This is a genomic window from Streptomyces sp. NBC_00876, from assembly GCF_045207435.1.
In the GTDB taxonomy this organism is placed as follows: Bacteria; Actinomycetota; Actinomycetes; order Streptomycetales; family Streptomycetaceae; genus Streptomyces.
Genome location: NZ_CP108800.1, coordinates 6654085 through 6710514, shown reverse-complemented (window position 1 = coordinate 6710514; position 56430 = coordinate 6654085). Strand labels below are relative to the sequence as shown.

Below are 56430 nucleotides of genomic sequence, written 5' to 3'. Positions count from 1 at the left end.
CCGGGCTGGCTGGTGGGTGAGGGGTCGGCCCTGTCCATGATCGCGACCGGGCCGCCCGGTGGCCATATCGCCGACGCCCGGATCGGACTCGGGGCGGACGGCACGTACGACCTGGCCGTGGGAACAGCGGAGTTCGGCAACGGCACCACCACGGTCCACCGCCAGATCGCGGCCGGAGAGCTGGCGACCACCGTCGACCGGATCACCGTTCGGCAGTCCGACACCGACGTCGTGAAGCACGACACCGGGGCGTTCGGGTCCACGGGAACCGTGGTGGCCGGAAAGGCGACCCTTCGCGCCTCCCAGGCCCTCGCCGAGAGGATCCTGGACCTCGCGGCCGGGCACCTCGGAGCAGCCCGCGAGGAATGCCGCCTGGTGGAGGACGCGGTCGAGTGCCGGCAACAGCGCGTTCCGCTCAAGGAGTTGTACGCGGCGGCGCAGTCGGCCGGCCGGGAACTCACGGCGGACGGGCACTTCGGGGGCACGCCGCGCTCCGTCGCCTTCAACGCGCAGTGGTTCCGGCTCGCGGTGGACCCGGGGACCGGTGAGATCAGGGTGCTGCGCAGTGTGCACGCGGCGGACGCGGGCCGGGTGATGAACCCGATGCAGTGCCGCGGCCAGGTCGAGGGCGGGATCGCGCAGGCCCTGGGTGCCACGCTCTTCGAGAACGTCCGGCTGAACGAGCGCGGCGAGGTCACCACGACCGCGTTCCGTCAGTACCGGCTCCCCCAGTACGCCGACATCCCCCGCACCGAGGTGCACTTCATGGAGACCGCCGACGCGATCGGTCCGCTCGGCGCGAAGTCGATGAGCGAGAGCCCGTTCAACCCGGTCGCCCCGGCGTTCGCCAACGCACTTCGGGACGCCACCGGCATCCGGTTCACCGAACTCCCCCTGACCCGCGACCGCGTGTGGCTCGCTCTGGACCGGCGCGCGGAGACCGGGGCCGGGTGATCCGGCGGCGGCCGGACGCCGGATGCGAACCCCGGCGCCGGCGCCGGCGGACGGTGGCCCCGAATGTGACAGAAAGACCCCCCATCACCTCACAGACGCCAGTCAGATTGAGATATCACCTCGCATTCACGGTTCCGTCGGGCAGCTGCCGGGCATACCTTCCGACAGCCGCCCCGCGGGCCGTTCGACCGAGGGATTGTGATGAGCCGACCGAGCGCACAGCCCCACATCCCTGCGGCGCGGCTCGCCTCGCTGATGGTGCTGGGAGAGGTCGCCCGTCCGGCCACGCTGACAGTGGGTGAACTGCGGACCGGATGGGAGCAGCACCGGGCCGAGGTGGTCTTCGACTGCGCCGCCAACGGCCCGCAGCGGCACCGGTTCGAGGGGCCGCTGCTGCGCGAGGTGGTCCTTGACGCGCAACCGCTCTTCGACGCCCGGCGGCGCAAGGACCGCTCCCGCTTCGCACTCGCGGTGTCCGGCGGGGACGGTCACCGCACGGTGCTGGCCTGGGCGGAGATCGATGCCGATTTCGGTGACTCCCCCGTCCTGTTGGCCACGCGGCTGGACGGCGAGGATCTGGACCTGACCGGATGCCAGTTGGTGGTACCGGCCGACCGGTGCGGGGCACGTTACGTCAGTGCCATCACGCGGGTGCGGGTCGGCGTGTGGCCGCAGGGGTGACAGCCGGTGGAGGTAGTCCGTGGGTCTGCCCTTGGGGGTCTGCCGGTGGGAACTATCCGTGGGGGTCTGTCCGTGCGGCCTTCCTGTGGGTCAGAGCATGATGAGCAGGCGCGTGTTGGGCTTGAGCTTCCGGTTGACCGAGCGGCTCTGCACGTATACCTCCAGCTGGGGATTGTTCCCCGCCTTCACGGAGACGGTGCCTTTGATGCCCGTACCGAACAGCAGGCTGCGCGCCGCGTCGCCCGTGTAGGCGCGGTCGGTCTCCTTCTCGACCACGACGACTTCCTTGTCGGGCTGGACCTGGACCCGGGTGCCCAACTGGTAGTAGCACGAGCCGCGTTGGTAGGTGACGCCCGGATGCGAATCGACGAAGGAACGGATCTCGACCTCCTTGTCGACCTTCAGGAGCCGGTACTTGTCGACCGAGACCGGTTCGAGGCTGGCCCGCACCTCGTCGACCGAGATGTCCTGGCCGACCGCGAACAGGTTCCTGGTGCCGCGGACGCCCTGCTCGCGGCCGCGCAGGAAGCTGGTGGCGGCGGCGCGCACGGTGCCGATCGCGTCCTCGACGCCCTTCTGGGAATCCGCGTCCCAGATGGCTATGTTGCCCGCCGGGAAGCCGTAGTTCTGGGCGGTCCGCTTCGCCAGGGAATTCGGCACGAGGATCGCCGAGGTCCAGTGCCCCGGCAGGCTTCCCATCGTCCCTGCGATCCGCTCGAGCCAGGGGCCGAGGATGGTCATGTCGCCGTCGTGCCGGCGGTCGCCGCCCGAGGCGTTCTCCTCGCCGTCCGTCACCACGATCTGGAGGAAGCTGTGCTCGCCGTACTCCTCCCAGATGTGTCCCAGATCGTCCAGGGACTTCAGGGAGGCCTCGATGAGGGCGGTGGCGCCGTTGTTGACCTTGTACAGACCCCGCATGGACGGCAGGTGCTTCACGTCCATGTCCCAGACGAGGTTCTCCACCCGGTGGTCGAAGGAGTAGAGGCTGATCCGGGTCTCATGGCCGAGGTTGTCCGATTCGGCCTTCAGGCCCGCCACGAACTCGTCCACGACGCGGATGAGCTGGCCCTGGTGCTGATACATGGAACCCGAACAGTCCACGACCAGCGCGACATGGTTCACCTTGTGATTGATCCTGTTGGCGGACATGCTTCAGCTCCATTTCCGGGGCTCCCCGAGTGATGTATTCACTCTATGAGGAGGCACTGACAATGGACTTCGACGCATCAACGCCCGCCCGCACGCCCCTCATTGAAGGGTGTCGGCGCTTCCGGGCAGGAGGGTGCGGTGGTGGCGGTAGAGGGTGCCGGTGCCGCCGAACTCCTTGAGCACCGGAGCCCAGACCGCCTCGATGTGGGCGACGGCAGGCCCCTCGGCGACCCATTCGGAGAAGCTGAGCACCTGTCCGCCGTCGACGGCGATGTGCAGATGCGCGGCTATGGCGCCGGGGTAGGCCCGGTCCTCGCCCTCGGTCCGCTCCTCCCCCGCGAGCAGCCCGTCGAGCCACGCGCGGGCGGCCTGCTCGTCCTCGGTGGGGAAGAACGCCACGGGGAACGACTCCGGTACGGGGGCCGGTACCCCGACAGCGGTGCCGCGGACCGCCCGGTAGTGGCGGAACGCCCGGGAGACGGTGCCGGCCCGGCCGCCGGGAGCCGGCAACCGGTCCTCGGCGGCCCACTGGGCGTACGTGAGGACGGAGTCCTCGTCACCGCTGGTGTAGACGGTCAGGGAGAGCAGTCCCTCGGGCCACGGTCCGCCGCGTGCCTCGGCGACGGCCTGCTCGGCGGTCCGCCGGGTGTCCTGCGGTCCACGGGTGGCGAAGGTGGTGACGAGGACGGCCGCACTGCGCGGATCGTCGAGTACGGCGCGTACGGGGTCGGCGGAAACGTAGGACATGGTGCAGCTCCTGGGAGTCGGTTCCTGCGGGAGGGCTGAGGAGGCGGCGGGCGCCTCCTCAGTCTCCTCGGCCGGATGTCCGGTTCCCAGGGCCGCTGTCTCAGGTCTTCGTCAGAAGTGTCAACTCCCCGCAAGGAGCTGGTCGGTGAGGCCGCGCAGCCGGCGTGCGGCCGCCGGTTCGAAGCCCCGGGTGTCGACCGGAATGCGATGGCCCTCCACGAATGCGCTGAGCGCCTCGGCGGGGGGTTTGTCGATGGCGTCGATGATCGGCGGCAGCGCGGCCCCGACGGGCTTCGCGTGCTGCTGCATCGACCGGATGTGGGGCAGTGTCTCGGCGTCGTACTCGCCGGAGAAGCCGGTGGCGGTGACGCCGGGGTGGATCAGTACGTAGCGGATCCCGGCCGGTCCGTACTGTTCGGCATAGGAGACGCCCAGCAGGTCGTTGAGCTTTCCGCCCTGGCCGAGCGCGGCCCCGCCGTGGTAGCGGCGGCTGAGCTGGAGATCGTCCCACTGGACGAGCTCGAGGCCTGCTCCCGGTCCGGCCACATTGACGACGACCGGGTGCTGCGCCCGGGAGAGCGGCTCGGCGAGCGCCTGGCCGAGCACATGGCGGCTCAGATAGAACAGCGCGAAGTTCTCCTCGTACCCCTCGGCGGTCTCCGTACGGCGGGAACGGTAGTGACGGGCGCACAGCACCAGCGCGTCGACCGTCGGGAACGCGGCGCGGATCTCCTCGGCGGCGCGGGAGGTCTCCGCGAGCAGGCTGAGGTCGGCGGTGATGAAGAAGGCCCGTCCATCGGCGCCCGCCGCGCGCGCGTCGTCGAGGAAGCTGCGGCCCTTCCCGGGGTTGCGGCCGATGACGACGACCGTGTCGCCCCGGCCCAGGTACACCTGGGCGAGTGCTTTGCCGATGCCGTCGGTGCCACCTGCGATGACCAGGGTATTCACTTGCCGTCTCCCAGCGCGTGGACGGATGCGGACATCTCTTCCGCCGGATTCTCCGCACCGGGATCAACCGCCGGCGTGGCTGCGGGGCGGCCCGGCAGCAGGGTCGCCGCCGCCAGGACGAGGACGAGCACGACGGAAACGGTCCAGTACGCGGCGTGGAATCCGCGGACCGGGTCCCCGTCCCCCGCGGTCTGCATCACGAGCGCGACGACCGCGATACCGATCGACGCCCCGAGCTGGTTGAGCATGTAGAGCACCGAGCTTCCCTGCGGGACCAGGGAGGCGGGCAGGGTGCGGTAGAGCGAGGCGATCGTGGGCGCGCCGACCGCGCCGAGGCCGACACCGATCGTGAACGCGGCGACCGCCGGCCACACTTCGGAGGTGTCCGCCCCGATACGGGTGAAGGCCAGGGCACTCAGCAGCGCCAGGGCGCCGCCCGCCTGTACGAGGCTCCGTGAACCGACCCGGTCCGAGAGCCGGCCGGCCACCGGCATGGAGAGGGCGGATCCGATGCCGAGCGGGGCGAGCAGCAGAGCGGCCTCGAAGCTGCCGTGGCCCTGGACCTGTTGGTGGTAGAGGGGCAGCGCGAAGAGGCTGGCGAAGGTGGCGAGTCCGACGAGCGAGCCGACCGTGACGCTGGCGGCGAAGCTGCCGCGGCTGAAAAGACGGAGGTCGATGAGGGGTGCGGCCTTGCCCTCGGCGGGCCGGCGAAGGGCGTGGAAGGCGTATCCGCCCAGCAGCAGGACGGACAGGGTCAGCGGCACGAGCACCGACCAGACGGCGAACGCGGCCTGCTCGGCGGCCTGCGAGAGAGCCAGGACACCGGCCGCGACGCCCGGTCCGATGAGGGCGAGCCCGAGGATGTCGAGCTTGCCCGCGGACGACTTCTCGGCGGGGGTGTCCGCGGGCAGGTACTTCAGCGCGAGCACCAGGGCGACGAGGCCGATGGGTACGTTGACCAGGAACATCCAGCGCCAGTCGGCGCCCTGGAGGATGATGCCGCCGACGACCGGGCCGAACACCGGGCCGCTGGAGCCGACGACGCCCATCAGGCCCATGACGCGCCCGGCGCGGGCGGGTCCGGAGGCGCGGGCCAGCAGGGTGAGCATCAGCGGGTCGAGCAGTCCGGCGCCGAGGCCCTGGACGATCCGGAAGACGATGAGGCTGGGCGCGTTCCAGGCGAGGCCGGAGGCGACCGAGCCGGCCAGGAAGACGACGAGGCCGAGCAGCCACAGCCGGCGTCCGCCGAACCGGTCCACCGCCCAGGTGGTGACCGGGATCGAGACGGTGAGCGCGAGCAGGTAGCTGGTGGACACCCAGCTGATGGTGGACAGCGATGTGTCGAACTCGTGGGCCAGGGTGTCGGCCGCGACGGCGATCATCGAGCCGTCGAGGATCCCCATGATCCCGCCCAACAGGATCACGCCGATCAACCGCCGCAGGGCGGGATCCAGACGTTCGTCCTGTGTATGCGCCATGACTGTCTCCGGTGAGATCGAGCGAGAATTGCACTGGCGAGTGCAGCGTAGGGCACTCGCTCGTTCGTTTTCAACGCCCCGTCCTATTTTATTGCACGTGCCAGTGCATTTTTCGGCCCGGGTGGGTACGATGGCGGTGTGAGCGGAACGAGTACCCCCAAGACCCCGTCGCGAGGCCGCATCGACAAGCGGCAGGCGATCCTGAGCGCTGCCTTCACCGTGTTCGCGGAGCGGGGTTACGCCCGCGCCTGCATGGAGGAGATCGCCGAGGTCGCGGGAGTCGCCAAGCACACCGTGTACAACCACCTCGGCGACAAGCAGAACGTCTTCCGCAGCGCGATGGAGGCCGCGGCCGACGACGTGATGGCGCAGAACCTCGCCGTCGTCGAGCTGTTCCCCGCCGAGGGCGGGACGGGCGCGAGCGCCACCGCACCGCAGGACGACGTGTCCGCCCGGCTCGAAGTCCTGGCGCACCGCCTGCTGTTGCGATGTTGCAACGAGCAGTCCTGGGCGCTGCGCCGCCTGCTCTACGCGGAAATCACCCAGTTCCCGGACCTGCTGGAGATCGTCTGGGGACGGGGTGCGAGCCGGCTCAAGGAAGCGCTGGCCGACCGACTGGCCCGGCTGGCCCTGTCCGGCCGGCTGAGGCCCTGCGATCCGGCGGAGGCGGCCGAACATTTCCTCGCCCTGCTGACCGGTCCGATGGAGGCCCGGTCCCAGCTCGGCACCCGAGCCGTGCCCGAGGCGGAGATCCGCCAGGTGGCGCACTCGGCGGTCCGGACCTTCCTTCAGGCATACGGTGCGCCAACTCCGGTCACCAGCTCTTGAGTTGAAGCACCACGGCAGGTGAGACCGGTCGTACGCGAAGCGTTCATGAACCTCCGTGAACGCTTCTTTAAGACCGTCGACACGTGCCATCGGATCCGGGGCTCCGCAGAGAACATCGACTGCGTGCGCGTACTCGATCGGATCAAGGGAGACATCGTGCAGATTCTCGTGGTGGAGGACTCACACAACAGCAGCGGCGAACTGTCCCGGGCGCTCGAACGCCATGGGTACGGCGTGGCCTCCGTCGGCAACGGCGCGACGGCACTGGACGCACACCGTGGTGCGGACATCGTCCTGCTCGACCTCGACCTGCCCGACATCGACGGCCTGGAAGTCTGCCGGCGTATCCGCGAGGAAGCGGACACACCGATCATCACGTTCACCGACAGCGGCAGCGAACTCGACCGGGTACTCGGCCTCCGGGCCGGCGCGGACGACTGCCTCGACAAGCCCTACGAATTCCGCGAACTGGTGGCACGTATCGAGGCCGTGACCCGGCGCCGGCACGCCCGGCCCGGATTAAGGGAATCCCTGACGGTCCTGTCGATCGGCACTCTGCGTATCAATGCCGCGTCCCGCGAGGTCCTGCTGCGCGGGAGCCCCGTCGATCTCACCCGCAAGGAATTCGATCTGCTCTACTACCTCGCCCGGCACTCCGAGAGCGTCGTCAGCCGGCAGCGGCTGATGACGGAGATCTGGGAGGACCCGATGCCTCATCTGCTCGGCCCCCGGGCGACCCGCACCGTGGACACCCATGTCAGCTCCCTGCGCAGCAAGCTGGGGCGGAGCAGCTGGATACGGACGGTCCGCGGGGTGGGGTTCAGAGTCGGACACGAGTAGGACACGGCTGCGGGCCGGGGGACGTCCATGTCTCCCGGCCCGCTCCCGTCCCGCCGGTTTTCCTTTTCCTGACATCGAATTGTCGAGATGTGATGAACCGGCTGACCGAGACGGAAAACGGCCGAATCTAGAGTCGGCAGGGACCGCGTGCTGGTTCACCTCACAGACGGAGACCGTCCGATGACGACGACCGATTCCGGAAATCCGAATTCCCTCTCCTCCTGCCCCTACCACTCCTCCGGCTTCACCTCCGAACGCCTCGACCTCGATCCGGCCTATGCGGCGCTGCGGCGCGACGAGCCCGTCGCGCGGGTCACGATGCCGCACGGCGGGGACGCCTGGATGGTGACCCGGTACGCGGATGTACGCGCCGCGCTCTCCGATCCCCGGCTGAGCCGGGCGGCCGCCGTCGGCAAGGACGTCCCGCGCTCCAGCCCGCTGATCCAGCAGGCCGACTCCCTCCTCAGCATGGATCCGCCGGACCACACACGCCTTCGCCGGCTCGCGGCGAAGGCGTTCACCGCCCGTCAGGTGGCCGCCGTCCAGCCGCGGGTGCAGGCGGTCGTCGACGCCCTCGTGGACCGGCTGGAGGAGTCGGGGTCCCCGGCGGACCTGGCCTCCGGACTGGCCTGGCCCATGGGCATCACGGTGATCTGCGAGACCTTCGGTGTGCCCGTCGAGGACCGCGGGCGGTTCCGTGAATGGACCGACGCGATGATGGCGCTGACGGTCGCCGATCCGTCGACCATCCAGGCGGCCCGGGACAGCCTCGACGCCTATCTGCGGGAGCTGATCGCACGGCGCATCGCCGAGCCCGGCGATGACCTGCTGAGCCGCCTGGTCACCTCGCGCGAGGGTGACGACCGGCTGACCGAGGGCGAACTCGCCGTGTTCGCCGTCGATCTGCTCACCGCGGGGCACGAGACGACCGCCAACCAGACCGGCAACTTCCTCTACACCCTGCTCTCCCGGCCGCTGCTGTGGGAGTCCCTGGTCAAGGACCCCACGCTGGTGCCCGGCGCGGTCGAGGAGCTGCTGCGGTACACCCCGCTCGCCACCAGCGTGGCGCCGTTCTCCCGGATCGCCGTGGAGGACTTCGAGCTCGCCGGGCAGCTGGTGCGCGCCGGTGACGCGGTGGTCGCGCAGAACGACGCCGCCAACCGGGACGAGGCCGTCTTCGAGAACCCGGAGGAACTGGACTTCAGCCGGGCGGTCAACCCGCATGTGGCGTTCGGGCACGGGCCGCACCACTGCCCCGCCGCCCCGCTCGCCCGCCTCGAACTCCGTACGGTCATAGAGACCTTGGTGCGCCGGCTGCCGGGGCTGCGGCTCGCGGTGCCGGCCGACGAGGTCGAGTGGAACACCAACCGCGTGATGCGGGGTGTCAGCCGCCTGCCCGTCCAGTGGTAGGACCGCGACAGCGATGAGCGGCGCCCCCACCGGGGGCGCCGCTCATCGCGTCGGGGCCGTGGCCGGTCAGCGGAAGGCGTCGGCGTTGTCCTTCGCCCACCGTGCGAAGGACAGCGCCGGACGGCCCAGGACCGCCTGTACGTCGTCGGATGTCTTCTGCGGCCGTCCGTCCCGCGCCGCCTGGTAGTCCAGGAGGGTGTCGGCCAACGGTGCGGGCAGGAAGGCGGTGAGCTGTTCCCGGTACTCCTGCGGCGAGATCAGCCGCACCAGGACCTCGCGGCCCGCGGCCGCCGCGACCAGCTCCGCCTGCCGCCGCGCCGGAAGGGACTGCGGTCCGGTGACCCGCAGCGTGGCACCCCGGTGGGCCTCGTCCAGGAGCGCGCGGACCGCGACGTCCGCGACATCGGACTCGTGCACCGGTTCGCTGTAGGTCTCGGGATAGGCGAGCCGCAGCGGACGCCCGGCCCGTACGTCCGGTGCCCACTGGAGTGCGTTGGTGGCGAAACCGCCGGGCCGCACGAAGGTCCAGCCGAGCCCCGAGGCCCGCAGCACGTCCTCCACGAGCAGATGCTGCTGGGCGATCGGGCTCGTGCCCGCCCCGTCGGTGTCGATGGCGAGCGAGGAGAGCAGCACGATGTGCCCGGCTCCGGCCGCCGCCGCGGCCTCGGTCAGACGGGCGGCGCCGGCCGGCTGCGCGTACAGGAAGATCTTCTGTATGCCGTGGAGCACCTCGCGCAGGTTCTGCGGCGAGGCCAGGTCCAGCCGGGTCCGCTCCACCTCGTCGGGCAGCGCCGTCAGGGAATCGGGGTCGGTGCTCGCGGCCCGGACCTTCTCCCCCTGGGCGAGCAGTCCGCGCACGACGGCGGCGCCGACCCGGCCGCGCGCTCCGGTCACCAGAATGGTCATGTCTCGCTCCTGTCGGGGGTGATGCCGTGGTGGAGGTGGAAGCGGCGGAAGCCGATGGGGCGCACCCCGGGGGTCGCGCCGGTGGCCCGGAGGGTCGCCGCACGGGCGGCCCCGTCGAGGAACGCCAGATGCGCCTCGTCGCCGGTCCACTCCGCGTAGTTGAGTACCCGGCTGCCGTCCGTGGCGGTGTGGAAGTGGGCGCCGATCATGCCCTCGCGCTGGGCGGGCGGTGCCTCGGTGACGGCCTTGGCGACGGATTCGACGATCCGTTCCTGGCGCTCGGCGCCGTCGACGTCGAAGGTGGCGACGACGACGGCGCCCGGCGGTGTTCCGGAGTGGTCCAGGACGATGCTGGTGTGCAGCCGGTAGGAGACGGCCGCGGCGGCCGCCGGGCCGTGCAGCGTCCGGACGAGGTCGTGGTGGGCCGTGGGGCGGGTGGCCTGGACATAGGTGAGGACGGTGTCGCCGTCCGTGCTCAGATACGCGTGGAAGGAGAGCAGCCCCTTCGGCCATGCGGCGGCGGCCCACTGGGCGGACACGTCGTCCAGCAGGGCGAGGGCGGCGGCCCGGTCGGGGGCGTACCAGTGCGTGATGTGGACCGAGGTGACGTCCGGGCGGGCGATGTCGGGGCCGCGGCCTGCGGCGGCCCGGTTCTCAGCGCCCATAAGGCTGTTCCGCCCGCGCTGTGCGCAACGCGTCTCCCCACCAGACCAGTTGGTCGAGCAGGACGTCGGCGGCGCCTTCGCTGCCCTTGGTGTCGAGTGGTTCTCCTCCACCGTCGAAGGCCTCCCAGGCCGTGTGGAAGCTGACGGTCTCGCGGACGGTGACGGCGTGCAGTTCGGCGAAGACCAGCCGCAGTTGCTCGACGGCGCGCAGGCCGCCGGCCACTCCGCCGTAGGAGACGAAGCCGACGGGCTTCGCGGCCCATTCGGCCAGGAACCAGTCCAGGGCGTTCTTGAGGGCGGCGGGAAAACTGTGGTTGTACTCGGGGGTCACCACGACGAAGGCGTCGGACCCGGCGAGCGCCGTACGCAGCGCGTCCCGGTGCGGGATCACGTCGGCGGGCGGTTCCTGGCCCGGCGCGGGTAGCACCAGGGGCAGGGGGTGGGCGAGCAGGTCGACGGTGCGGACGTCCAGCTCGGGCCGGGCGCGGGCCTGCCGGGTGAACCAGTCGGCCGGGGTCGGGCCGAGGCGTCCGTCGCGGACGCTGGCCGTGATGACGGCGAGGGAGAGCGGAGGTGCGGAGCGGGTCATGCGGCTTCCTTCTGAAGGAGTGGGCGGGGACGTCCGGCGTCGCGGAGTCCGGGGAGGGCGGCCGCCAGGCCGGCGGCCGCCGCGGCGGCCAGCAGGGCGAGGGCGGGGCGCCGGTCGTCGAAGACGGTCAGGAGCCAGGCGGTGAGCGGAAGGATCAGGACCGCGCCGAGTTGCACGGCCGTCTGGTAGAGCGGGATCGCCGTGGCACGGCGGGCCGGCGGGACGGCTTCGGCGGCCCGCATGTTGAGGGCCGCGAAGGAGAGCACGAACCCCGCGCCGACGAGGAGCAGGACGGGCAGCGTGCCGGTGAGGTACGCGTCGGAGGGGGGCCGGTACAGCGCGAGCAGATATCCGAGCAGGGGCGCCGCCGCGCCCAGCGCGATGAGCCGTCCGGTTCCGTAACGCCGCACCAGGGCCCCGGCGAAGGGCACGGTCACGGCGAGCGGCACGCAGGCGGGCAGCAGTGCGAGCGCGCCGAGCCAGGGCGACAGGCCGAGCTCCGCCTGTGTCTGGAAGGTGAGCAGGAACAGCAGCCCGTGGTACGTGCCGTTGAGTGCGGCCGCGCCCAGACAGGTGCGCAGCAGTACGGCCTCGCGCGCCCCGGGGGGCCGGGCGCGGCCGGTGGCCGGGGGCGGCGGGACGTCCTCCTCGCGGGGGACCAGGCGCAGCCCCCACAGCAGGAGGAGGAGGGCTACGGGGGCGGGCAGGAGGAAGATCCAGCGCCAGCCCGCCTCCAGGAGCGCTCCGGACAGCAGGAGCCCGGCGGTGAATCCGGCGGCCCCGAACAGCGAGTAGACCGAGACGGCCCGCCGCCGCTCCGGGCCCTCGGGATAGGCGGTGCCGATGATGGCGAGCCCCATCGGCGCGGTGAGCGCCGCGCACGCGCCCTTGACCACCCGGGTGGCGATGAGCAGGGCGGGCCCGTCCGCCAGTCCGCCCGCCACGGACGCGACGGCGAAGCCGAGCATCGCGGCGAAGTAGACCCGCCGCCTGCCGAAGCGCGCGGCGAGCCGCCGTCCGGTGGTCAGCAGGGCCGCGAACCCGAGGGCGAAGCCGCTCATCAGCCATTGCACGGTCAGCAGCGACAGATCCAGGTCGCCGGCGATCACCGGCAGGGCGACCAGGACGAGTGACACCTCGATCGCGTCCAGGACCATGTTCCCGGAGAGGATGAGCAGCAGCGCCCACCCGCGTCCGGCGGAGGGCCGGCCGGTGCGCGTCATGGCAGCAGGCGCGGCAGCTGCTCGGTGACCAGCTCCAGGTTCTCGGCGACCAGGTCGTCGGGCATGCCGGCGATGCTCGCCCAGAAGATGAGGTGCTTCACGGGCAGGCCCGCGGTCAGCTCCTTGATGCGGACGGCGGCGTCCTCGGGGGTGAGGATGTCGAGCAGTCCGCGCCGGTCCTTGGCGTCCGGGTCGCGCAGGTCCTCGATGGTCAGCGGCGGCGGGCCGTCGAAGGCGGTGCCCTGGAGGGCTCCTTGACGGTAGGAGTTCACCTGGTGGACCAGGTGCGGGCCGATGCGGTGCCAGGCGGCCTCCGGGTCGCGGGAGAGCAGGAGGGGGACCAGATCGCTCACGCGGGCGGTCGCCGGGTCGTGGCCGCCCTCGGCCAGGCCCTCCCGGTACTGCGCGAAGCGTTCGCGTGAGATGTGCAGCAGTCCGATGCCGAGCCGGCCGGCCAGCCGGGCGCCTCGGGGCCCGTAGAAGCCGCCCCAGACCGGCGGCGGGTCCTGGACCGGCAGGGGGGTGATGCCGCGCTCGCGCCACAGGCGCAGGATCTCGGCGATGCGTTCCTCGGTCCGGGCGAAGCGGTGGCCGAAGTCGGCGTCGAAGAGCGTGTACTCGGGGACGCGGTAGCCGGCGCCGAGGCCGAGTTCGAGCCGGCCGTCGCTGAGGATGTCGACGATCGCGGCCTGCTCGGCGATGTCGACGGGGTGGTGCAGGGCCGGCAGGACGACGGAGGTGCCGATGCGGGCGCGGCTGGTCCGGGCGGCGACGGCCGCCGCGAAGGTCAGCGGCTGGGGCAGGTAGCCGTCCTCGAAGCGGTGGTGCTCGGTGAACCACAGGCCGCCCGCGCCCCGGCGGTCCGCTTCCTCGCAGAACTCCAGGGTCCGCGCGTAGTGGTCGGCCCAGGGGCGGTGCCACTGGTCGGGGTTGCGCAGGTCGAAGAGGAGTCCGACGTCCATGACAGGTGCCTTTCGAAGGTGGATGGCCGACGCGTTCGGGCGGTCCCGGCGGGCTCAGCCGAGGAGGGTGCCGCCGGTGGCGTCGACGAAGGAGCCGGTGATCCAGCGGGCCTCGTCGGTGGCGAGGAAGGTGACGACGTCGGCGACGTCCCCGGCCTCTCCCACGCGCTGGAAGGCGGACAGCTTGGCCATCTCCGCCACCGCTTCGGGGATGTCGAAGACGGGGCTCCCGTTGTCGGTGATCCCGGGCGCGACGCTGTTGATGGTGATGCCGCGGGGGGCGAGCTGCCGGGCCAGGTGGAGGGTGAGCTGTTCGACGGCGCCCTTGGTCATGGCGTACGCCACCTGGCCGGGGTTGGCGACCCGGGTCAGCCCGGAGGAGATGTTGACGATCCTGCCTCCCTCGGGGATGGACGGCAGGGCGCGCTGGATCAGGAAGTAGGGGGCCTTGGCGTTGACGGCGAAGAAGCGGTCGAACTGCTCGGGGGTGACGTCCTCGGGCGCGACGCCGTTCTGGGTGGTCTCGCCCGCGTTGTTGACGAGGATGTCGAGGGTGGTCTCGCCGGTGCGCTCCTTCAGTCCGCGTTCCAGACCGAGGAAGAGTTCGTGGACGTCGCCGGGGACGCCGAGTTCGGCGCGGACGGTGAAGCCGTGGCCGCCCTCCTGCTCGATGGTCTCCAGCGTCGCGTCGGCGGACTTCTCGTCGTGGGCGTAGTGGACGGCGACGAGGGCGCCCTCGCGGGCGAGCCGGATCGCGATGGCGCGTCCGATGCCCCGGCTTGATCCGGTGACGAGTGCGGTCCTGCCTTCGAGCCTGTTGCTCATGGTCAGCTCCCTGTGGTTGCGGGCGGTAGGGGTGTGTCGAGTCCGGTGACGGTCCGGGCGAGATGGCGCCGGACGGCGCCCAGGTCCAGGAGTTCGGCGAGGACCTCGCGTACTCCGTCGACCTCGGGGCCGCCGAGCAGCAGCCGCGCCTGGGCCCGGATCCCGGTGAGCGCGCGGGCGGTCGCCGGGTGGCGTTCTCGGTGGTAGGCGTCGAGTCCGCCGTCGTCGGCGCGGCCGGTGACGCGGGCGGCGAGGCGGGGCCCGAGGGCGGCGGCGTCCTGGAGGCCCAGGTTGAGTGCCTGGCCGCCCACCGGCATCTGGACGTGGGCGGCGTCGCCTGCGAGCAGGACCCGGCCGCGCCGGTAGGCGGTCGCCTGCCGGCTGGTGTTGTCGAACGCGTTCAGCCAGAGCGGGGTGCCGTGGGCGATGTCCTCGCCGGTGACCTCGGCCCAGGCATCGGCGACCTCCGTGAAGGAGGGCGGCCCGGTGCGCCGGCCGGGCGGCGTACCGAAGAGGTGGACCATCACGCGGGTGGAGCCGTCGGGCCAGCGGTGTGCGGTGGCCAGTCCGTGCGGGTGCCGCTCGAAGCGCCGGTCGGGCACGTCGAGGCCGGCCACGTCCGCGCGCAGCATCTCCAGCGTGCCGTCCTCGCCGGTGAGTTCGAAACCGCCGAGGCGCCGGACGGTGCTGCGTTCGCCGTCGCAGCCGACGACGAAGGCGGCCGCACAGTGGTGCGCGGTGCCGTCGGCGCCGGTGTGCTCGACGTCCACCCGGTAGGGGTGGGGTGCGATACCCGTGACGCGGTGTCCGCGCCTGACCCGGGCCCCGAGGCCGGTGGCCCATTGGGTCAGGACGGCCTCCAGCCGGGCCTGCGGGCATTTCCACTGTCCGGCGTGCGGGTGGCCGGGTTCCGCTTCGGCGAGGTCGAGGCGGAGCCCGCCGAAGTGGCCGGGTCCGCCGCCGGGCAGGGTGCCCAGGCGTCGCAGCACGCCGCGGTCCTGGAGGATGTCCAGGGTGCGGCTGTGCAGGGTGGACGCCCGGGACTCCGTGGTGGGTTCGGCGAGTTGCTCCAGTACGGTCACCCGTGCGCCGCCGAGGCGCAGTTCACCGGCGAGGAGCAGCCCGACGGGTCCCGCCCCGACGACGATCACGTCGGCCGCCGGGGCCCCGGCCCCCGGCCCGGTCAACGCCGGGTTTCCGCGTACTGCCTGGCGTGGCCCAGGGTGGCGCGGCTGTTGCCGCCGAGGGCGTCGCGGATGTAGGCGCGGGCCTCGGGGACGCCGGCGTCGCTGCCGAGGATCTCGGTGATCTTCCCGGCGTCCAGGACGACGGTGTGCTGGGAGGTGGCGGTGGTGGTTCCGTCGGCGTCCTCGTCGATCTGCCAGTAGCCGGTGTGCAGGGTGAGCAGTCCCGGCAGGGTGGTCTGCTTGTAGGCGATCCTGCGGTGGGGGAAGCAGACCCGGACGGATTCGGTGGTGTGCGTCGATCCGTCCTTGGTACGGGTGTCCAGGCGCAGGATCTGGAGGCCGGGGGTGTCCTCCGTGAGCCGGACACCGGCGACGTGCGGGAGCCGCTCGGACCAGAGCGTGGCCTCGTTGAGGAAGTCGTACACGTCCTTGGCGGAGCCGTCGATGCGCACGGAGTCCTCGAAGGAGAGGGACAGCTCGGCGTCGGTGGCGCCGAGTTCGAGGTTGGTCCGCAGACCGGGCAGCTCGGCCCGGCTGTTGCGGTCGACGGCCTCGTCGATCCAGATCAGCTTCTCCGGGTCGTCGTCGACGGCCCGGTACTCGTGGAGGAGCCGCACCCGGGTCCGTCCCCCGTCGAGGGGCTCGAGGATCCAGGTCCCGGTCATCTCGGCCACGGGGTGGGCGGGTATCTCCTGCCAGAAGCGGATCCGCAGCCCCTCGGGGTCCAGGACGCGGATGGAGGTCCAGCTCTTGGCCTCGCCGTTGGCGGTGGCCCAGATCCTGATGCGCTCCTGGTCGCCGTCGACCTCCAGCTGCTCGACGTGGACGGAGGGCGGGAAGAGCCGGGGCCAGTTCTCGACCTCGGCGAGCAGCCGGTAGACGTCCGAAGCGGCGGCGCGGACGGTGATCTCGTGCTCGACCTTGCGGGTCGTCATGGTGAAGTCTCCTGTCGGTGAGGCGTGCTGAAAACGCGTCAGAAGTTGCCGAGGCCGCCGCAGACGTTGAGGGCCTGCGCGGTGATGGAGGCGGCGGTGTCGGAGGCGAGGTAGCCGACCAGGCCGGCGACCTCCTCGGGGGTGGAGTAGCGGCCCAGCGGGATCTTGGCGGTGAACTTCTCCAGGACCGCGTCCTCGGTGGTGGCGTAGGCGGCGGCGTAGCCTTCGCGCACGCGCTGGGCCATGGGCGTCTCCACATAGCCGGGGCACACGGCGTTGACGGTGATTCCGGTCGGGGCCAGTTCGTTGCCGAGCGCCTTGGTGAAACCGACCACGCCGTGCTTGGAGGCGGAGTACGGGGCGCCGAGGACGACGCCCTGTTTGCCGGCGGTGGAGGCGATGTTGATGATCCGGCCGCGGTCCTTGCCGCGCAGGCCACCGGCGTTCAGGACCTCCCGGGTGACGCGGAAGACACTGTTGAGGTTGGTGTCGATGACGTCGTCCCAGAGCTCGTCGGCGATGTCCGCGGTGACCCCTCCCCCGCTGCGGCCGGCGTTGTTGACGAGGACGTCGACCGTGCCGTAGCGGTCCACGGCGGCGGCGACGAACGTGCGGACGTCGTCGGCCGACCGGACGTCGAGGGTGGCGCCGTCGACGTCCAGCCCCTCCGCCCGCAGTTCCTTGACGGTGGCGGTGACGTTGTCGTCGCTGCGCGCTCCGATGAAGACGCGGTGGCCCTGGCCGGCGAGCAGCCGGGCGACGGCGAGGCCGATGCCGCTGGTGGCGCCGGTGACGAGGGCGACGGGACCGGTGTGCTGGGACATGAGGGCTCCTCAGACGGTGCGGGCGGCGGTCAGCTGGGTGTTGACCACGTCGATCAGTGCCCGGGGGGTGTCGGCGTCGGTCAGGGTGTCGTCGTCGAGCGCGATGCCGTATTCGCGCTCGATCCGGCCGCCCGTCTCCAGCAGGGCGAGCGACTCGTAGCCGAGGGCGTCGAAGGTGGTGTCGAGGATGTCGGCGTCGAGGTCGACACCCTCCTCGGCTCCGGCGGCCTCCCGCAGGATGCGGCGCAGGTCGTCGAGGGCGAAGACGGTGTGGGTGCCGGGCAAGGACATGGCGGAGCCTTTCGTGGCGTGGCGTGGCGTGGCGTGGTGTGGACGCGGTGCGGCGTGGTGCGGCGTGGCGTGACGTGGTGTGGCACGGCGTGGTGCGGCGTGGCGCGGAAGGTGGTGCGGTGCGGGTGGGGCCGGTGCGCGGTTGGCGGGGTCGCTGGTGCGTCACCCGTGGCCGGCGGCGGCGCGCACGACGAGCGCGGAGTTGAAGCCGCCCTGTCCCCGGGCGAGGACCAGCGCGGTGCGCAGTGCGGCGGGGCGGGGCCGGGAGCCGACGAGGTCGATCTCGTACCCCTCGGCGAGGGTGGAGCCGACGGTCGGCGGGATGACGCCGTCCCGCAGGGAGAGCAGGGCGGCGGCGACGTCGAGGGGCGCGGCGCCGGAGTACAGGCGCCCGGTCATGGTCTTGGGCGCGGTGACCGGCACCCCGCGCGGTCCGAAGACCTTGGTGAGCGCCTCGGCCTCCGCCCGGTCGAGTTCCGGCAGGGCGGCGGCGTCGGCGAACACGACGTCGACGTCGGCCGGTTCGCTGCCGGCGTCGGCCAGGGCGAGCTCGATCGCCCGCTGGAGTCCCGGGGCGCGTCCGCTGCCGGGCCGCGGGTCCATCGTGGAGGCGTGGCCGGCGATCTCCCCGTACACCCGGGGGGCGCCCCGGCGGCGGGCGTGCTCGGCCTCCTCGACGACGAGGAGGGCCCCTCCCTCCCCCGGTACGTGTCCGGAGGCGTCGGCGTCGAAGGGGAGGTAGGCGCGTTCGGGGTCCTCGGAGGTGGTGAGGCGGCCGCCGGCGATCTGCGCCACCCAGCCCCAGGAGCACAGGGAGGCGTCCACGGCGCCGGCGACGACGACGGGAGTGCCCTTGCGGACCTGTCGTCGTGCCTGGGCGAGGGCGTCGAGGCCGCCGGCCTGGTCGCTGACGACGACGCTGCTCGGCCCCCGGGCCCCGGTGCGGATGGAGATCTGTCCGCTGTTGACCGCGTAGAACCAGGCGAAGGACTGGTACGCGGAGACGTAGGGGCCGCCCTTGCTCCACAGGGCCTTGAGCTCGTTCTGGCCGAACTCGAAGCCGCCGGAGTGGCCGGCGGTGATCACGCCGACGTCGTAGTCGGGCAGGTCCGCCGGGGTGACGTTCGCGTCGGCGAGGGCCCAGTCGGCGCCGACGAGCGAGAGCCGCGTCATCCGGTCGGTCTGCGGCAGGAGCCGGCCCGGCAGGAGGTCGCCTGCTTCGAAGCCGGTGATCTCGCCGGCCAGCCGGGAGGGGTAGGGCGTGGGGTCGAAGCGGGTCAGCGGGGCGATGGCCCGCCGGCCGGCGAGTGTGGCCTGCCAGTAGGTCTCCAGGCCGAGGCCGTTGGGGGCGGCGACGCCGATTCCGGTGACCACGGTCTCTGCGCTCATCGGGTGCTCCGATCGGGTCGGGCGAGGACGACGGCGCTCTGGAATCCGCCGAAGCCGCTGCCGACGGACAGCACCGCGTCGGTGTGCCGGTCGCGGGCGGTCAGCGGCACGTAGTCGAGGTCGCACTCGGGGTCGGGGTTGTGGAGGTTGGCCGTGGGCGGGACGACATGGTGCTCCATGGCGAGCACGGACGCGGCGATCTCGATGGATCCGATGGCGCCGAGCGAATGGCCGACCATCGACTTGATCGAGGAGACCGGGGTCCGGTAGGCGTGCTCGCCGAGGCTCCGCTTGAAGGCCGCGGTCTCGTGGCGGTCGTTCTGCTTCGTGCCGGAGCCGTGGGCGTTGATGTAGTCGATGTCCTCGGCGTCGAGCCGCGCCTCGTCCAGCGCCACCCGGATCGCCTCGGCCATCTCCTTGCCGTCGGGCCGCAGTCCGGTCATGTGGAAGGCGTTGGAGCGGGTGGCGTACCCGGCGATCTCCGCGTAGATGTGGGCTCCCCTGCGGCGGGCGCTGCCGAGCTCCTCCAGGACGAAGACGGCGGCGCCCTCGCCGAGGACGAATCCGTTGCGGCTGGAGTCGAAGGGACGGGAGGCGTGTGCGGGGTCGTCGTTGCGGGGGGTGGTGGCCTTGATGGCGTCGAAGCAGGCCACCGTGATCGGGGAGATCGGGGCGTCGGTGGCGCCGGCCACCATCACATCGGCGAGTCCGTCCCTGATGACTCCGACGGCGTGGCCGATGGCGTCGATACCGGAGGTGCAGCCGGTGGAGACGACCGTGCCGGGACCTTCGGCGCCTACGGCCCAGGCGACCTCGGTGGCGAAGGAGCTCGGGACCAGGAAGTTGTACAGGTGCGGAACGGCGTAGCGGTGATCGACCAGGTCGAGCCTGCCACCGTCGCTGACCGTGCGGTATTCCTGGTCGAGTCCGGTGGTGGCTCCGACGGCGCTGCCGATGGTGACTCCGGTGCGTACCGGGTCGAGGGCCGCGAAGTCGAGCCCGCTGTCGTGGACGGCCTCGCGGGCGGTGACCACGGCGAACTGGGCGGCCCGGTCCATGCGCCTGACCTCCTGCGGGCCCAGGCCCGCGAGCTCGGGGTCGAAGTCGACCTCCGCGGCGATCTGGGAGCGGAACGGCGAGGGGTCGAAGAGGGAGATCCGGCGCGTCGCGGTGCGGCCCTGCGAGATGAGCTGCCAGAAGTCCTTGGTGCCGAGGGCGCCGGGGGCGGTGACGCCCACGCCGGTGATGACGACGCGGCGCTCCGGTCCGGCCGGGGCGGCGCTCACTTGGCGCTCCAGTGGTAGAAGCGCCGGGCGAGGGCGTCGGCCGGTGAGCGCCAGGTGGCGGGGTCGTAGGCCGCGATGTGGGGCTTGAGGTCGTCGCTGATGCCGATGAACCGGCTGTCCGACTTGGCTGCCTCGATGCGCTCGCCGCCGTCCTCGCCGTCGAAGTCCTGAAGGTGGAAGTAGAGCCCGCGGTACGTGAACAGCTGGCGGCGGCGGGTGCCCATCCGGTGGGGCATGTCGGTGGTGTCGAACTCGCCGAAGAGACGGGCGACTTCGTCGGCGCTGCCGAGTTCCATCCGGGCAACGATGAGGTTGCTGTGCATGGTGGCCTCTCTGAGAGCGGTGGGGGTTCAGGCGGGTCCGAACCAGCGGTCCAGCGCGGTGGGCAGATCGTGGTGACTGCCGGGCGCGGCCCAGGCGACATAGCCGTCGGGGCGCAGCAGGACCGCGGTGGTGCGGGTGAGGTCCTCGGGTACGGGGCCGTGCGGGACGCCGGTGACCAGGTCGATCCGGTCCCGCCAGCGGGCGGCCCGGCGGCGCAGCCAGGGGTTGTCCGTGAGATCGAGCAGCACTCCGCGGCCGGGGCGCAGCAGGGCGGTGGAGCTGGTGCGGGCGGCGCCGACGGTCAGCTCCAGACGGGGCAGCCGGGCGCCGAGCAGCGGATGGGTGCCCGCTGCGGTGTCGTACCTGATGTCGACCCCGCTGACCTTGGCGGCGAGGTGGCGGGCCACTTCTTCGTACGGGAGGAGTTCGGACAGGACGTCCCGCAGCGGCTGCACCTCGTCACCGCCGAGGATGAGCAGGCTCTGGGCGCGGGTGTTGGCCAGCAACTGCCGTCCCACCTGGTGGCGTTCGGAGTGGTAGGTGTCGAGCAGGGTGGCGGGCGCCGTGCCGTGCAGGACGGCGGCGAGCTTCCAGCCGAGGTTGAACGAGTCCTGGATGGAGGTGTTCATGCCCTGTCCGCCGGCCGGCAGATGGATGTGGGCGGCGTCGCCTGCGAGCAGGACGCGGCCCCGGCGGTATTCGGAGGCCTGCCGGGTGGCGTCGGTGAAGGCCGATACCCATACCGCCTCGGCGCCCGAGATGTCGTTGCCGGTGAGGCGTTTCCATACGTCGGCGACCTCGCCGAAGGCGGGCGGCCCGGTGCGCCGGCCCGGCAGGGCGCCGCGTTCGCCGACGATGACGCGGTGCAGCCCGCCGCCGAGCGGGGCGGCCATGACCATCCCGCCCGCGAGGCTCTGCCCGGTCATCCGGGGGTCCACGTCCACGCCCCTGATGTCGGCCAGGAGCAGTTCCGTGGTGGCCTCGGTGCCGGGGAAGTCGAAGCCGGCGGCCTTGCGGACGGCGCTGCGTCCGCCGTCCGTTCCGACGAGGTAGCGGGCGGTGAGCGCGGTTTCCCGGTCGCCGTCCCTGATGCGCGCGGTGACGCTCTCGCCCGTGTCCTGGAGCGACAGGAACTCCTGTCCGCGCCGGATGTCGGCGCCCAGTTCACGCGCCCAGCCCTCCAGGACCGTCTCCGTGACGGACTGCGGCACGCCCCGGGCGGCCGGGTGGGCTCCGCCGAGGACGGCCAGGTCGAGCGGCAGGCCGCCGAAGTGGCCCTGCGTGCTGGTCTCCAGCTCCCCGAAGCGCGCCAACAGGCCACGCTGGTCGAGGCTTTCCGTCGTACGAATGGTGAAACCCAGTCCGCGCGATTCCCCGGTGCGCCGGGAAAGACGTTCGACGACGATGACGTCGATTCCGGCCAGACGTAATTCACCGGCGAGTACGAGCCCGGCAGGTCCCGCTCCGACGATGATGACCGACGCATCCATGGAGTCTCCCGACTGACGGTCCGTTCGATTCCTGCTTACGTGAAACATCCTCGGCCGCCGCGCTTTTCGTTTTCAAGGCAGAAAGTCAAGGTCCTGCGCAAGGAGCTGTCAGGCGATCGTCAAGTCGGCCGGACGGATCTCTGACGTTCGCGGAGCGGAACGGCTTCTGTGCCACGTCCGACTGCGCGGTGACTGACAAGGGAATGTCAGGGGAAGTACAAATCCCTACGCAGGAAGGCGCAGGGCACCCCATTCGGACACCCCTTGTGACCCCGCTCACAGTCAGGCGCGCGGCCGCGTGTCTAGCCTGGGGTCCATCACTTCGGGTGCCGCGCCTGCGCCTTGGAACGGGGGAATTGATGCGCGTCCTGGTCGTTGATTCCGACAGGTCGAACGGAAACAGATTGAGCACCCAGCTGAAGCGTCATGGATATGACGTGGAGATCTGTGCGACGGGCACCGAAGCCTTGGAAATGCACGAGAAATTCGATCTCTTTCTCATTGATCTCCTCCTGCCGGACATCGACGGCCTCGAGGTCTGCCGGACCGTCCGGGCGAAGAGTGATATTCCCGTCATCGCGTTCACGGATGCCGGAATGAAACTCGACCGGATTCTGTGCTTGCAGGCGGGCTGCGACGACTGTATGGCGAAGCCGTACGGATTCCGGGAACTGCTCGCCCGCATCGACGCGGTGCTCCGCCGCTCCCGACCGGAGCCGGCCCGCGTCGCGCGGGCGGCGGCGATCGCGCACGGATCGCTGTGCATCGACCCGGAGACGCGGGAGGTGCGGCTCAACGGCCGGCTGATCAGTCTCACCCTCAAGGAGTTCGACCTGCTGCACCGGCTCGCGTCGGAGCCGCAGACCGTGCACTCCCGGGCGTCGTTGATGGCCGGTGTGTGGGGGTTCCCGGGGCGTCATATCCCGGGAACCCGGGCGAGCCGGACGATCGACACGCATGTGAGCGCGGTCCGCGCCAAGCTCGGCTCGCCCGACTGGATCATCACCGTCCGCGGTGTCGGCTTCAGGATGGGCCGTGTCTGAGCCCGTACCGCTGACGACCCGGCGCCACATCGATCTGAAGCGCATCGCCGGCGCCCTCTGTCCGGGTCACTGACGACCCCGCCCTCCGTTTCCCACGGGCAGCCGTGTGTCACAGCCATGCCCGCGGCGACCCCGCACACAGCCGGTGCCCCCGGCGGACCGGCGTACAGGCCTGTCCGCCGGGCGCCGGTCCGCCCTGCCCCGCCGTCCCGCCGCCTGCGCGGAATCGGCCCGGATCTCCCTCTCTTCCGCTCTCGTTCACCCGGAGTCGTTCCCTGATGTCCAGCCGCCCCGCACCCTCGCGCCTCTCCGCGAGATCCCCGTTGGCCGCCCTCGCCGCCTCGCTCGTCCTCTCGCTCACCGCGACCGCCTGCTCCGGAGCATCCGGGTCCTCCGGCGAGGCGCAGTCCACGCCGCAGTCCGGCGGCCACCTCCGGTTCGCGCTGTCCTCGGATCCCGGCTGCCTCGATCCGCACCAGGCCACCACCAGCGACGCGCTGTACGCCGCCCGCACCTATGTCGACTCGCTCACCGACCAGAACCCCAGGACGGGGCAGATCGTGCCCTGGATCGCGCGGACGTGGGAGGTCTCGCCGGACGCCTCGCAGTTCACCTTCAGCCTGCGCGAGGACGTCACCTTCGCCGACGGCACCCCGCTCGACGCCGAGGCGGTCAAGGCCAACCTGGACGCGGTCGCGGCCCTGGGCGCCAAGTCGATGCTGGGCGCCGGATTCCTCCAGGGCTACCGCAGCACCGAGGCGGTCGACAAGTACACGGCCAAGGTCACCTTCAAGGGGCCCAACGCCCAGTTCCTGCAAGCGACATCGACGGCGACGCTCGGGCTCCTCTCCCCCGCGAGCCTGAAACTCCCCGCCGACCGGCGCTGCACCGCCAAGCTGATCGGTTCCGGGCCGTTCACCCTGGACGGCTACACCCCGAACACCTCGGTGGAGCTGACCAGGCGCGACGGCTACACCTGGGGCTCCCCGCTCTGGAAGCGCCGCGGGGCCGCGTATCTGGACAAGCTCACCTTCAAGGTCGTCCCCGAAGCGGGTGTACGCAGCGGGAGTCTGGCCTCCGGACAGATCGACGCCACCGCCGGTGTCGCCCCGCAGGACCAGAGCACCCTCTCCTCCCAGCGGCTCGCCGTGCTCGACCGGCCCAACCCGGGCGTTCCCGTCGCGCTCAGCGCCAACACCGCACGGCCGCTGACGAAGGACCCGGCCGTACGCCGGGCGCTCCAGACCGCCGTGGACCGCGACGAGGTCGTGCAGACCGTGCTGAGCCCCAGCTATCTCCCCGCGACCAGCGCACTGTCCAGCTCCACCGGCGGTTACGCCGACAACTCGAAGCTGCTCGCCTTCGACCCCGCACGGACGAAGAGCACGCTCGACACGGCCGGCTGGCTGCCTGGCCCGGACGGCATCCGGGTCAAGAACGGCAAGAAGCTCAGACTGAAGGTGATCCTGGGCGCCAATTTCGGCCCCAACCAGACCGTGCTGGAACTGATCCAGCAGCAGCTGCGCAAGAGCGGCATCGGCCTCGACCTCAAACTGCTCTCGCTGCCCGACTACCAGCAGGCGCGCGGAGCCGGCGACTACGACCTCGCCTGGGGCAATGGCACCCGCAACGACCCGGACATCCTGCGCACCGCGTTCTCCGGCAAGCTGCTCAACCTGGGCCGCATCACCGACCCGGAGCTGGAGCGCACCCTGGACGCGCAGGCCGCCGCGAGCGACCCGCACAAGCGGGCCGCACTGGTCGCCACCGCCCAGCGACGCGTACTCGAACAGGGCTACCAGATACCGGTGTTCGAGATGGCGAGTGTCTACGGCGTCAGCGAGAAGGTGCACGGCCTGTCACTGGACTCGACGTCCTACCCGCGGTTCCACGACGCGTGGCTGTCCTGACCATGGCCGCCTACACCGTACGGCGCCTCGCGCAGGCCGTGTTCGTCCTCTGGGCCGCCTACACCCTGTCGTTCGCGGTGCTCTACCTGCTGCCCGGCGACCCGGTGACCGTCATGGCGGCGGGCGGCGGCGACAGCACCTCCGTCACCCCGGAACAGCTCGCCTCGCTGCGCACCCGGTACGGACTCGACCGGCCGGTGGCGGAGCAGTACGCGACAGGGCTCGGCCACGCCCTGCGCGGGGACTTCGGCGCCTCCGTGCACAGTGGCGAACCGGTCTCACGGATGATCACGGACGCGTTCCCGGCGACGCTGGAGCTCACCGCGGCCACGCTCGCCCTGGCCCTGCCGCTGGGAGCCGGGGTCGCCCTGTCCGGCACGTACACCCGCCGGCGGTGGCTGCGGCAGTTACTGCTGTCGCTCCCGTCGGCGGGGGTGGCCGCCCCCACCTTCTGGGTCGGTCTCGTGCTCATCCAGCTCGTCTCCTTCCGCTGGGGCCTGCTGCCGGCCTTCGGTGACGAGGGAGCCGCGTCGCTGCTGCTGCCGGCGGTGACCCTGTCGCTGCCGGCGGCGGCGCTGGTCGCCCAGGTCTTCGCGAAGAGCCTGCGCACCGCACTGGCCGAGCCGTACATCGAGACGGCCGCCGCCAAGGGGGCGAGCCGGCTGCGGATCCACTTCGCCCACGCGGCCCGCAACGCCGCCCTCGCACCGCTGACCGTCGCCGGGGTCCTGGTCGGCCATGTGCTGGCGGGGTCCGTGGTGGTGGAGACCGTGTTCTCCCGGGCCGGGATCGGACGGCTGACGGCGACCGCCGTGACCTCGCAGGACATTCCCGTCGTCCAGGGGCTCGTGGTGTTCGGGGCGTGCGCGTTCGTCCTGGCGAACCTGGCCGTGGACCTGCTGCATCCGTTGCTCGACCCGCGGATCGCGACGGCCGGCCCGACGGCGGTGACCCCATGACCGTACTCGGCACCTCCCTGGCCGGCGGGGCTCCGGAGCGGACCGCGCGGCTGCGCCGGGCCGCCCGGTTCTGGCTCGCCCGGCCCGGTCTCGTCCTGTCCGTCCTGTTCATCGCGCTGGTCCTGCTGGCCGCGCTGTACCCAGCGGCGCTGACCGGGGGCGATCCCCTGGCCGGGGTCCCCGCGGACCGGCTCCGGCCACCGGACGGGGAGCACCTCCTGGGCACCGACCAGCTCGGCCGCGATCTGTTCACCCGGCTGGTGCACGGCAGTTCCCTCACCCTGCGGGCGACGGCGCTCGCCGTCCTCGTCGGCCTGGTGGCCGGGTCGCTGACCGGGCTGGTGGCCGGTGCGGCCGGCGGGTGGGCCGACAGTGTGCTGATGCGGCTCACCGATGTGCTGCTGGCCGTGCCCGGACTGCTGCTCTCGCTCGCCCTGGTCACCGCGCTCGGCTTCGGGACGGTGGAGGTCGCCGTCGCCGTGGGGGTGACGAGCGTGGCCATGTTCGCCCGGATCATGCGGGCCGAGGTCCTGCGGGTCGCCCGCACCACGTATGTGGAGGCAGCCCGCGCCAGTGGCACCCGGTGGTACGCGGTGCTGCTGCGGCATGTGCTGCCGAACGCGGCCGGGCCCGTCCTCGTGTACGCGGCGGTGGACTTCGGCGGGGTCGTGCTCCAGGTGTCCTCGCTGTCGTTCCTCGGTTACGGGGCACGCCCGCCGGCCCCCGAGTGGGGGTCGCTGGTCGCCGGTGGCCGTGACTACCTGGCCACCGCCTGGTGGCTGACCACGCTGCCCGGACTCGCCCTGGCGGCGACGGTCCTGGCCGCCAATCGCATCGCCCGCGCCCTCGACGGCGAGGCGAAGGAGAGCGCCCCATGACGACACCCCTGACACCCCCGGCAGAGCAGGGGGCGGCCCGGCCGGCGGACCCGCCCGCACCACCCCGTCCCCTGCTCCGCGTCGAGGACCTGAGGATCTCCTACCGCTCGGGCACCGGCCGGGTGGACGCGGTACGCGGGGTGTCGCTGACCGTCGCACCCGGCGAAGTCGTCGCGCTGGTGGGCGCTTCGGGATCGGGCAAGTCCACGACGGCCCACGCCGTCGTCGGCCTGCTGCCGCCCGGCGCGGCGCTCACGGCGGGCCGCGTCGTCTTCGGCGCGACCGATCTCGCCACGGCCGGCGAGGCCGCGGTGCGCCGCCACCGCGGCCGGGACATCGGCTTCGTCCCGCAGGACCCCATGGTGTCGCTGAACCCGGTCCGCCGCATCGGTCCGCAGGTCGGCGAAGTCCTCCTGATCCACAAGCTGGTGGCCGGCAGGCGCCAGGCGGCGCGGCGCGCCGTCGAGCTGCTGGCCGAGGCGGGCCTGCCGGAACCGGAACTGCGGGCCCGGCAGTACCCGCACGAACTCTCCGGCGGGATGCGGCAACGGGCGCTCATCGCGATCGCCCTCGCCGCCCGGCCGAAGCTGCTGATCGCCGACGAGCCGACCAGCGCACTCGACGTCACCGTGCAGCGTGCCCTCCTGGACCACCTGGACGAACTCGTCGCCCGCACGGGAACGGCGGTCCTGCTCATCACCCACGATCTGGGGGTCGCCGCCGACCGGGCCGGGCGCGTGGCGGTGATGTCGGACGGCGTGATCGTCGAGTCCGGGCCGGTCGGGGAGGTGCTGGGCGACCCCGGACACCCGGTCACCCGCGATCTGCTGCGGTCCGCGCCGAGCCTGGTCGCCGTACGGGAGAGGACCCCGCCGGTCCGGCCGGCGGAGCTGTCCCGGGATCTGGTGGTGGCCCAGGGGCTGGTGAAGGAGTTCCCCCGGCGCGGGCGCGGGGAGTCGCCCTTGCGGGCCGTCGACAACGTGGACCTGCGGATCGGGCGCGGGGAGACCTTCGCCCTGGTCGGGGAGTCGGGGTCGGGCAAGTCGACCACTGCCCGGCTGCTGGTCCGCCTGGCCCGGCCGACGTCCGGCACGATCCGCTTCGACGGCGAGGACATCACCGGGCTGCGCGGGGAGGCGCTGCGCCGGCTGCGGCGCCGTATGCAGATCGTCTATCAGAGCCCCTACGCCTCCCTCGATCCGCGCCTGTCGGTGGGGGACATCATCACGGAACCCCTGCGCGCGCACCGGGTGGGCAGCCGGAGTGAACGCACCCGGGAGGCGGTGGCCCTCCTGGACCGGGTGCGGCTCCCGGCCGGCACGCTACGGCGACGCCCGCACGAGCTGTCGGGCGGTCAGCGCCAGCGGGTGGCGATCGCCCGTGCGCTGGCGCTGCGCCCGGATCTGGTGGTGTGCGACGAGCCGGTGTCGGCGCTCGACGTGTCGGTGCAGGCGCGCATCCTGGAGCTGCTCACCGAGCTCCAGGACGAGTCGGGGCTGAGCTGTCTGTTCATCTCGCACGACCTCGCCGTGGTGCGGGGCATCGCCCATCGCGTCGGGGTGATGCGGGGCGGCCGGCTCGTCGAGTCCGGCCCGGTGGCGCGGGTGTTCGCGGAGCCCGCCCATCCGTACACGCGCGAACTGCTCGCCTCGGTGGCCGGTTCACGCCGTGCCGGTGCGGTGGCCGGAGGCTAAGGGCTGTCCCGGGGTGCGCGGTGCGCGACGGCGGTCGCCGCCGCGTACCCGGGGGGTGCCGGGACGTGGCGGAGGTGCCAGTCGGCCGGCGGCGGCGTCCGCGCGCCCTCCAGGAGGCAGTCGGTGGCCGGACCGCGTGCGAGCCCCGTGCCGAGGCCCTTGAGGTAGGCCTCCTTGCGCGTCCACAGCCGGGTGAAGGCGGCGGTGCGCCCGGCCGGGGAAAGACGCAGCAGTCCCTCGCGCTCCTCCGGATGCAGCCGGGGCAGCATCGCGTCGACGGTTCCGGGCGGCGGCTCGCGCTGCACATCGACGCCGACCGGCGCGGTGGCGACGGCGATCATGATCAGGCCGTGGCTGTGCGAGAGGGAGAAGTGCGGCCCCTGCGGGAATCCGAGCAGCACCGGCCGGCCGCGTGGCCGGCCGTCCGAGCCGCCGGGCCGGTCGCGCCCGAACCGCAGCCGCGCCGGGTCGGTGCCGGTGTACTCGGCCAGGACCGCGCGCAGCGCGAGGTGTGCGGTGACGTAGCGGAGCCGGGCCCGCGGACTGGCGAAGGCGTCGGCACGGGCCCGTTCGCCGTCGTCGAGGCAGCCGTCGTCGAGGGCTCCGGCGGCCGGGGGCGCGGTACGGTCGCCCGGCTCGGGCAGTGTCAGGGTCCGGATCCTGACCTGTGGCGGAGTGTTCACGGCCGCGCGTTCCCGGTCCGCACGTCCTCGGTGGCGGGTCCGCCCGTCCCCGGCCCGTCCCCGGGACCGCTGCGGCCCGCGCGCAGGCAGAGGGCGACGAGGCCCGTACCGAGGGAGGCGAGGCCGCCGACGACGAACGCGCTCCGGGTGCCCCGGGCCTCGGCGAGGTACCCCACCATGAGGGCTCCGAGCGGGGTGGAGCCCTGGAGGATGAGGGTGTAGAGCGCGAGGACCCGGCCCCGGTAGAGGGGGTCGCTGCCCAGCTGGATGCGGTGGTTGACGGCCTGGGCGAAGTAGATGGAGGCGCCGCCGGTGAGGAAGAGCAGGACGAGGGCGGCCGGGTAGGACGGAGCCCATCCGACCATGGCCTCCAGCGCCCCGAAGGCGAGGGCCGATGCGGTGACCAGCCGGGCCGAGGGCCGCGCGGTGCGGGCCGTGGTCAGGAGCGCGGCGACGAGCGAACCCGCGGCGAAGACCGTGGTGAGCAGGCCGAAGGACGAGGCGTCGGCGTGGAACACGGTCCTGGCGAGCAGCGGCAGCGTGAGCTGGAAGTTGAGACCGAACAGGCCGACTCCGGCGATCATGGCGAACGGGATCATGAGGTCGGGGCGCCCGCGCACGTACCGGAGTCCGTCGGTGACACGCGCACGGCCCGCCGTACGGGCTGTGCGGTAGAGCTCGCCGGGGCGGATCCGGCGCAGGGCGACGACGGTCGCCAGATAACTGAGCGCGTTGACCAGCATGACCCAGCCGGTCCCGAGGACGGTGAGGAGCAGGCCGGCAGCGGCGGGGCCGGCGACCCGGGCGACGTTGAAGTAGGCGGCGCTCAGCGCCGAGGCGTTGGGCAGCAGTTCGGGGGGCACCAGCTCGCCGACGAACGCCATCCGGGTGGGGACCTCGACGGCGTTGACCAGTCCGAGGCAGAGCGCGAAGACATGGACGTCCGTGAGATCGGCCGTGCCGGTGAGGACGAACGCCGCCAGGAGGAGGGCGAGCAGGCCCGACAGGAGATTGGTGGCCAGCAGCAGCGCCCGCTTGTCGTACCGGTCGGCCAGCCTTCCGCCGTGGAGCGTGAAGAGCAGCATCGGGGTGAACTGCAGGGCGGTGACGGTGCCGAGGGCCGTCGCCGAGTCCCCGGTCAGTTCCAGGACTAGCCAGTCCTGGGCGACGACCATCATCCAGGTGCCGGCGGCCGAGACCACCTGGCCTGCGGCGAACTGCCGGAAGTTGCGGATCCCGAGGGCCCGGAAGGGGCGGGTCCGGGCGTCGCCGGTCACCGTTCGGCGGATGGCGCGCCCGTATCGAGGCACTCGTCGAGGAAGGCCAGGGCACGCAGGTGGTACGCCCTGGCGGCGCAGCCGAGGCTGATGTTGTGCCCGGCTCCGGAGAGCCGGTCGATGAGGACCCGGGGCGCCGCGGAGAGCTGTGCGGCGAGGTCGGTGAGGTCGGCGTCGCTCTGGCGCCACCAGGCCTCGTGCTCGGCGAAGGTGAAGCGCACCGGCACCCGCACGCGCGGCAGCAGACGGGTGGCCAGTCCCCGCCACTCCTGCGCCGATTCGATCTCCTGCCCGGGCATCGGCGCGACGACTGCCGCGACCTCGCTGAAGGTGCCGTCCGGGTAGAGCCGCAGGGGACCCCAGTTGAGCCGGCGCAGGCCGGTGCGCGCGCCGCGGCCCAGGAGCGCCGCGGATACGGCCGGCCGGTGTCCGCAGCCGGAGATGTCAAGGCCGAGGAAGGTGTCGGGCGGGGCGTCGGCGGCGAGGGCGAGGGCGAGCTTCCCGCCGAAGGAGTGGGCGAGCAGGAACAGCGGACCGGACACATGGCGGGCCTGCGCGTCGGCGAGCGCCGCGCGCACCGTCGCCGCCTGCTCGAGGAGCCGCTGCCCGGTGGGCAGGTACGGGGCCGAGGCACCGTATCCGGGCCGGTCGAGCGCGAGCACGGCGTAGCCGAGGCGGGCGCCGAGCGTCAGCAGGGAGACGTCCGGATGCGCCTGCCCGTCGAAGTACCCGGCGCTCATTCCGCCGCCGTGCAGGGCGACGACGGTCGCCCGCGGCGCACGTCCGCCGGCGGGTTCGCTCAGCAGCGCGGACAGGGGCGTCCCGGCCGCGTCGAGGGTGATCCTGCGGACCCCCGGTGACAGGCCGCCGGGGGCGGGGGCCCGGTGCGAAGGGTGTGCCGTACTCGTCAGCATCATGCGTCCCCGTTCTCGTCCGCTCGCCGCGGACGCTGTCCCTCCAGCATCGGGTGCGGCCGCGGAACGGGACAAGGCGTCCCGGTTCAGGGCTCCTTCAGAACTCCGTCTCCGCGCCGTCGGGGAACGGACAGGCTGCGGTCAGGAAGCAGTCAGGGATTGGCCGCCGCAGGGGTACGCGGGTGCGGGCCGGGAGAATCGCGGTCTGTACGGGCGGGTCGGGGGGGCTTCGCCCGGACGGGTGATTCGGACGTTCCTCCATGCCTCAGCGCATCTGCCATGTGGTATCGCATAGAACGTTGTAAATGCGATCTAAGAACGCATACTCTGTGGCACATGCAGTCCTACACAATCGAGCAGGCCGCTCGGCTGCGGCCGACGGGCCGGGACTCGAGGCCGGGATGCGGGCCACCGCCCGCGTGAAGCCGGCCGGCGTGCACATCCACCGCACCCGGCGCATCGCTCCACCAGCGGCGTCGCCCTCCCCCTGAACGCCCGGACCGACTCGAGCGGGGGAGGCCCCACTCGGCGCGGCACACCACCATCCGCTCGGGCGGCACCAGCCGACCGCGTTCCCAAGGAGTCCCACCCTCATGTCCTTCACCCTCACCGGACGGCGCGCCGCGGCCGCCGTCGTCGTCGCGGGCCTGCTCGTCCCTCTCACCGCGTGCGGCAGTGACGACGACACGAAGGACTCGGCCACCGGGTCGAGCGCCCCGGCGTCCGCGACCGGCGCACCGAAGGCCGACCTGACGGTGCTCGCCGCCGCCTCGCTCACCGATGTCTTCAAGACGGCCGGCGCGGCCTACGAGAAGGAGAACCCCGGCACGAAAGTGACGTTCTCCTTCGCCGGTTCCCAGCAGCTGGCCGCCCAGGTCAAGCAGGGCTCCCCCGCCGACGCCCTGGTCACCGCGGACACCAAGACGATGGACGGCCTGAAGTCCGACACCGGCTCGCCCACGGTCATCGCCAAGAACCGCCTCGTCATCGCCACCGGCAAGGGCAACCCGGAGAAGATCGACGACCTCAAGGACCTCGCCGACACCGGGCTCAAGGTCGTCCTCGCCGCACCCGAGGTGCCGGTGGGCCGCTACAGCAAGCAGATCCTGGACGCCCAGAAGATCGACGTGAAGCCGGTCTCCCAGGAGCTCGACGTCCGCTCCGTCCTCAGCAAGGTCGAGCTCGGCGAGGCCGACGCCGGTCTCGTCTACAAGACGGACGTGGCCACCGCCACCGACAAGGTCGACGCCGTCGACATCCCGGACGCGCAGAACGCCGTCGCCTCGTACCCGGCGGCGACGCTGAAGACCTCCGAGCACAGCGCCGCCGCGGCCGCGTTCGTGAAGTGGCTTTCGAGCCCCGAGGCGCAGAAGATCCTCGCGAATGCGGGCTTCCAGCAGCCGTAACGTAGGGCTGTCCCGTATGCCCGGCCCGGCCCCGGGCCGGGCACACCGGTCCTCCAGCCCCAGGAAATTCGATGAACCGCCTCCGCAGCCGCTCCACGAGTCCGCGCGCACCCCTCGCGCTGGCGATCCCCGCACTCCTGGCGATCGCCTTCCTGCTGCTGCCCCTGATCGGGATCCTCGCCCGCACCTCCTGGGGTGAACTGGGCGCGCACCTCACCAGCCCCGGGACCACCGAAGCGCTCACCCTGTCGCTGGTCGTCTCCGGCTGGGCGCTGGGCCTCTCCCTGGTCCTCGGGGTCCCGCTCGCCTGGCTGCTGGCCCGCGTCGACTTCCCCGGCAAGGCGTTCGTCCGCTCGCTGGTCCTGCTGCCGATGGTGCTGCCGCCCACCGTCGGCGGAGTCGCCCTCCTCCTCGCGTTCGGACGCCGCGGGCTGCTCGGACCGTGGCTGGAGGGCACGTTCGGCATCACCCTGCCCTTCCACACCTCCGGTGCCGTCCTCGCCGCGACCTTCGTCGCCATGCCGTTCCTCATCATCAGCCTCGAGGGAGCGCTCGGCGGACTGCGCCCTCGTTACGAGGAGACCGCGGCCTCCCTGGGGGCCTCGCCGGTCCGGGTGTTCTTCACCGTCACCCTGCCGATGGTCGCCCCCGGTCTGGCCGCGGGCGCCGCACTCACCTGGGCGCGCGCACTCGGCGAGTTCGGCGCGACCATCACCTTCGCCGGAAACCTCCCCGGCACCACGCAGACCCTGCCCCTCCAGGTCTATCTGCTGCTCCAGGACAGCCCGGAGGCCGCCACGTCGGTCTCGCTGCTGCTGCTCGTCATCGCCATGGCCGTGCTGCTGGGCCTGCGCGGCCGCTGGACCGGCACGCCCCGCACCGGCGCGGCGCAGGCGCACGTACCGGCGGAGGAACCCGCGCCCGCACCCATACCCCCGCCGGGGAAGGACGTGCCCGGGAAGGACGTGCCCGGCGCCGACGGGGCCCGGGAGAGCTGGCCGTTGCACGCCGAGGTCACTGGATTCAACACCCTCACCCTCGAGGCTGACGCCGGAACCACGATCGCCGTCGTCGGCCCCAACGGCGCCGGCAAGACCACCCTTCTGCGGGCCCTGCTCGGCCTCACCCCGCGCGCCCACGCCGGACTCCGGCTCGGCGACGCCGACGTCACGGCGCTGCCCCCGCACCGCCGGGGTGTGGCCTGGGTCCCGCAGGACGGGGCGCTCTTCCCCCACATGAACGCGCTGGCCAACACCGCGTACGGGCTGCGCGCCCGCGGGGTGCCGCGTGCCGAGGCCCGGCGCAGCGCCCAGGAGTGGCTGGACCGGCTCGGCGTCGGCCATCTCGCCGGGCGCAGACCGGCACAGGTCTCGGGCGGTCAGGCCCAGCGGGTGGCGCTCGCCCGCGCGCTGGCCGCCCGCCCCCGGCTCCTGCTGCTCGACGAGCCGCTCGCCGCCCTCGACCAGACGACCCGCGCCCAGGTGCGGCACACGCTGCGCCGCCATCTGGACGGCTTCGGCGGGGTGTGCCTGATCGTCACCCACGACCCCGTCGAGGCGATCGCACTGGCCGACCGGGTCCTCGTCCTCGAGGACGGCCGGGCCCTCCAGGACGCCCCGCCCGCCGATGTCACCCGCCACCCGCGCTCCCCCTGGGTGGCCAGGATGCTGGGCCGCAACGCCTGGCCCGGCACCGCCACCGCCGACGGCCTGCGGCTGAGGGACGGGGGCCACCTCGTCGTCGCCGAGCCCCTGCCGGCCGGCACGCCCGCGCTCGCGGTCATCGTCCCGGAAGCCGTCTCCGTTCACCGGGACCGGCCCACCGGCAGCCCCCGTAACGTCTGGCCGGGAACCGTGCGGGAGATCACCGCCAGCGGGAGCCGGCTCCGGGTCCTGGTCGTCTCGGAGCAGGCACCCGACCTCGTCGCGGAGATCACCCCGCAGTCCGCCGCCGCGCTCTCCCTCGCGGACGGCGTACGGGTGTGGACCAGTGTGAAGGCCACCGAGGCCACGGTGGTGGCGCTGTGATCCGTGCGGTGCGTCCCGGTCAGTAGACGTCGCGTACGTACCGCTTGTCGGCGGCGAGCTGCTTGACGTACAGCGCCGCCGCGTCGGGGGCGAGACCTCCATGGGCGACCGCGATGTCGCGCAGCGCCTGCTCGACGTCCTTCGCCATCCGTGCGGCGTCGCCGCAGACGTAGAAGTGGGCGCCGTCCTGGAGCCAGGACCACAGCTTGGCCCCGTGTTCGCGCATCCGGTCCTGCACATAGACCTTGGCGCGCTGGTCGCGCGAGAAGGCGGTGTCCAGGCGGGTGAGGGTGCCGTCGGCGAGGAAGGCGGTCAGCTCGTCCTCGTAGTAGAAGTCGGTGGCGCGGTGCTGTTCGCCGAAGAAGAGCCAGTTGGGGCCGGGGTGGCGGTGCGCGCGGCGTTCCTCCAGGAAGCCGATGAACGGTGCCACGCCGGTACCCGGGCCGACCATGACCATCGGGGTGCCGGGCCGGGCCGGCGGACGGAAGTGCGGGGCACGCTGCACGAAGACCGGGACCGGGGCGCCGGGGGCGGCGTCGGCGAGGAAGGGCGAGCACACCCCGGCGCGGGGGCGGCCCCGCAGGTTCTCGTACCGGACGACGGAGACGGTCAGGGACACCTGGTGGGGGTCGGTGAGCGGGCTGGACGATATCGAGTACAGGCGCGGCTGCAACCGTTTGAGGACACCGGCCCACTCCTCGGGGGTGGCGCGGACGGGGTACTCGGCGAGGACGTCGACGGCCTGCCGGCCCCAGGACCAGCGGGCGAGCTCGCCCTTGTTGTCGGGGCGCAGCATCTTCTTCAGGGCCCGGTCGCCGGTGCGTTCGGTGACGAAGCCCAGCAGGGCGGGGGTGAGCCGGGTGATGTCCAGGTGTCCGCGCAGGGCGTCGGCCAGCGCGATCCCGCCGAGGCCGGCGACATCGACCCGGGCGGTGGGGTCGAGCCCGGTGACGGCCAGCCATTCGGCCACCAGATCGGCGCTGTTGACGGGATGTACGCCGAGGGCGTCGCCGGCCTCGTAGCCGAGGGGAGCGCCCAGGTCCCGGGTGTCGAAGGTGAACCGGCGGACCTCCTTGCCCGCGCCGGGAAGGCTGAGGAGCCGGTTGCCGGCCAGCCTGGCCGTGGCGGGTGCCGGCCGGGAGCTGCGGACAGGTGCGGGGGCAGGGGTGGCCGGAGCCGCGGCGGTCACCGGCGGGGCTGCCGACGGCGGTGCCGTGAGGCCGGCGAGAACCTCGTCCAGCCAGGCGAGGGCGGAGGGCTCGTAGTCGGGTTCGCAGTCGGTACGCGGAGCCAGCCGTACGCCCCCGAGCTCGTCCAGCCGTTGGTCCAGACGCCGGCCGTGCCCGCAGAAGTCGTCGTACGAGGAGTCCCCGAAGGCCAGCACCGCGTACCGCCTGCCGTCCAGGGACGGGAGGTCGGCGGCGGTCAGCGCGTCCCAGAACCCGGACCCGTTGTCGGGCGCGTCACCGTCCCCGAAGGTGCTGGTGATCAGCAGGAGGTCGGCCGCCGGCGGGAGGGCGCGCGGGTCCGCCCGGTCCATGCCGATGAGCTGTGCCCGGTGCCCGGTCTCGGTGAGCCGGCCGGCGGCGGCCGTGGCGAAGTCCTCGGCGTTGCCGGTCTGCGAGGCCCACAGCACGACCACGTCCCGGCCCGGGGATGCGGCCTGCGCCACCGGTTCCGCCACGGTCTGCGGGGCGCGCGAGTACATACCGGCGAGGACGCCGTTGACCCATCGCGCGTGCTCCGCGCCGAACGGCGCACCGGCGGGCAGCACGGGGACACCCGGTGTGCCCGACTCGAGTCCGGCGAGGAATCCGACCAGGTACTGGCGTTCGTGCTCGGCGAGCACGGGCGGCGGTGCGGATTCCAGCCCGAAGACCCCGGCGGCGGTTGCGCCGGGCGCGGTGGGCATGGCCGGCACAGGGGCGGCCGGTTCGACCGCGGGCAGGCGAAGGCCGGGCGGTTCGACGGCCGGCGCGGCGGCCTTGGCCGGGGAGAGCGTGAAGGCGGTGGCCGACTTCGTCAGCGTGACCGCGCACATCTTGAACCCGGGCTGGAAGGAGACCGGGTCCACGGCGTCGCTGGTCACGGCGTTGACGCTCAGATACTCGCCGAACAGGTCGTTCCAGTGGAACGGCGCGAAGCAGCAGCCCGGACGTACCCGGTCCGTCACGACGGCGGGCAGCACGGCCCGGCCGCGCCGGGATGCGACCTCGACCGAGTCGCCCTCCGCGATGCCGAGCCGGCCCGCGTCCTCGTGGTGCAGTTCGATGAACGGCGCCGGGTCGAGCCGGTTGAGCTTGGCGACCTTCCCGGTCTTGGTGAGGGTGTGCCACTGGTGCTGCAAACGGCCGGTGTTGAGGACGAAGGGGTAGTCGTCGTCCGGCATCTCCGCAGCCGGAACGTGCGGGCGTGCGAAGAAGACGGCCCGTCCGCCCGCTGTCGGAAACACCGGACCGCCGTCCTCGGCCAGGTAGCGGACCGGATTGCGATCGGGCCCGTCGGCCGTCGGTGCGGGCCACTGGACGGGCCCGGTGCGCAGCCGCTCGTACGTCACGCCCCGCAGGTCGTAGCCGGTCCCGGGGTTCGCGGCGCCCTTGATCTCCTCGAAGACCTCCTCGGCGCTGCCGTAGGTGAAGGCGTGGGCGTAGCCCATCTCGCAGGCGATCCGCGCGATGATGCGCCAGTCCGCGAGCGCCTCACCGGGCGGGTCCACGGCCTGCCGGGCGAGGGTGAGGCTGCGCTCGCTGTTGATCAGTACGCCCTCGCTCTCGCTCCACAGGGCGCCGGGCAGCACGACATCGGCGTAGGCATTGGTCTCGGTGTCGGCGAACACGTCCTGGGTGATGACGAGTTCGGCGGTCTCCAGGGCCTCGATCACGGTCCTGCGGTTGGCGACGGAGGCCACGGGGTTGGTGCAGATGATCCAGCAGGCCTTGATGTCGCCGTCCGCCATCCGCCGGAACATGTCGATGGTGCCCTTGCCGGACCCGTCCTTGCGTATGGTGCCGGGCTCCAGGCCCCAGAGTTCCTCGGTGAACGCGCGGTCCTCGTCCACCAGCACGGACCGCTGGCCGGGCAGGCCCGGACCCATGTACCCCATTTCGCGCCCGCCCATGGCGTTGGGCTGGCCCGTGAGCGAGAAGGGGCCGCTGCCCGGACGGCAGATTGCGCCGGTGGCCAGATGCAGATTGATCAGCGCGTTGGTGTTCCAGGTTCCGTGCGTGGACTGGTTGAGCCCCATGGTCCAGCAGCTCATCCACTCGCCCGCTTCGCCGATCCACCGCGCCGCCCGCCGGATGTCCTCCTCGGGGATGCCCGTGATCCCCGCGACGACGTCGGGCGGGTAGTCCGCGAGGAACTCCGGCATCGCCTCCCAGCCCTCGGTGCGCTCCGCGATGAACGCGGCGTCCGTGTGCCCGTCGGCGTGCAGGAGGTACAGCAGTCCGTTGAGCAGGGCCAGATCGGTTCCGGGGGCGATCTGGAGGAAGAGCCCGGCCTTGTCTGCGGTGGCGGTGCGCCGGGGGTCGACGACGATCAGCCGGGCACCGGCCTTGACCCGCTCCATCATCCGCAGGAAGAGGACGGGGTGGCAGTCGGCCATATTGGAGCCGATGACGAGGAAGACGTCCGCCTTCTCGAAGTCCTGGTACGAACCGGGCGGGCCGTCGGCCCCGAGCGAGAGCTTGTAGCCGCTGCCCGCGCTGGCCATGCACAGACGCGAGTTGGACTCGATCCGGTTGGTCCGCACGAAGCCCTTGGCCAGCTTGTTTGCCAAGTACTGCGCCTCCAGGCTCATCTGCCCGGACACATAGAACGCGACGGCGTCCGGGCCGTGCTCGTCGATGATGCCCCGCAGCCGTCGCGCCGCGGTGGTGATCGCCTCGTCCATGGTGGCCGGCACGGTCCCGGCCCCGCGCCCGGGCCGGATCAGGGCGGTGGTCAGCCGGCCGGGGGCGGCCAGCATGCCGGCGGTCGTCGCCCCCTTGGTGCACAGCCGTCCCGCGTTGGCGGGGTGGTCCTTGTCCCCCGACGCCCTGAGAACCTTCCGGCGCCCGTCGGGGCCGGCGGCGACGTCGAGGACCATGCCGCAGCCCACTCCGCAGTACGAGCAGACCGTACGTACCTGAGCGACGCCTGCCGACGAGCTCTGTGGGGGCACCGGGGGACCTTCCGTGGATCGGACCGTGCCCCCGACCGTACGAATTGCCCGTTACGCCGATGTGACCCCGGCCGATCTTGGGCGGTAACGCTCACCGCACACGCACCGCCCCGGCGGTGTGAGCGTGCGGTGGGTTCCCGAAGGCCGCGCCGTACTCTCAGCGCCTGGTCGCGTACCTGGTCAGGATCACGCCGCCGGGAAGCGTCCGCGTCTGGACCAGGTTCAGGTTCACCCAGTTGTCCAGCGCGGTGAAGAACGGCGTGCCGCCGCCCACCAGGACCGGCGCGGTGGCCAGTACGTACTCGTCGATCAGCCCGGCCCGCATGGCCGCCCGGGCGAGCGTCGCGCCGCCGATGTCCATCGGGCCGCCGTCCTCGGCCTTGAGCCGGGTGATCTCGGCGACCGCGTCGCCGGTGACCAGGCGGGCGTTCCAGTCGACCTTGTCGGTCGTCGAGGAGAACACCACCTTCGACATGTCCCGCCAGCGGCGTGCGAACTCGGTCTCCGCCGGGGTGGCGTCGGGCCGCTGGTCGCCGGTCGGCCAGTAGGAGCTCATCATCTGCCACAGCTTGCGCCCGTACAGCGACAGGTCGGTCGCCTGCAACTGGTCGGACCAGAACTGGAACAGCTCGTCGCTCGGCACGCTCCAGCCGATGTCGTCGCCTGGCGCGGCGATGTAGCCGTCCAGGGTCACGTTCATGCCGTAGATCAGTTTCCGCATGGCGCCGGCCTTCCGTGAGTCGGTCTCACCTGTACAGACCGGCGCGGCGCGGGAAACTCATCGTTCCCCCGGGAAATGGCGTCGATCCGGGACGGAATCGGCAGGGCCCCGCGCACGCCGGGTCAGGCCAGGTGCACGACCTGGCCGCTGTGGCGTGCGCGTTCCGCCGCCCAGACCACCAGGTGCGAGCGCAGCGCTTCGTCCGGGCCGGTGTTCACCAGTTCCCGGTCGTCGCCCGCGATCGCCGCGATGAAGGCCCGGATCAGCTCGTCGTCCGCGCCGCCGTGGCCGTCCGCCGCCGATGCCCCGCCCTCGGGGTCGAAGTCGAAGACCTCGCGGGTGTCGGTGAGGAAGTCGTGGAGCGTGAGCGTACGGCCGTCGCCGTCGAGCGACCCCTGGGTGCCGAAGACGCGGGTCTTGCGGAAGTCGAGGCCGGTGAAGGCGGTCATGGTGAAGGAGGCGGTGGCGCCGCCCTCGTACTGGAGGTTCACGACCTGGTGGTCCACGACGTCGTTGCGGCCGTTGTAGACGCACTCGCCGTACGGGCCGTCCTCGAGCGCCTTCGTCAGACCGGCGCTCGTCACGTCGTCGGTGAGGACGCCGAGCGGCCACTGCTCGAAGACCGGGTCGCCGAGGAAGCGCTCGTAGATGCGCGGGGCCGAGTAGGTGCAGGTGCGTTCGACGGGGCAGGTGACACAGCGGTCACCGGCGCCTTCCGGCTTGTTCTCCGGGCGGAAGTGGAAGAGGCTGCCGAAGGACGAGACCTGTTCCACCGGCTTGCCCACCACATGGCCGATCCAGTCGATGTCGTGGCACGACTTGGCGAGCAGCATGGACGACGACTCCGCCTCGACGCCCCACTTCCCGCGTACGTAGGAGTGCGCGTGGTGCCACCAGCCGACGGGCTCGAGGTGTTCGACGCTGACGACGTCGCCGATCCGCCCGGAGGCGATGAGCTGCTTGAGCTTGACCGAGTAGGGCGTGTAGCGCAGGACATGGCACACCGCGAGGAGGATGTCGTTGCGGGTGGCGGCCTCGACGATGCGGCGGGCGTCCTCCTCCGTCGGCGCCATCGGCTTCTCCAGCAGCAGCGCGTAGCCCAGATCGGCCAGCGCCACGGCCGGTTCGGCGTGCATGCGGTCGGGCGTGGCGACGATCGCGGCGTCGGCGAGGCGGGGCCGGGAGGCGAGCTCCGCCCAGTTGGTGAAGACCCGGTCGTGCGGCAGTGCGAACTCGTCCGCCAGGGCCTGGCGGCGTACGGGGTCGGGGTCGGCGACCGCCGTGACGACGGCTCCACCTTGGGCGGCGGCGATGCGTGCGTAGGAGGCCCCCCGGGCCCCGGCTCCGACGATCGCAAGGGTGACGGTCACGTACCAAATCCCTTACTTGACGGCACCCTGGAGGATGCCCTTGATGAAGTGACGCTGGAAGAAGAGGTAGATCAGCACGATCGGTGCGATCACGATGAAGGTGCCGGCGGACAGCAGCGGGATGTTCTTGCCGTACTGCTGGACGAACTTGCCGAGGCCCGACGGGGCCGTGCGCATTATCGGGTCCTGGATGAGCACCAGGGCCAGCAGGAACTGGTTCCACGCCCACATGAAGTAGAGGAGGCCGAGCGTGGTGAGCGCGGGGACGGCGGTCGGGAGCAGAACCCGGGTGAGGGTGCGCCAGCTGTTCGCGCCGTCCACGGAGGCGGCCTCCATCAGCTCCTTGGGCAGCGACTCGAAGTGCGTACGCATCCAGAAGACGCCGAAGGGCATGAACAGCCCGACCAGCGGCAGGATCACGGCCCAGTAGGTGTTCAGCAGGCCGACCGTGTCCAGGTCGTAGTAGAGGGGGATCACGATGGCCTCGTACGGCAGGGCCAGTCCGAGCATCAGGAGGGCGAAGAGCGGGCCCTTGGCCTTCAGCTGCATGGTGGCCAGGCCGTAGCCGGCGAGGGTCGCGAGGACGAGGGCGATGGGGACGACGCCGAGCGCGATGATGGCGCTCGACTTCAGCAGCGACCCGAATCCGGCCGTGGTCCACGCGGTGGCGAAGTTGCCCCACTGCGGGTCGGACGGCCAGGACAGCCCCGGTGAGAGGTTGCTCTGCGGCTGGAGCGCCGCGGTGAACAGCGCGAGGAACGGGAACAGGACGGCTGCGGCGGCGACGATGAGTGCCAGCCTGGGCAGTTGCTTGGTCATCGGGGGTACTCCAGTGAGATGCGCGGCATGCCTCAGCGCTCCCGCGACAGCCTGTTGAGGCCGAACATGGCCGCACAGGTGATGAGGGAGAGCACCGTGGCCAGGGCGCATGCGGTGCCGACCCGGCCGGCGGTGAAGACGAGCTGGTAGACCTGGACACCAGGGACCATCGTGGAGTAGCCGGGTCCGCCGCCCGTCATCACGTACACGACGTCGAATCCGGCGAGGGCCGAGATGACGGTGACGTTGCAGGCGACGCCGATCTCCTTGCGCAGGCCCGGGACGGTGATGTGCCAGAACTCGCGCACCCGGCCGCAGCCGTCCAGCCGGGCCGCCTCGTAGAGCGACGGCTCGATCTTGCCGATGCCGGACAGCAGGAGCAGGAAGCACAGTCCGGTGGAGACCCAGGTGCCGATCAGGCCGACGGCCGGGAAGGCGTAGGTGAAGTCGCCCAGCCAGGCGCGGGCCAGGGAGCCCAGGCCGACGGCGCGCAGCATCTGGTTGAGCGGGCCGTCCTCACCGTAGATCCACTTCCAGACGACGCCCACCGCGACGAGCGGCAGGATCTGCGGCAGGAAGATGATGGTGCGGATCACCGGCATGGCCCGCCACGGGACGGCCGAGGTCACGGCGGCCAGGATCAGGCCGAGGATGACCGGGACGACCGTGTAGAAGACGATGAAGCCGAACGCGTGCGTCAGGGCGGCGCGCAGGGCCGGTTCCTCGAACACCGCGGTGTAGTTGGAGAGTCCGGCCCAGGTGGCGGTGCCGATCCCGTTCCAGTTCCAGAACGAGATCCAGAAGCTGTGCAGCCAGGGTGCGATGACGAAGAGTGCGTAGAAGACCAGAGCGGGGGCCACGTACAGCAGCGGCACCAGCCGGCCCTTGCGGCGCGGGGCGGCGAGCGCCCCGCGCCGGGCCTTGGCCGCAGCCACTGACCGCTCGGTACGCACGAGCGTGTCAGCCATGCGTCTTGGACCACTCGTCCTGGATCGCCTTGACGAAGCCGCCGGTGTCCGTGCGGCCCGCGAGGAGTTCCTGGGTGGTGGCGGTGAGCTTGTCGTTCATGGTCGCGGTGGCGTTGTTGTTGAAGCCGACGAGACCGTTGTCGTCGTTGACCCGTCCCCAGGCCGCGACGATGTCCTTCATCACGGTGCCGTCCTGCGGCTTGGCGGCGGTGAGGTCGGCGGGCATGAAGCCGGCCTTGAACTCGGCGGCCGATGCCTCGGGCGAGTGCAGGAAGTCCAGGAAGTAGGCCGCGGTGTCCGCGTTCTTGCTCTTCGAGGAGATGGCGTACGCGACGGAGGTGCCGATCGCGGTGGCCTTCGGCGAGGGGAAGGCGATGAATCCCGCGTCCTTGCCGAGCTTGTCGCCGATCTTCCCGGCGTCCCAGTTGCCGTCGACGAAGTAGACGCCCTGGCCCTTGGTGAACTTGTCGACGGCCGTCTGCAGATCGGTGCCGTTGGCGCCGTCCGGCAGGTAGCCCTTCTTGTTCCAGGCCACGAGCTTGTCGGCGGCGGTGCGGTTGCCCGGGGTGTCGAAGGTGGCGCCCTGCCGGCCGAAGGTCCACTTCGCGGCCTGCTCGGCGCCGTCCGCCGACTGGCCGATGAGCTGGACCGGGAAGGAGGCGTGGCCCTGCTGGTTGCCGAGCTGCAGCGGCAGTTCGCCGGCCTTCTTCGCCTTGGCGAGGGCCGCCTCGAACTCCTCCAGGGTGGCCGGCGGGGTGGTGATGCCGGCCTTGGCCGCCTTCGCCTTGTTGTAGTAGACGCCCACCAGGGAGAACCCGGCGGGGGCCGCGTACAGGCCGCCCGTGCCGAGCGTGCTGCCGTCCTCGGCGACCCGCCACTGGCTGAGCTGCGTGCTCGGGTACGTCTTGTCCCAGTCGTACGCCTTCGCGTAGCGGGACAGGTCGAGGACCAGGCCGTCCTTGACCGTCGTGCCCACCGAGTTGAGGAGTGCGATGTCGGGCGCCTGGTCGGAGGCGAGCGAGAGGTTCAGCGCCTTGTTGTAGTCATCGACGTTGTTGTCCTCGTAGTCGATGGTGATCTGGGGGTACTTCGCCTCGAAGGCCTTGATGATGGTCTTGACCGCCGCTCCCGACTCGGGCGTGGAGACCAGCTTGAGCGTGACCTTCTCGCCGGTCACTCCCTTCTTCACCGGGCCGGACGGCTTCGCCCCCGTCGGCTCCGTCGAAGCGCCGGGTGCGCAGGCGGTCCCGCACAACGCCACCAGGACGGCTCCTGCCAGAACTCTGCTGATCTTCATCGACGCTGCTCTCCTGTGAACACGGGGGGAGGAATCGCTGGTGTGGCAGGATGTCGAGCCGAGGTTGCCAGCCAGCGAGTTTCGAAGGAAACTTTCCTTCGAAAGGATCGGATACGTCACTGCGCCCGTCAAGAGGTAAAGGGCAGGTATGTCGATCCGTGACCCGAAAAGTACGCAGCAAGTGGGGGACATGAAGAACTCGGACGTCCTGCCGGGCGGCGACCAGAGCGCTCTGCGCCATCTCAACACCAGCCGGGTCCTGCAACTGCTGTACGACGGACCGCCGCTGACCACCAACGCCATCGCGCAGGTCACCGCGCTGTCCCGCCCCACGGTGCGCGGCATCGTCACCGCCCTGGTGGCGGACGGCCGCCTCACCCTCGACGGCCAGGACGCGACGCGTACGGGCGGGCGCCCCGCCCAGCGCTACGCCTTCGACTTCGACGCCGGACGCCTCGCCGGCATCCACATCGACTCCCACGGCATCTCCGTACGGATCACCGACCTCGGCGGGAACCTGCTGGCCGACGCCCACCGCCCCACCCCCGCCGCGCTCGACCCAGACGAACGGCTGCGGGAAGCCGCCGGCCTGGTGCGCGAACACCTTCCCGCCGGCGGCTCACCCCTGTGGGCGGCAGGCGTCGGAACGCCGGGGATCGTGGACGCGCGCGGGTCCGTACGGCTGAGCGTGGCCATCCACCAGTGGTCGGGAGTACACCTCGCCGACCGGCTCCACGAGCTGCTGCGCTGCCCGGTCGTGGCGATGAAGGACACCAACCTGGCCGTCCTGGCCGAACACCGCATCGGCGCCGCCCGCGGGACGTCCGACGTGCTGTACGTCCACCTCGACAACCGGCTCGGTGTGGGAATCCTGGTCAACGGCAAGCCGTTCACCGGTCGCACGGGGGCGGCGGGCGAGATCGGCAGGCATCCGAGCCTGGGCTGGGAGGACACCCCGGCCAAGCTCGGCGGCGGCTCCGGCGCCGCCCCGCCCGACCCCGGAGAGGCCGCCCATCTGGTCTTCACCCGCGCCCGGCACGGGGACCCGGCGGCACAGGCCACGGTCGACAGCTACGCCCGCGCGGTGGCGGACGGCATCGGCGCGATGGTCCTCGCGGTCGACCCGCAGCTCATCGTGCTCGGCGGCGCACTGGCCGGGGCGGGGCCCGCCGTCCTGGAAGCGGTGCGGGAGCAGCTCACCGGCATCTGCTACGAGGTCCCGCCCCTGACGCTCAGCGCGCTCAGCGCGGGCGCGGTGGCCGTGGGCGGCGTGGAGGCCGCCCGGGATCTGGTGCGCGGGCGGCTGTTCGCGGCGGAACAGCCGGCCAACTGACGCACGCACGACGGTTGACACCGGGAAGACCTGACGGCACATTACGCAGGAAACTTTCTTTCGAAAGAGCCCCGGCGTTGTCGTCCTGCCTGCGCAGCGGCAGCCGGGCCTGCTGAACTCTGTCCCGAAGGAGCCAAGTTGAGACACCGTCGTCTGCGCACCCCGCTCATAGGAGTGCTGGCTGCCGCCCTCGGCGCGCTGGGCACACTCGCCGGCGCCCCGGCCGCGTCGGCCGCGGACTTCCCCGCAAACCCGACGGCCAAGCCGGGGTACACGCTGGACTTCCAGGAGGAGTTCAGCGGAAGCTCCCTGGACACGGACAAGTGGCTGCCGTACTACCTCCCCCACTGGACGTCGGACCGGGAGAAGGCCAAGGCCCGTTACACCGTCGCGGACGGAGTGCTCACCGAGCGCGTCGACCAGGACACCCCGGCCTGGAACCCCGCCTACGACAGCACGGTGAAGATCTCCAGCATCCAGACGTACAACAAGGACTGGTGGCACCGGTTCAACTACGCGATGCCGAACGACCACCACGAGCCCGACTTCAACGGCTACTCCACGCAGTACGGCTACGTCGAGACCCGCGCCAAGCTCTCCGGCGCCGGCGGCGGTGGACACCAGGCCCTGTGGATGGTCGGCACGAAGGACACGAGCAGCGCGTCGGCCAACGCCGAGATCGACATGATCGAGACGTTCTTCAGCAAGCCCGACACCTGGCGGATCGCCGCGTACGGCTGGGGCGACCCCGCCTTCCTCGGCTCCTGGGTGTCGCACGAGGACCCGGTGCCCAGTGGCGAGCCCACCGAGGAGTACCACGTCTACGGGATGGACTGGACGCCCACTCAGCTCAACTTCTACTACGACAACCAGCTCTACAAGACCATCAACGACGCCCCCAACATGCCCATGGGCATGATCATGGGCATCTACACGGACGCCGGGTCCGGCCAGCACAACGACGTCTGGCCCAAGTCCTGGAGCGTGGACTACCTGCGCGTGTGGAAGAAGGACGGCGGATACGCCGACAGCGGGTACGAGCGGCTGAAGAACCGCGAGACCTCGCAGTACCTGCACATCGAGAACAAGACCGGCAAGGCCGAGTACGGCAGCCCGCCCGCCACCGCCTGGAGCTCCCAGTGGGCGCCGGAGACCACACCGGCCGGCTACACCCGCTTCCGCAACCGGTGGACGGGGGACTACCTCCGCACGTCCACGTCCGACAGCTATGTCCACTACGGCACAGCGGCCGCGGACGCGCCCGGGGCCGACTGGACGCAGGAGTCCGAGGCGGGCTACCTGCGCCTGAGGAACCGGGCGTCCGGCGGCTACGCGCACACCGAGGGCCTGACCGGATACGTCGAGCAGGGTGACGTGCCGGCCGGCTACTGGACGAGCCAGTGGACGCCCGAACCGGCGTCGTGATCCACCGCTGACCCACCACGGCGCGCCCCGGGCCACCGGGGCGCGCCTCCCACCCAGGAGCCCCGCCCATGCGCGCACGCCGCCTCGCCACCCGCCTCGTCCTGCCCACGCTCGCCGTGCTGCTGTTCAGCGGCTGCGACTCCGGGGCCGGGTCCGCCGCCCCGGACCCGGAACGCTCCCCCGTCACGCGGCAGGCCGGACCGCCCACCGGCCCGGAGAACCGCTCCCTGTGGACGCTCATCGGCGCCGACGGCGAGAGGGTCGAAACCCTGGCGGACGACGATCCGGACGTCACCGCGATCCGCAGAACCGTCGTGCTCCACTCGGGCACGGTCGACGACCGCAGCAGCGATTCGGTCACCGAGAGTGTGAAGAACGAGTTCGCCTTCTACGGCGGCGAGTTCAAGAAGGCGCTGGAGGCCCAGAACTACGGCACGAAGGTGACCGCGCTCTTCCGGGACAACGGTCTTTCCACCCGCCAGGAGAAGGTCGCCTGGTACCGCTCGACCGTCTACAAGGACCGCAGGACCGCCAAGGCCGAAATGGACACGGTCTTCGAGTTCACCGCGGGACACCCCGCCTACCTCAAGAAGAGCGGGCTCGCGGTGGGCACCCCGTACACCGAGCACCGCACGGTGAACCTGGCGAAGCAGGGCGGGACCTGGGTCATCACCGGAATCCGGCGGACACCGCTGGAGCGCCCGGCGCCGAAACCGGCTGCCCGGTAGGCCGAGGCCGGGCGGCCGGGCCCCGCTACGCCACCACGCCCCGTGCGGCGAGCAGTTCGGCGACCCGGTCCAGCGGCAGCGCCGGGACGTGGTGGCCGGCCCGGCCGGTCATCGAGTGCGCGCCGGTGAGCACGTTGAGGACCGCCTCCTCCACCGACTCGACCACCGCGCCGTAGAAGGGGTCCATCCGCCCCCACGGCACGAAGCGCATCGACTCGTAGGGCGCGCTGCCGTCGTCCTCGGGGAACGTGCTGTTCAGCGCGCCGGGGTTGGCCGTGGAGAAGGCGAGGAAGATATCGCCGGAGAAGTGGCTGCCGGTGGTGCCGGTGCGGGCGAGGCCCAGGGTCGCCCGCCGGGCCAGCGCCTTGCACTGGCCCGGCAGCAGGGGTGCGTCCGTGGCCACGACCACGATCACCGAGCCCGCACCGGGCGGGACCGGACGCTCGCCGTCGGCCACGGGCGCGGGCCCGTCGGGCAGTTCCCGGCCCACCGGGACACCGGCCACCACCAGTTCGCGCCGCGCGCCGAAGTTGGCCTGCACGAAGGCGCCCACGGTGTAGCGGTCCCCGCCGTACTCCACCACCCGCGAGGCCGTGCCCGAGCCGCCCTTGAAGCCGTAGCAGCGCATGCCCGTACCGCCGCCGACGCATCCCTCCGCCACCGGGCCGGAGGAGGCCGCCTCGATCGCGGCCGCCGCGTGTCGGGGCTCCACGGCCGGGCCGTGGATATCGTTGAGGTGGCCGTCCCAGGTCTCGGTGACCACCGGCAGCAGCCACTCGGGCGCCATGTCGCGGCGGTTGGCGCGCACCCACTCGACGACACCGCGGTGGACCGGGCCGACCGCATAGGTGTTGGTGATGACCACCGGCACGGCGAGCGATCCGCTCTCCTCGATCCAGGCGGTGCCGGTCATCTCGCCGTTGCCGTTGAACGAGTGCCAGCCGGCCGAGCACGGCGAGCCGACGCCGTCCCGGCCGCGCGGGAGGAGGGCGGTGACCCCGGTGCGTACGTCGTCGCCCTCGCAGAGCGTCACATAGCCGACCTCGACGCCGGGGACGTCCGTGATCGCGTTCCACTCCCCCGGCTCACCGGTCAGGGGTATCCCCAGCTCGCGTGCCCTCATGCGGTTGTCGTCCACCGGTTCCTCCCGCGTGCCGTTGTCGCCCGTGCGGGCAGAGCGTACGGGAACCGGCCCTGATCCGGCCGGACGGCGCCTGAACAACCCTGGCTCCGCCCGGCGTTGTGGGAGCCGTGTGCTGAACTTCCCTCATGGTGACGACAGGGACAGCGGCGGGTACGGGCAGCGGCGGCGCGGTGACGGCCGCGGAGGCGGGGCACACCGCCCGGAGCCGGTCCGTCCACTCGGCCCCGTTCCGGCCGGCCGAGCGCTCGGCCGTCGCCGCGATCGATCTGCTGCGCGGCCTGGCGGCGGACGGCGGCGGGGCCTGCCGCCCGCACCCGCTCCAGGAAGGGACGATCGAGGCGATACTGACGTCCGGTCCCGAGGCCCGGTAGCCGGCGGGACGGGCCCGGTGCGCGCCGGTCCGGCGCGGACCCCTGCCTGCGCGTCCGTCTCCTGAGCGACCGTCACCCCGCCGGTCTCACCCGTTCGGACCGTTCCCGGTCGCCGCCGTGCCCCGGCCGTCCGACGATCGGGATTCGGTCGATCGAGGGGAGAGGTCCGGTCATGGACCCACAGGACGGTTACGAGTGGCAGCCGCAGCAGACCGGTTATGTCCCGCCCCAGCACGTGCCCCGGCCGCAGCGCTCCCGCATCGACGCCGGGCGGCTGTGGGCGGGCGGTGCCATGACCGCCGTCGTCGCCGCGCTCACCGCCGTGGTCGGGCTGCTGCTGATCCGCGGGGTGCTGGGCGTTCCCGTGTTCGCGCCGGAGGGTGACGGGGCGATGGGCGACGCGTCGACGGGAATGCTGGCCGTGGGGGCCGCGCTGGCCGCCCTGGTGGCCACCGGCCTGCTGCACGTGCTGATGCTGGCGACGCCGCAGCCGGGCACCTTCTTCGTATGGATCATCACCCTCGCCACCGCCGTCATGGTGCTGCTGCCCTTCACCACCTCCGCGCAGTTGGACGCCAAGATCGGTTCGGCGGCGCTGTATCTCGTCATCGGGATCGCGATCGGTTCCCTGCTGTCCGCCGCGGGCCGCAGCGCGATGCGCCGGGAGTTCTGACCGCCGCTCCGTCTGCCGGACCGGTCAGCTCTCCTCGGTGAGCTGTTCGTCCAGTTCGTCGAAGAGCAGCTCACCGTGGTCGATCTGGCCCGTCCGGTAGGCGGAGCGCGCGACCAGGTGCGCGGCCACCGGACCGGTCATCAGCTGGAAGAAGCCGATCAGCCCCAGCGTCGCGAGGTCCATACCGCTGCGCAGGCGCAGCGCGACGCCGGCCAGCACGAGCAGCAGTCCGAGGGACTGCGGCTTGGTCGCGGCGTGGCTGCGGGACAGGACGTCCGGCAGCCGCAGCATGCCGACCACGCCGAGCAGACAGATGGCGGCGCCGGCCAGCACCAGGAGCGCGCCCGCGGTATCGGCGATCCGGACCCAGACACTCATGGGGTTTCCTTGTCGGTCCGCCGGGGGCCGCCGGCGCGCGGGCGGCCCGGTGGCCGGTCGCGTACCGCGATGAAGCGCGCGATGCCGACCGAACCGGTGAAGCCGAGGAAGGCCAGCACCAGCATGATCGGGAAGTAGAACGCGTCCCGCGCGAAGGCGGACTTGGCGCCGAGCCCGGCGATGATGAGCGCCGCGCAGACATCCAGCGAGATCGCCCGGTCCAGCATGGACGGGCCGCGCCAGATGCGGGTCAGCAGGCCCGCCCCGGCGACGACGATGAGTACGACGGCCGCGGTGAGCAGCACCCGGTCGACGGTCTCCGGCACGCTCATGTGCCCTCCTCCTGGTCTCCCGGCTGCCGGCCGGTGTGCGGTGCGGGCGGGGGTGGTACGGCGACGCGGGCGATCTCGTCGGGCGTGCCGAAGGCCCGGACGGTCAGCTCCTCCAGGCGCCATACGGAGCGGCGGGCGGCGTCCAGTGCGGCGGGCCGGTCGGCTTCGAGGACGTGTACGAAGACGGTGGCGGTGGCGCGGCGCACCTCGACGACCGATCCGCCGGGCACGTTCGAGACCGCGACGGCGGTCGCCGCGAGCATCAGGTCCGAGCGGCAGCGCAGCGGTACGGCGATGACGGCCGCCCGGTGCGGGTGGTTGCCGAAGATCTGCCGGGTGACCTTCACGCCGGAGGTGTACATGTCGTAGAAGAGATAGCCGGCCAGCCGCAGGATGCCCCAGGGGTGCAGGCGCAGCCCCAGATCGACGCGCGGCAGGGGGAAGGCCAGGCAGACGGCCACCGCGACGACGGCCCCGGTCAGCACGTTGGCCCAGTTCAGGCTGGACCAGAGCAGCACCCAGATGACGGTGAGCCAGGCGATCAGCGGAAGGTCGAGCACCCGCCGCCGGCGTCCGCCGAACTCGCAGCTGAAGGGCGGCAGGTCCCTGTTCCGGAGGGAGAAGGTGATCAGGCGTTTCACCGGCCGAGCACCGCCTCGATGTAGGGGGTACGCGCGATGAGTTCGGCGGCCGAGCGGTCGGTGTACGAGGTCAGCGGCCCCGCGAACACCGTGAAGGCGAGGCCGAGCGCGACCGTCGCGGCGGTCGCCCAGGTCATGAGCCGGGGCAGTCGGGTCGTGGTGGTGACGGCGTGGCCGTGCAGGGTGGCCGCGACCGCGAGCCCGGCCGGCTGATGCCGCAGGCGTACCCCTTCGTCACCGGTGCCGGGCATGCCGTCGGGTCCGTAGTCGCTGTCGTCCTCGTCGCTGTCGTCGTCCGACTCCAGGACCGTGCCGTCGATGGCCTGCCCGGGGGGTGCGGCCCGCCAGAACGCCAGGTTCCAGACCTTGGCGATCACGTACAGCGTGAGGAGGCTGGTCACCGCCGACCCGATGACGAGGATCCAGGCCCAGACGCCGCCGTCGGCGACACCGGCCCGCATGAGGCCGAGCTTGCCGATGAATCCGGAGAGGGGCGGGATGCCGGCCAGGTTCATCGCGGGCACGAAGAAGAGGACGGCCAGCAGCGGGGCCGCCTTGGCGATGCCGCCGAGCCGGGTCAGTTCGGTGGTGCCGCCCCGCCGTTCGATGAGCCCGGCCACCAGGAAGAGCGTGGTCTGGACGGTGATGTGGTGGACGACGTAGACGATCGCGCCGCCGTAGGACTCCCTGGTGGCGAGGCCGATTCCGAAGACCATGTAGCCGATGTGGCTGATGAGGGTGAAGGAGAGCAGCCGTTTCAGGTCGGTCTGGGCGACGGCTCCCAGGATGCCGACGATCATCGAGGCCAGTGCCGCGGCCATCAGCAGGTCGCCGAGCCGGTTGCCGGGGAAGAGCAGGGTCTCGGTGCGCAGCATGCAGTAGACGCCGACCTTGGTGAGCAGTCCGGCGAAGACCGCGGTGACGGGGGCGGGCGCGGTCGGGTAGGAGTCGGGGAGCCAGGCGGCGAGGGGGAAGACCGCGGCCTTGATGGCGAAGACGGTCAGCAGCATCGCCTGGATCAGGGTCTGGACGCCCAGCGGGAGTTCGGCGAGGCGTACGGCCAGCTGGGCGAAGTTGGCGGTGCCGGTGGCCGCGTACGTCATGGCGATGGCGGTGAGGAAGAGCATCGAGGAGAAGAGGGAGATGATCACGTAGGTGGAGCCCGCCCGGATCCGGGGGCCGGTGCCGCCGAGCGTGAGCAGGACGAAGCTGGCGACCAGCATGATCTCGAAGCCGACGTAGAGGTTGACGAGGTCACCGGCGAGGAAGGTGCAGGAGACCCCGGCGACCAGGATCAGGTAGGCGGGGTGGAAGACCGCCACCGGAGTCTCCTCGTCCCGGTCGGCCATGCCCTGGCCCAGGGAGTAGACGAGGACGCAGAGGGTGACGGCCGAGGAGACGGTCAGCATCAGGCCGGAGAGCCGGTCGGCGACCAGGGTGATGCCGAGCGGCGGGGCGAAGTCGCCGAGGTGCACGGTGAGCGGGCCGTTCATGTCGGCGCCGATCATCAGGGTGACCGAGAGGCCCAGCACGGCGGTGAGCACGGCGACGCTGATGAAGCGCTGGAACTGTTTGAGCCGGGTGCCGAAGGCGAGGCTCAGGCCGGTGGCGCAGAGCGGCAGCAGCACCGGCAGCGGAACGAGTGCGTTCACCCGGTGTCTCCTCGGTTCGCGTCGTCGGGGGTGGTGGGGGTCTCCGGCCCTTCCGCGGACCGCTGCGTCGCGTAGTCCTCCGGGTCCGCGCCCAGGACGTCGTGCCACAGGTCCCCGGTCGCGTCCCGGCCCCGGGCCTGGAGGGCACGGTCGGCCCGCAGCCTGGCCCGCAGGCGGCGGCGCTGCTCGCGGTAGCGGCGGCGCGCCTCGGCCGAGCGGTCGGACTCGGCCCGGTACTGCTCACGCAGTTCGTCGCGCTCCCCCAGCACCTCGGCGCGCAGCACGATGCGCCGGTCCTCCAGGTCGTCGTGGACCTCGTCCGTACCGGTCAGCTGGTGGCTGCGGTAGGCCATGGCGAGGAGGAACGCGGTGGTGGCGAGGGTGATGACGATGGCGGTGAGGGCGATGGCCTGGGGCAGCGGATCGGTGACCCGGGCCAGGTCGACGCCGTAGAGCAGGGGTTCGCGGCCGGCCGATCCGGTGGCGGACAGGACGAGCAGGTTGATGCCGTTGCCCGCGATCACCGCGCCCAGCAGGATCCGGGTGAGCGGCCGGGTGAGCATGAGGATGCCGCCGACCGCGCACAGCACGGCGGCGGTGGCCAGGAGCGAGGCGCTGACGGTCACGGGGCGGTGCCTCCCGTCCCGGGAGCCGCTCCGGCCGCTCGCGCCGCGGCCGCCGCATCGGCCGCGGCCCGCTCGATCTGCCGGTCGATCTTGGCGCCGAGGGCCCGCACGATGTCCAGCACCACGCCCAGGACCAGCAGGTAGACGCCGCAGTCGAAGATCACCGGCGTACCGAAGTGGTAGTCGCCGATCAGGGGCAGGTGTCCGTGGTGGGTCCAGGCGTGCAGGACCGTTCCGTCGGCGAGGCCGAGCAGGGCCACTCCGGTGGAGAGGAACAGTCCGAGCCCGGTGAAGAGGCCGGGCTGAAGGGGTGCGGCCTCGGCGAGTTCGAACCGGCCGCCCGCCAGATAGCGGGTGATCAGCGCGACGCCGGCGACGAGGCCGGCGACGAAGCCGCCGCCCGGCATGTTCTCGGCGCAGAACAGCAGGTACACCGAGAGCACCAGGATCGGGTGGAACAGCAGCCGGGCCACCACCTCGAAGACGACGGAACGGTGCTCGGGCGCCAGCGTGGAACCGGCCGCCAGCCAGCTGCGCTCCGGGGCCCCTTCGTCTCCCTGCGGCAGGCCCGTCAGCGGGGCGGTGGTCACCGACCAGGCGGTACGTCCCCGTGTCTCCGGCGGCGCCGCGGCACCCTCGGCGCGGCGGTGCAGATAGATGAGGCTCGTCACGCCGATCGCGGCGGCGGCCAGGACGGCGGACTCCCCCATGGTGTCCCAGGCCCGCAGGTCGACGAGGATCGTGGCGACCACGTCCTTGAGGCCGTGGTGCGCGGTCTCCTCGACCATGGCGGCGCCCGCCGGCTCCGCGGTGCGCGCGGCGGCCGCGACCCACACCACCACGCTCAGGGTGGCCGCCGCGGCCAGCGCCACCGGAATGCGCACGGCACGCCGCCAGCTGCTGACCGACTCCTGGAAGTGCACCGGCATCCGCCGCAGTACCAGCACGAACACGATCATCGACACGGTCTCCACGCAGAACTGCGTGAGCGCCAGGTCCGGTCCGCCCTGGACGACGAAGAGCAGCGCGGTCCCGTATCCGGTGAGTCCGGCCAGCACCACGGCCTTCATGCGCCGTCTGACGGTGAGACAGAGCAGTGCCGCCGCGCAGGTCAGCAGGGCGACGGCACCCTGCAGCGGTACGTCCCAGAGCCGGGGCGCGGCGGCCCCGTGCCAGGGCCGGTCCACTCCGAGCACGGCGAGCTGGCCGGCGAGCATCACCAGCAGGGTGGTGGCGAGGTAGACGGAGAGCGAGCCGCGCTGGACGAAGCCGGTGACCTGGAGGGAGAGGCGTTCGAGGCCGAGCAGCAGATGACCGAAGACGTTGTCGGCGGTCGGCCAGGCGATGCGCCGGGAGAGCCGGGTGACCGTGCCGCGTGCGGCGAAGAGCACCGCACCGCCCGCGGTGGCGACGGCCGAGAGCAGCACGGCGGTTCCCCATCCGTGCCAGAGCGCGAGGTGGTAGGGGTGGGCGGAGGTGGGGAAGGTGTCCGCGTACGCGCTCAGCAGCCGGTCGGTCCATCCGACGCCGGGGCCCAGCACCAGTCCGCAGGCCGCGAGCAGCGCGGGCGGGGCGAGGAAGGCCCAGCCGACCCGGTGGACCGGGGTGTCGGCGACGCCGGGCTTGCGCAGGAAGGCGCCCCAGACGAACCGGGCGGTGTACGCGACGGTCAGCATCGACCCTGCCACGGTGATGCCCAGCGCCCACCGGTCCGCGGTGTCGCCGTGCTGCAACGCGTCGAAGGCGGCCTCCTTCGCGGCGAAGCCGAGCAGCGGGGGCAGTGCGGCCATGGAGGCGGCGGCGGTCACGGCGACGGCGCAGACGTGCGGCAGCGCGCGCCCCACACCGGAGAGTCTGCGCAGGTCCCGGGTGCCGGCCGCGTGGTCGACGATGCCGGTGACGAGGAACAGCGGCGCCTTGAACAGGGCGTGGCCGAGGATCATGACACCGGCGGCCAGTGCCGCGTCCCGGTTGCCGACGCCGGCGAGCAGGACGAGGAAACCGAGCTGGCTGACGGTGCCGTAGGCGAGGACGAGCTTGAGGTCGTTGAGCCGCAGGGCCCGCCAGCCGCCGAGCAGCATGGTCGCGGCGCCGAGGATCATCACGACGGGCCGCCAGACGGGTACGTCGGCGAAGCCCGGGGCGAGCCTGGCGACCAGGTAGATACCGGCCTTGACCATGGCTGCGGCGTGCAGATAAGCGCTGACGGGGGTGGGTGCGGCCATGGCGTTCGGGAGCCAGAGGCCGAAGGGCCAGATCGCCGATTTCGACAGGGCCCCGCACAGGATCAGCACGACGGCCACGGAGACGGCGAGGCTCGTCGCGGGAGGGTCGGCGAGGATCGCGGAGATGCGGTAGGTGCCCGCTGCCTGACCGATGATCAGGAAGCCGACCAGCATGGCGAGGCCGCCGAGGGTGGTGACGGTGAGTGCCTGGAGGGCGGAGCGGCGGCTGTGCCGGTGTTCGCTGCTGAACCCGATCAGCAGGTAGGAGAAGACCGTGGTCAGCTCCCAGAACACATAGAGCGAGATCAGGTCGTCGGCGAGGACGAGGGCGAGCATCGCTCCGGCGAAGGCGAGCAGGTTCCCGGCGAATCCGGCCAGTTGCGGGGTGTCGTCGGTGAAGTACGAGGCGCAGTACAGCAGGACGAGTGTGCCGATGCCGGCCGCGAGCAGCACCATGAGTTCGGCGAGTGCGTCCAGCCGCAGGGCGACGGAGACGTCGTAGGCGGGGATCCAGGTCCACGACCAGGTGACCGAGGCGCCGGAGGCCGCGGTGTCCCACTGCGCGAACGCCCAGCACGTGGTGGCGGCGGGCGGCAGCGCGAGGACCAGGAAGGCGCGCGCCCCCAGCCACCGCACCAGTGGGCGCGCGCATGCGGCGAGGACGAAGTGGCAGACGATGAGCGCGGTCATACGGCCCCGCGGGGCGTCCCGCACCCGGCCCGGAAGGACGTCCGGGCCGCCCAAGCTGCCATCGCGCGCGCCTGCGTGGCGGGGGCGACCGCGACGCCGCCCGCCGGCCGGCGGACATCCGCAAAACGACCGGGCGCGGCGGCGGGCGTGTCA

The 56430-nt window shown here is 71.9% G+C and carries 50 protein-coding genes and 1 pseudogene (1 of these 51 only partly in view); 18 read left to right on the top strand and 33 right to left on the bottom strand.

The features are described from left to right. Together OG782_RS29450 and OG782_RS29445 are read left to right on the top strand one after the other, a co-directional pair. Positions 1-954, top strand: the end of a protein-coding gene (locus OG782_RS29450) for a molybdopterin-dependent oxidoreductase (RefSeq protein WP_406456049.1). Its footprint begins 1815 nt before the window's first position; only the last 954 of its 2769 coding nucleotides appear in the window; the start codon falls outside the window, past its left edge; its stop codon occupies positions 952-954. 201 nt (positions 955-1155) lie between these two features. Beyond that, entirely contained in the window at positions 1156-1635 is a 480-nt protein-coding gene (locus tag OG782_RS29445; RefSeq protein ID WP_406456048.1) for a molybdopterin-dependent oxidoreductase, read from the top strand. 90 nt (positions 1636-1725) lie between these two features. Here OG782_RS29445 and OG782_RS29440 read toward each other — a convergent pair whose 3' ends face one another. The 4 genes from OG782_RS29440 to OG782_RS29425 form a co-directional block, all read right to left on the bottom strand. Next, a complete protein-coding gene (locus tag OG782_RS29440; protein WP_406456046.1) occupies positions 1726-2784 on the bottom strand; it encodes a VWA domain-containing protein in 1059 nt (352 codons plus the stop codon). 99 nt (positions 2785-2883) lie between these two features. Then, positions 2884-3531, bottom strand: coding sequence for a hypothetical protein (locus OG782_RS29435; protein WP_406456044.1), 648 nt, complete (start codon positions 3529-3531; stop codon positions 2884-2886). A gap of 120 nt (positions 3532-3651) precedes the next feature. After that, positions 3652-4479, bottom strand: a complete 828-nt coding sequence (locus OG782_RS29430) for an SDR family NAD(P)-dependent oxidoreductase (RefSeq protein ID WP_406456042.1) — start codon at positions 4477-4479, stop codon at positions 3652-3654. Next, complete coding sequence (locus OG782_RS29425; RefSeq protein ID WP_406456040.1) at positions 4476-5957, bottom strand: DHA2 family efflux MFS transporter permease subunit; 1482 nt, start codon at positions 5955-5957, stop codon at positions 4476-4478. The genes OG782_RS29430 and OG782_RS29425 overlap by 4 nt, the downstream gene beginning before the upstream one ends. 138 nt (positions 5958-6095) lie before the next feature. On the opposite strand from OG782_RS29425, the gene OG782_RS29420 reads away from it, so the two are divergent. The 3 genes from OG782_RS29420 to OG782_RS29410 all read left to right on the top strand — a co-directional run bounded on the left by OG782_RS29420 (position 6096) and on the right by OG782_RS29410 (position 9035). Beyond that, a complete protein-coding gene (locus OG782_RS29420) occupies positions 6096-6785 on the top strand; it encodes a TetR/AcrR family transcriptional regulator (protein WP_406456038.1) in 690 nt (229 codons plus the stop codon). A 123-nt stretch (positions 6786-6908) separates the two neighbouring features. Continuing rightward, positions 6909-7625, top strand: a complete 717-nt coding sequence (locus OG782_RS29415; protein ID WP_406456036.1) for a response regulator transcription factor — start codon at positions 6909-6911, stop codon at positions 7623-7625. 180 nt (positions 7626-7805) lie between these two features. Then, a complete protein-coding gene (locus OG782_RS29410; protein WP_406456034.1) occupies positions 7806-9035 on the top strand; it encodes a cytochrome P450 in 1230 nt (409 codons plus the stop codon). Positions 9036-9101: 66 nt separating this feature from the next. On the opposite strand, the gene OG782_RS29405 is transcribed toward OG782_RS29410, so the two are convergent. From OG782_RS29405 to OG782_RS29345, 13 genes and pseudogenes are all read right to left on the bottom strand, one after another. After that, a complete protein-coding gene (locus OG782_RS29405; RefSeq protein WP_406456032.1) occupies positions 9102-9941 on the bottom strand; it encodes an SDR family oxidoreductase in 840 nt (279 codons plus the stop codon). Beyond that, positions 9938-10606 carry a hypothetical protein gene (locus OG782_RS29400; RefSeq protein ID WP_406456030.1) on the bottom strand — a complete coding sequence of 223 codons (669 nt, stop codon included), beginning with the start codon at positions 10604-10606 and terminating at the stop codon, positions 9938-9940. The genes OG782_RS29405 and OG782_RS29400 overlap by 4 nt, the downstream gene beginning before the upstream one ends. Then, the gene (locus OG782_RS29395) at positions 10596-11195 is read right to left on the bottom strand and encodes an NADPH-dependent FMN reductase (RefSeq protein ID WP_406456028.1); all 600 of its coding nucleotides are present in this window, start codon (positions 11193-11195) and stop codon (positions 10596-10598) included. Before OG782_RS29395 ends, OG782_RS29400 begins: the two co-directional genes overlap by 11 nt. Beyond that, positions 11192-12418 (bottom strand): MFS transporter, encoded by a 1227-nt coding sequence (locus OG782_RS29390; protein WP_406456026.1) that lies wholly within the window; start codon positions 12416-12418, stop codon positions 11192-11194. The genes OG782_RS29395 and OG782_RS29390 overlap by 4 nt, the downstream gene beginning before the upstream one ends. Beyond that, positions 12415-13380, bottom strand: a complete 966-nt coding sequence (locus OG782_RS29385; RefSeq protein WP_406456024.1) for an LLM class flavin-dependent oxidoreductase — start codon at positions 13378-13380, stop codon at positions 12415-12417. Before OG782_RS29385 ends, OG782_RS29390 begins: the two co-directional genes overlap by 4 nt. Before the next feature lie 54 nt (positions 13381-13434). Then, positions 13435-15392: pseudogene (locus OG782_RS29380) on the bottom strand (SDR family oxidoreductase). Further along, positions 15389-16327: an aromatase/cyclase gene (locus OG782_RS29375; protein ID WP_406456022.1), complete on the bottom strand. Its 939-nt coding sequence runs from the start codon at positions 16325-16327 to the stop codon at positions 15389-15391. Before OG782_RS29375 ends, OG782_RS29380 begins: the two are co-directional and overlap by 4 nt. 38 nt (positions 16328-16365) lie before the next feature. Continuing rightward, positions 16366-17151, bottom strand: coding sequence for a 3-oxoacyl-ACP reductase FabG (gene fabG, locus OG782_RS29370; RefSeq protein ID WP_406456020.1), 786 nt, complete (start codon positions 17149-17151; stop codon positions 16366-16368). Positions 17152-17160: 9 nt separating this feature from the next. Then, positions 17161-17442, bottom strand: coding sequence for an acyl carrier protein (locus OG782_RS29365; RefSeq protein ID WP_406456018.1), 282 nt, complete (start codon positions 17440-17442; stop codon positions 17161-17163). Positions 17443-17604: 162 nt separating this feature from the next. Continuing rightward, on the bottom strand, positions 17605-18831 hold the full coding sequence (locus tag OG782_RS29360) for a ketosynthase chain-length factor (protein ID WP_406456016.1): 1227 nt from the start codon (positions 18829-18831) through the stop codon (positions 17605-17607). After that, entirely contained in the window at positions 18828-20117 is a 1290-nt protein-coding gene (locus OG782_RS29355; protein WP_406456014.1) for a beta-ketoacyl-[acyl-carrier-protein] synthase family protein, read from the bottom strand. Before OG782_RS29355 ends, OG782_RS29360 begins: the two co-directional genes overlap by 4 nt. Next, the gene (locus tag OG782_RS29350; RefSeq protein WP_406456012.1) at positions 20114-20440 is read right to left on the bottom strand and encodes a TcmI family type II polyketide cyclase; all 327 of its coding nucleotides are present in this window, start codon (positions 20438-20440) and stop codon (positions 20114-20116) included. The genes OG782_RS29355 and OG782_RS29350 overlap by 4 nt, the downstream gene beginning before the upstream one ends. A 27-nt stretch (positions 20441-20467) precedes the next feature. Continuing rightward, positions 20468-21931: an FAD-dependent monooxygenase gene (locus OG782_RS29345; RefSeq protein ID WP_406456010.1), complete on the bottom strand. Its 1464-nt coding sequence runs from the start codon at positions 21929-21931 to the stop codon at positions 20468-20470. Positions 21932-22257: 326 nt separating this feature from the next. On the opposite strand from OG782_RS29345, the gene OG782_RS29340 reads away from it, so the two are divergent. From OG782_RS29340 to OG782_RS29315, 6 genes are all read left to right on the top strand, one after another. Beyond that, positions 22258-22974, top strand: a complete 717-nt coding sequence (locus OG782_RS29340) for a response regulator transcription factor (protein WP_406456008.1) — start codon at positions 22258-22260, stop codon at positions 22972-22974. After that, complete coding sequence (locus tag OG782_RS29335) at positions 22946-23047, top strand: putative leader peptide (protein ID WP_406456006.1); 102 nt, start codon at positions 22946-22948, stop codon at positions 23045-23047. Before OG782_RS29340 ends, OG782_RS29335 begins: the two co-directional genes overlap by 29 nt. A gap of 205 nt (positions 23048-23252) precedes the next feature. Beyond that, on the top strand, positions 23253-24884 hold the full coding sequence (locus OG782_RS29330; protein ID WP_406456004.1) for an ABC transporter substrate-binding protein: 1632 nt from the start codon (positions 23253-23255) through the stop codon (positions 24882-24884). A gap of 2 nt (positions 24885-24886) precedes the next feature. Then, complete coding sequence (locus OG782_RS29325) at positions 24887-25843, top strand: ABC transporter permease (protein WP_406459336.1); 957 nt, start codon at positions 24887-24889, stop codon at positions 25841-25843. Next, on the top strand, positions 25840-26721 hold the full coding sequence (locus OG782_RS29320) for an ABC transporter permease (protein ID WP_406456002.1): 882 nt from the start codon (positions 25840-25842) through the stop codon (positions 26719-26721). Before OG782_RS29325 ends, OG782_RS29320 begins: the two co-directional genes overlap by 4 nt. Then, positions 26718-28415, top strand: a complete 1698-nt coding sequence (locus tag OG782_RS29315; protein WP_406456000.1) for a dipeptide ABC transporter ATP-binding protein — start codon at positions 26718-26720, stop codon at positions 28413-28415. The genes OG782_RS29320 and OG782_RS29315 overlap by 4 nt, the downstream gene beginning before the upstream one ends. On the opposite strand, the gene OG782_RS29310 is transcribed toward OG782_RS29315, so the two are convergent. The 3 genes from OG782_RS29310 to OG782_RS29300 are packed head-to-tail and all read right to left on the bottom strand — an operon-like array spanning position 28412 to position 31292. After that, positions 28412-29098, bottom strand: a complete 687-nt coding sequence (locus OG782_RS29310) for a 4'-phosphopantetheinyl transferase family protein (protein ID WP_406455998.1) — start codon at positions 29096-29098, stop codon at positions 28412-28414. The two genes, OG782_RS29315 and OG782_RS29310, sit on opposite strands and share 4 nt — an antisense overlap. Then, the gene (locus tag OG782_RS29305) at positions 29095-30375 is read right to left on the bottom strand and encodes an MFS transporter (RefSeq protein ID WP_406455997.1); all 1281 of its coding nucleotides are present in this window, start codon (positions 30373-30375) and stop codon (positions 29095-29097) included. Before OG782_RS29305 ends, OG782_RS29310 begins: the two co-directional genes overlap by 4 nt. Beyond that, on the bottom strand, positions 30372-31292 hold the full coding sequence (locus tag OG782_RS29300) for an alpha/beta hydrolase (protein WP_406455995.1): 921 nt from the start codon (positions 31290-31292) through the stop codon (positions 30372-30374). Before OG782_RS29300 ends, OG782_RS29305 begins: the two co-directional genes overlap by 4 nt. A 590-nt stretch (positions 31293-31882) precedes the next feature. On the opposite strand from OG782_RS29300, the gene modA reads away from it, so the two are divergent. Continuing rightward, complete coding sequence (gene modA / locus OG782_RS29295; protein ID WP_406455993.1) at positions 31883-32695, top strand: molybdate ABC transporter substrate-binding protein; 813 nt, start codon at positions 31883-31885, stop codon at positions 32693-32695. Between the two features lie 71 nt (positions 32696-32766). Then, on the top strand, positions 32767-34722 hold the full coding sequence (locus tag OG782_RS29290; protein WP_406455991.1) for an ABC transporter permease: 1956 nt from the start codon (positions 32767-32769) through the stop codon (positions 34720-34722). Positions 34723-34741: 19 nt separating this feature from the next. On the opposite strand, the gene OG782_RS29285 is transcribed toward OG782_RS29290, so the two are convergent. From OG782_RS29285 to OG782_RS29260, 6 genes are all read right to left on the bottom strand, one after another. Beyond that, positions 34742-38809 carry a molybdopterin-dependent oxidoreductase gene (locus OG782_RS29285; RefSeq protein WP_406459334.1) on the bottom strand — a complete coding sequence of 1356 codons (4068 nt, stop codon included), beginning with the start codon at positions 38807-38809 and terminating at the stop codon, positions 34742-34744. A 232-nt stretch (positions 38810-39041) separates the two neighbouring features. Next, the gene (locus OG782_RS29280; protein WP_406455989.1) at positions 39042-39605 is read right to left on the bottom strand and encodes a dihydrofolate reductase family protein; all 564 of its coding nucleotides are present in this window, start codon (positions 39603-39605) and stop codon (positions 39042-39044) included. A 122-nt stretch (positions 39606-39727) separates the two neighbouring features. Continuing rightward, on the bottom strand, positions 39728-40975 hold the full coding sequence (locus OG782_RS29275) for a Gfo/Idh/MocA family protein (protein ID WP_406455987.1): 1248 nt from the start codon (positions 40973-40975) through the stop codon (positions 39728-39730). Positions 40976-40987: 12 nt separating this feature from the next. Beyond that, on the bottom strand, positions 40988-41794 hold the full coding sequence (locus tag OG782_RS29270; protein WP_406455985.1) for a carbohydrate ABC transporter permease: 807 nt from the start codon (positions 41792-41794) through the stop codon (positions 40988-40990). A 32-nt stretch (positions 41795-41826) separates the two neighbouring features. Continuing rightward, positions 41827-42762 carry a carbohydrate ABC transporter permease gene (locus OG782_RS29265; RefSeq protein WP_406455983.1) on the bottom strand — a complete coding sequence of 312 codons (936 nt, stop codon included), beginning with the start codon at positions 42760-42762 and terminating at the stop codon, positions 41827-41829. Further along, positions 42755-44059, bottom strand: a complete 1305-nt coding sequence (locus tag OG782_RS29260) for an ABC transporter substrate-binding protein (RefSeq protein ID WP_406455981.1) — start codon at positions 44057-44059, stop codon at positions 42755-42757. The genes OG782_RS29265 and OG782_RS29260 overlap by 8 nt, the downstream gene beginning before the upstream one ends. Positions 44060-44249: 190 nt before the next feature. Here OG782_RS29260 and OG782_RS29255 point away from each other — a divergent pair, with 190 nt between their 5' ends. The 3 genes from OG782_RS29255 (at position 44250) to OG782_RS29245 (ending at position 47545) form a co-directional block, all read left to right on the top strand. After that, positions 44250-45392: an ROK family protein gene (locus OG782_RS29255; protein WP_406455979.1), complete on the top strand. Its 1143-nt coding sequence runs from the start codon at positions 44250-44252 to the stop codon at positions 45390-45392. A gap of 138 nt (positions 45393-45530) precedes the next feature. After that, positions 45531-46817 (top strand): family 16 glycosylhydrolase, encoded by a 1287-nt coding sequence (locus OG782_RS29250; RefSeq protein ID WP_406455977.1) that lies wholly within the window; start codon positions 45531-45533, stop codon positions 46815-46817. A 68-nt stretch (positions 46818-46885) separates the two neighbouring features. Beyond that, the gene (locus tag OG782_RS29245) at positions 46886-47545 is read left to right on the top strand and encodes a hypothetical protein (RefSeq protein WP_406455975.1); all 660 of its coding nucleotides are present in this window, start codon (positions 46886-46888) and stop codon (positions 47543-47545) included. Positions 47546-47570: 25 nt separating this feature from the next. On the opposite strand, the gene OG782_RS29240 is transcribed toward OG782_RS29245, so the two are convergent. Beyond that, a complete protein-coding gene (locus OG782_RS29240; protein ID WP_406459332.1) occupies positions 47571-48668 on the bottom strand; it encodes a P1 family peptidase in 1098 nt (365 codons plus the stop codon). 146 nt (positions 48669-48814) lie between these two features. Here OG782_RS29240 and OG782_RS29235 point away from each other — a divergent pair, with 146 nt between their 5' ends. Together OG782_RS29235 and OG782_RS29230 are read left to right on the top strand one after the other, a co-directional pair. Beyond that, a complete protein-coding gene (locus OG782_RS29235) occupies positions 48815-49060 on the top strand; it encodes a hypothetical protein (RefSeq protein ID WP_406455973.1) in 246 nt (81 codons plus the stop codon). A gap of 172 nt (positions 49061-49232) precedes the next feature. After that, positions 49233-49733, top strand: coding sequence for a DUF6069 family protein (locus tag OG782_RS29230; RefSeq protein WP_406455971.1), 501 nt, complete (start codon positions 49233-49235; stop codon positions 49731-49733). Between the two features lie 24 nt (positions 49734-49757). On the opposite strand, the gene mnhG is transcribed toward OG782_RS29230, so the two are convergent. The 6 genes from mnhG to OG782_RS29200 are packed head-to-tail and all read right to left on the bottom strand — an operon-like array spanning position 49758 to position 56277. Next, positions 49758-50111 carry a monovalent cation/H(+) antiporter subunit G gene (gene mnhG, locus OG782_RS29225; protein WP_406455969.1) on the bottom strand — a complete coding sequence of 118 codons (354 nt, stop codon included), beginning with the start codon at positions 50109-50111 and terminating at the stop codon, positions 49758-49760. After that, positions 50108-50443 carry a monovalent cation/H+ antiporter complex subunit F gene (locus OG782_RS29220; protein ID WP_406455967.1) on the bottom strand — a complete coding sequence of 112 codons (336 nt, stop codon included), beginning with the start codon at positions 50441-50443 and terminating at the stop codon, positions 50108-50110. The genes mnhG and OG782_RS29220 overlap by 4 nt, the downstream gene beginning before the upstream one ends. Continuing rightward, complete coding sequence (locus OG782_RS29215; RefSeq protein ID WP_406455965.1) at positions 50440-51084, bottom strand: Na+/H+ antiporter subunit E; 645 nt, start codon at positions 51082-51084, stop codon at positions 50440-50442. The genes OG782_RS29220 and OG782_RS29215 overlap by 4 nt, the downstream gene beginning before the upstream one ends. Next, a complete protein-coding gene (locus OG782_RS29210; protein WP_406455963.1) occupies positions 51081-52736 on the bottom strand; it encodes a Na+/H+ antiporter subunit D in 1656 nt (551 codons plus the stop codon). Before OG782_RS29210 ends, OG782_RS29215 begins: the two co-directional genes overlap by 4 nt. Further along, positions 52733-53362: a Na(+)/H(+) antiporter subunit C gene (locus OG782_RS29205; protein WP_406455961.1), complete on the bottom strand. Its 630-nt coding sequence runs from the start codon at positions 53360-53362 to the stop codon at positions 52733-52735. The genes OG782_RS29210 and OG782_RS29205 overlap by 4 nt, the downstream gene beginning before the upstream one ends. Then, entirely contained in the window at positions 53359-56277 is a 2919-nt protein-coding gene (locus OG782_RS29200; protein ID WP_406455959.1) for a Na+/H+ antiporter subunit A, read from the bottom strand. Before OG782_RS29200 ends, OG782_RS29205 begins: the two co-directional genes overlap by 4 nt. Positions 56278-56430 lie beyond the last annotated feature (153 nt).

Excerpts from the sequence above, each read along its gene's own strand:
- OG782_RS29445 (WP_406456048.1), top strand. The coding sequence starts at position 1,156 with ATGAGCCGACCGAGCGCACAGCCCCACATCCCTGCGGCGCGGCTCGCC.
- OG782_RS29440 (WP_406456046.1), bottom strand. The coding sequence starts at position 2,784 with ATGTCCGCCAACAGGATCAATCACAAGGTGAACCATGTCGCGCTGGTC.
- OG782_RS29435 (WP_406456044.1), bottom strand. The coding sequence starts at position 3,531 with ATGTCCTACGTTTCCGCCGACCCCGTACGCGCCGTACTCGACGATCCG.
- OG782_RS29425 (WP_406456040.1), bottom strand. The coding sequence starts at position 5,957 with ATGGCGCATACACAGGACGAACGTCTGGATCCCGCCCTGCGGCGGTTG.
- OG782_RS29410 (WP_406456034.1), top strand. The coding sequence starts at position 7,806 with ATGACGACGACCGATTCCGGAAATCCGAATTCCCTCTCCTCCTGCCCC.
- OG782_RS29405 (WP_406456032.1), bottom strand. The coding sequence starts at position 9,941 with ATGACCATTCTGGTGACCGGAGCGCGCGGCCGGGTCGGCGCCGCCGTC.
- OG782_RS29400 (WP_406456030.1), bottom strand. The coding sequence starts at position 10,606 with ATGGGCGCTGAGAACCGGGCCGCCGCAGGCCGCGGCCCCGACATCGCC.
- OG782_RS29395 (WP_406456028.1), bottom strand. The coding sequence starts at position 11,195 with ATGACCCGCTCCGCACCTCCGCTCTCCCTCGCCGTCATCACGGCCAGC.
- OG782_RS29390 (WP_406456026.1), bottom strand. The coding sequence starts at position 12,418 with ATGACGCGCACCGGCCGGCCCTCCGCCGGACGCGGGTGGGCGCTGCTG.
- OG782_RS29385 (WP_406456024.1), bottom strand. The coding sequence starts at position 13,380 with ATGGACGTCGGACTCCTCTTCGACCTGCGCAACCCCGACCAGTGGCAC.
- OG782_RS29375 (WP_406456022.1), bottom strand. The coding sequence starts at position 16,327 with ATGACGACCCGCAAGGTCGAGCACGAGATCACCGTCCGCGCCGCCGCT.
- fabG (WP_406456020.1), bottom strand. The coding sequence starts at position 17,151 with ATGTCCCAGCACACCGGTCCCGTCGCCCTCGTCACCGGCGCCACCAGC.
- OG782_RS29365 (WP_406456018.1), bottom strand. The coding sequence starts at position 17,442 with ATGTCCTTGCCCGGCACCCACACCGTCTTCGCCCTCGACGACCTGCGC.
- OG782_RS29360 (WP_406456016.1), bottom strand. The coding sequence starts at position 18,831 with ATGAGCGCAGAGACCGTGGTCACCGGAATCGGCGTCGCCGCCCCCAAC.
- OG782_RS29350 (WP_406456012.1), bottom strand. The coding sequence starts at position 20,440 with ATGCACAGCAACCTCATCGTTGCCCGGATGGAACTCGGCAGCGCCGAC.
- OG782_RS29345 (WP_406456010.1), bottom strand. The coding sequence starts at position 21,931 with ATGGATGCGTCGGTCATCATCGTCGGAGCGGGACCTGCCGGGCTCGTA.
- OG782_RS29330 (WP_406456004.1), top strand. The coding sequence starts at position 23,253 with ATGTCCAGCCGCCCCGCACCCTCGCGCCTCTCCGCGAGATCCCCGTTG.
- OG782_RS29325 (WP_406459336.1), top strand. The coding sequence starts at position 24,887 with ATGGCCGCCTACACCGTACGGCGCCTCGCGCAGGCCGTGTTCGTCCTC.
- OG782_RS29320 (WP_406456002.1), top strand. The coding sequence starts at position 25,840 with ATGACCGTACTCGGCACCTCCCTGGCCGGCGGGGCTCCGGAGCGGACC.
- OG782_RS29315 (WP_406456000.1), top strand. The coding sequence starts at position 26,718 with ATGACGACACCCCTGACACCCCCGGCAGAGCAGGGGGCGGCCCGGCCG.
- OG782_RS29300 (WP_406455995.1), bottom strand. The coding sequence starts at position 31,292 with ATGATGCTGACGAGTACGGCACACCCTTCGCACCGGGCCCCCGCCCCC.
- modA (WP_406455993.1), top strand. The coding sequence starts at position 31,883 with ATGTCCTTCACCCTCACCGGACGGCGCGCCGCGGCCGCCGTCGTCGTC.
- OG782_RS29290 (WP_406455991.1), top strand. The coding sequence starts at position 32,767 with ATGAACCGCCTCCGCAGCCGCTCCACGAGTCCGCGCGCACCCCTCGCG.
- OG782_RS29285 (WP_406459334.1), bottom strand. The coding sequence starts at position 38,809 with ATGGTCCTCGACGTCGCCGCCGGCCCCGACGGGCGCCGGAAGGTTCTC.
- OG782_RS29280 (WP_406455989.1), bottom strand. The coding sequence starts at position 39,605 with ATGCGGAAACTGATCTACGGCATGAACGTGACCCTGGACGGCTACATC.
- OG782_RS29270 (WP_406455985.1), bottom strand. The coding sequence starts at position 41,794 with ATGACCAAGCAACTGCCCAGGCTGGCACTCATCGTCGCCGCCGCAGCC.
- OG782_RS29265 (WP_406455983.1), bottom strand. The coding sequence starts at position 42,762 with ATGGCTGACACGCTCGTGCGTACCGAGCGGTCAGTGGCTGCGGCCAAG.
- OG782_RS29260 (WP_406455981.1), bottom strand. The coding sequence starts at position 44,059 with ATGAAGATCAGCAGAGTTCTGGCAGGAGCCGTCCTGGTGGCGTTGTGC.
- OG782_RS29255 (WP_406455979.1), top strand. The coding sequence starts at position 44,250 with ATGAAGAACTCGGACGTCCTGCCGGGCGGCGACCAGAGCGCTCTGCGC.
- OG782_RS29245 (WP_406455975.1), top strand. The coding sequence starts at position 46,886 with ATGCGCGCACGCCGCCTCGCCACCCGCCTCGTCCTGCCCACGCTCGCC.
- OG782_RS29240 (WP_406459332.1), bottom strand. The coding sequence starts at position 48,668 with ATGAGGGCACGCGAGCTGGGGATACCCCTGACCGGTGAGCCGGGGGAG.
- OG782_RS29235 (WP_406455973.1), top strand. The coding sequence starts at position 48,815 with ATGGTGACGACAGGGACAGCGGCGGGTACGGGCAGCGGCGGCGCGGTG.
- OG782_RS29230 (WP_406455971.1), top strand. The coding sequence starts at position 49,233 with ATGGACCCACAGGACGGTTACGAGTGGCAGCCGCAGCAGACCGGTTAT.
- mnhG (WP_406455969.1), bottom strand. The coding sequence starts at position 50,111 with ATGAGTGTCTGGGTCCGGATCGCCGATACCGCGGGCGCGCTCCTGGTG.
- OG782_RS29220 (WP_406455967.1), bottom strand. The coding sequence starts at position 50,443 with ATGAGCGTGCCGGAGACCGTCGACCGGGTGCTGCTCACCGCGGCCGTC.
- OG782_RS29200 (WP_406455959.1), bottom strand. The coding sequence starts at position 56,277 with ATGACCGCGCTCATCGTCTGCCACTTCGTCCTCGCCGCATGCGCGCGC.